We start from the raw sequence: 57,671 nt of genomic DNA, 5'->3' as shown, positions 1-57,671 counted from the left end.
AACCTCGTTGTTTTGTATCTTTGTGCTTTCAAAAATCAATACTAAAAACAAATTAATATGAGTATTATTCTTAGTGTCCACGCAAGACAGATATTAGATTCTCGGGGCAATCCAACAGTAGAAGTTGATGTAATTACAGAAAATGGTGTTATGGGTCGTGCAGCGGTTCCTTCCGGAGCTTCTACAGGAGAGCATGAGGCGGTTGAACTTCGCGATGGTGGTAGTGCTTTTATGGGTAAAGGAGTCAGCAAAGCTGTTGAAAATGTAAATACGGTAATCGCAGAGGAAATCTTGGGAATGTCCGTTTTTGAGCAGAACCTTATAGATCAAACCATGATAGATTTGGATGGTACGCCAAACAAATCAAAACTTGGTGCTAATGCAATTTTGGGAGTTTCCTTGGCTGCTGCTAAAGCTGCTGCCAATGAATTGGGAATTTCCTTATATAGATATGTAGGTGGTGTCAGTGCCAATACCCTTCCGGTTCCTATGATGAACATCATTAACGGTGGGTCGCATTCAGATGCCCCGATCGCTTTCCAGGAATTTATGATCATGCCTGTGAAGGCAAAGACTTTTTCACATGCCATGCAAATGGGTACTGAAATATTCCACAATCTGAAAAAAGTATTGCATGATAGAAACCTAAGTACTGCTGTTGGTGATGAAGGTGGTTTTGCACCTACTTTGGATGGTACTGAGGATGCTATTGAAACTATCGGTAAAGCTGTTGAAAATGCCGGATATAAATTTGGTAGTGATGTTAAGATAGCATTGGACTGTGCTTCTGCCGAATTCTACGAAAACGGTAAATACGATTATACAAAATTCGAAGGTGATAAAGGTGCTGTTCGTACTTCGGAAGAGCAGGCTAAATATTTGGCTGAACTTTGTGAAAAGTATCCAATTATTTCAATCGAGGACGGTATGGATGAAAACGACTGGGACGGTTGGAAAGTATTGACAGATATGATCGGCGATAAAGTGCAATTGGTTGGTGACGACCTTTATGTAACTAACGTAGAACGTTTGTCAAAAGGTATTGAGAATGGTATTGCTAACTCTATCTTGATCAAAGTAAACCAAATCGGTTCTTTAACTGAGACCATTGCTGCAGTGAACATGGCTAAAGATGCTGGTTACACTTCTGTAATGTCTCACCGTTCAGGTGAAACAGAAGACAATACCATTGCTGATTTGGCAGTAGCATTGAATACCGGTCAAATTAAAACCGGTTCTGCTTCCCGTTCAGATAGGATGGCAAAATACAACCAATTGCTTCGTATTGAGGAAGAATTAGGGACTACGGCCTATTTTCCGCAAGAGAAAGCTTTTAAAGTAAATCAGTAATCTGAAAAGATTCAAAAAAGCCTTTCGAATGAAAGGCTTTTTTTTTGGCCTTATGCGTAAGTTTACCTAACTTAATAGAATATTGACTACTAATTAATGATTTCTCTATTGCATGACTAATTTTCTTTTTGTAGCCGCGGAAAACGATGGGCTATATAAGTGTAAGGCTGGTGGTATGGGCGATGTTGTTCGTGATGTACCTAGACAAATTTCAGAAAGGGGAGATAAGGCACATGTTGTTGTGCCAGCGTATAGCAGGCTGCATAAAGGTGGTACCTTCAAAACCAATCTTCATTTTGAGTTGAGGGGTACGATCTATATAGCAGAGTTATATGAGGTTGTTCCCAAGAAAGAATATCCGAATATTACCCATTATGTAATTCATCACCCCGAAATAGAGGCTGGGGATATTGCCCAGATCTATCATAATAATCCTGTAGAGCCTTTTTATTCTGATTTTGTAAAATATGTAATTTTCTGTACGGCAGTTGCCGAGGCAATAAAACAAGGGGCATTTGGTGATTTGGATATCGTACATATGCACGATTGGCACTCAAGTCTGGTTTTATTCCTTAAGACATTCCATCCTGCATATACCGATCTAAAGAAAATCAGATTTGTATATAGTATACATAATTTGGCCATACAAGGAATTCGCCCTTTTGAGAATAATTATGCATCGTTACGAAATTGGTTTCGCGATATTGATTATGATACTGAACAATTAAAGGATTATAGGTATCAGGATTGTATTAATCTTATGGCAGTGGGCATTCGTTTTGCAGATGCCGTGCATACCGTTTCACCGTCTTACAAAGAAGATGTGTTGTTGCCAAGTGCTCCACCCGAATTTATAGGAGGTGAAGGTCTTGAATTGGATTTGCAAAAGGCGGATAATGAAGGTAGGTTGTTCGGTATTCTAAATGGAAGTAATTATTCCAATATCCGGGTAGCAAAAGAAAATCAGATTTACAAAAATATAATAAAGGCCATTTTTCAATGGTTGCAAGAAGAGTCAAAGAAGTATAAAGCCGATTTTTTGGCCCATACTGGCGAGAAAGTGGTTAAGTTCTTAAGCAAACCACCCAGTTTTATCGTCTCAAGTGTCGCGAGGTTAACTGAGCAGAAATTTTATTTCTTTAAACGATCTCCTGAAGCTCTTTTCGAAATACTGAAAAAGTTGGAAGAGCAAAATGGTATTCTTATGATTTTGGGTACAGGGGCTCCGGAATATGAGGAATTACTGCGATCTATCAGTTATGAATACGAGAACTTGATTTTCATTAATGGACAATCGGAGGATGTGATTGATTCTATTTATATGGAATCTGACCTATATTTTATGCCTAGTTTGTTCGAGCCTTGTGGAATAAGCCAAATGCTGGCCATGAGGAATGGGCATCCTTGTTTGGTACATCATACAGGTGGATTGAAGGATACCGTGGAACATATGAAGACAGGGTTTAGTTTCGATGGAAACACCTATGATGAAAAAATCAGGAATATGGTAGCTTCTTTCGATTTGATATTGGATATTTACAACAATGATAAAGCGCTATGGAAAAAAATTCAAAATGACGCCAAAAAAATGAGGTTCACCTGGAAAAAGTCGGTCGATGCCTATTATAAGTCGTTATATTTATGTGGTTCTTAGTCCATTTTTGATACATTTTTACTTAAAAACCCAATAGTAATCCTTAAGTAGATTATTAACAATTGCGGAATTGTTAAAATGAAGCGTTTTGTTTAAATTTACCGCTTAATTAAATTCATTAAAATATAAAAATGTCAGACAAAGCAATTCTTGAATACGATGGTAAGAGATATGAATTTCCAGTTATTAAAGATTCTGAGAACGAATTGGCCATCGATATCAAATCATTAAGGTCGTCCACAGGGATGATAACCATCGATCCAGGATTTAAGAATACAGGTTCTTGTGAGAGTGCAATAACTTTTTTGGATGGTGAAAAAGGAATGCTTAGATACAGGGGGTACGCGATTGAAGAATTGGCAGAAAAGGCCGATTTTCTTGAGGTTGCCTATTTGTTGATATTTGGTGAATTACCGAACAAAGAACAATTAAATACTTTTCACGAGGATATAAAAGCCGAATCCCAAGTAGATGAGGAAATGAAAAAGATTTTGGATGGTTTTCCAAAATCGGCGCATCCAATGGGGGTTTTGTCATCCTTGACAAGTGCTTTGATCGCTTTTAATCCTACATCGGTGAACATCTCATCAGAGAAGGATATGTACCATTCCATTGTTAAGATTTTAGGTAAGTTCCCTGTTTTGGTCGCATGGACCATGCGTAAAAAGAAAGGCTTGCCGCTTGACTATGGCGATGACAATTTGGGCTATGTTGAAAATCTTCATAAAATGATGTTCAAAAAGCCGAGTAAAGAATATAAGTGCAACAAAATAATAATCGATGCCCTAGATAAATTGTTGATTCTTCATGCGGATCATGAGCAGAATTGTTCAACTTCTGCGGTTAGAATCACCGGTTCTTCCCATGCAGGATTGTTCGTTTCGTTGTCTGCCGGTATTTCTGCCCTTTGGGGACCATTGCACGGAGGTGCGAACCAAGCTGTGATAGAAATGTTAGAGGGTATACAGAAAGATGGTGGCGATACCCATAAATATATGGCTAAGGCAAAGGATAAAAACGATGAGTTTAGGTTAATGGGCTTTGGTCACCGTGTTTATAAGAATTTTGACCCAAGGGCAAGAATAATAAAAAAGGCGGCCGATGAGGTCCTTGAAGATTTAGGTATCGTGGATCCTATTTTGGATATTGCCAAGAGATTGGAGAAAGTAGCTTTGGAAGACCCTTATTTTGTTGAGCGTAATTTATATCCTAATGTTGATTTCTACTCAGGAATCATATATAGGGCCTTGGGTATTCCAAGGGAAATGTTCACCGTTATGTTCGCCATGGGTCGACTTCCAGGATGGATTGCACAGTGGAGGGAAATGAGATTGAATCATGAACCTATCGGTAGACCAAGACAAGTTTATATTGGAGAAACCTACAGGCCTTTTAAACCATTGGAAGAGAGGTAGGTATCTACTTAGTACAAATATAAGCACCCTTTTCTTAATTAGAATAGGGTGTTTTTTTATGGGCAAAGAAACCGAATGGCTATATTTGGCCAAAATTTGATGATGCTAGATTTACATGTAAATAATGAAACCTCAAAGTTGAAGGTCGTTGTGTTAGGTACCGCTAAAAAGTGTGGGCCTGTGCCATTACCGGAAGAAGCATATGATCCAAAATCCTTAGAACATATTATGGCAGGAACATATCCGTTAGAAAAGGATATGGTTAGGGAAATGCAAGCATTTGCGGAAGTGTTTAAAAAATATGGAGTCAAAGTATTACGCCCGAAAGTACTTGAGGATTGTAACCAGATTTTTTCCCGTGATATAGCTTTTGTTATTGATGATACCTTGGTAAAGGCCAATATTCTTCCGGATCGCGAAGAAGAATTTGAAGCCATTAAACATGTAATCGATAAGATCGATGAGAAAAAAATACTCTATCCACCACAAGAAGTCCATATAGAAGGGGGCGATGTAATGCCTTGGAACGATTATATCTTTATCGGAACTTATACCGGAAGTGATTATCCTGATTATATAACTGCACGTACAAACAAGGAAGGTGTGGAATATGTAAGGAAGATGTTTCCGAATAAGAAGGTCAAATCTTTTGAGTTGAGAAAGTCGATCACGAATCCAAGGGAAAATGCACTGCACTTGGATTGTTGCTTTCAACCCGTTGGGAAAAATAAAGCAATCATTCACAAGAACGGATTTTTGGTTAAGGAAGAGTACGAATGGTTGGTGGCTTATTTTGGAAAGGAAAACATTTTTGAAATCAATGCAGATGAAATGTATCAAATGTGCTGTAATGTATTTTCAATTGCGCCCGATGTTGTCGTTTCTGAAAAAAACTTCACACGATTGAACATCTGGTTAAGAGAACAAGGGTTTACGGTCGAGGAAATACCGTATGCTGAAATCTCAAAGCAAGGGGGATTACTTCGATGTAGTACCATGCCTTTGATACGTGAATAGTTGTATTCTTAACATACTAGCTCATTTTTGTGTTTTTAAATAGTCAATAGCCTAGCAAAAAGCTATTTTTGCCCAAATTCCATTTGAAATGAAACAGATTACCAATACCATATTGATGATTCGCCCGATCAATTTCAGGATGAACGAGCAAACGGCCGTGAATAATTATTTCATGGAGGAAATGGAGTTGAAAAATCAGACCATAAATAAAAATGCCCAGGATGAATTCGATACTTTCGTAAATACATTGAGGGGCAAAGGGGTACATGTCATAGTTATAGATGATACTAATGAATATGATACTCCGGATTCTATTTTTCCGAATAACTGGATATCTTTTCACGAAAGCGGCAATGTTGTTATATATCCCATGTTCGCGGAGAACAGGCGAAATGAACGTAGGGAAGATATTTTGGATGTTCTTGAGGAAAATGGATTCAAAATAAAAGATATAGTGGATTATACTTCTGCAGAAGAACAAGACGTTTTTTTGGAGGGTACCGGTAGTATCTTAATGGATAGGGTGAACCAAAAGGTGTATTGTGCCCTATCCGATAGGGCACATGAGGAATTGATCATTGAATTTTGTGAGGATTTTGACTGTTTTCCTGTAATATTTACGGCTAATCAAACCGTTGAAGGTCAGCGACTACCGATTTACCATACCAATGTGATGATGGCTTTGGGCGAAGATTTTGCCATAATCTGTTTAGATTCCATCGATGATAAGAAAGAGCGTAAAAATGTCATCGAGCATTTGAAAAAGGATGGCAAAGAGCTTATTAGGATATCCGAAGCTCAAATGCATCAATTCGCTGGTAATATGTTAGAAGTCCTTGGTAGCGATGATAAACGTTTTTTGGTGATGAGTTCTGCGGCATACAACAGTCTTGATTCAGGTCAATTAGCACAAATAGAAAAGCGTTGCGAAATCATCCATAGTCCGTTGGATACCATCGAAACCTGTGGAGGTGGTAGTGCAAGGTGTATGATGGCGGAGGTGTTCTTGCCAAAAGCCTAAGGTATTTGATAGGAGTTTGAAATTTAAGGTTATAGTATCCTGATTATAAGTTTTTTGGGTACATGATATTATTATTCTGTTTTGGTTATATTTCTAATCATTCCGCCAAAGATAAAATAATGAAAGGGAACAATGCTGTACCAGTATAGTCGGCCTTTCAATCCTCGAGGTCTGAACGTAGCGGTTTGGTGCAGTATATTGTTTTCGTCTATTCTAAATTCGAGCCATGCCTCTCCCGGTAGTTTCATTTCGGCAAAAAGCAAAAGTCTTTTGGCTTCTTTATCGGCAAGGAGGACCCTCCAGAAATCCAAAGCGTCGCCAGGGAAGATCTTGTCGGGGTGGGTTCGTCCCCTTCTAAGTCCAACACCACCATTCACCTTATCTAGGAACCCTCTGATTTTCCAGAGCCAATTGCCGTAGTACCATCCATTATCACCACCTATTTTCCAGATGTTATCCAATACGGCCTGTTCGTTAATGACTTTTCGTTTCTGTACGTCTTTTAGAACACCGAATTTTGGAACCTGTATGTATTTTTCCAGATTCCTATCAAAACGACCACTGACCATACTATCCTTCCAACTACTAACAACAAGGTTCTGTTCTATTTTTTTAAAGGCCATTGCAATGGCTTCCTTGTAACTATGGGTTTCGATTCCCAGAATATCTTGTAACCTGTGGTCCTTTGCTACGACTTCCATCTTCATACTATCAACAAGATTAACAGCTAATTTATAAGATGTTGAAGTAACGAAATATAGCCAATAGGAAGATAACTTGGGGGTCATGATCGGTACGGTTACGATCCAATTCTTAAATCCCCGTGATTTGGCGTATTGATGCAGCATCTCTTTATAGGTCAGTACATCGGGCCCTCCAATATCAAAAGAGTCATTATAGGTTTTTTCATTGCCGATTACCCCCGTTAAAAATCTGATTACATCCCTAATGGCAATAGGCTGGGTTTTGGTCAACACCCATTTTGGGGTGATCATAAATGGTAATTTTTCGCAGAGGTCACGAATGATCTCAAAAGAGGAACTTCCTGAGCCAACAATGATACCGGCTCGTAAAACGGTTAAGTTAAAATCTCCTTGGTACAGGATTTCCTCGACGTTTTTTCGTGAACTCAAATGTTTCGATAGTTTTTCATCATTTACTATTCCGCTCAAATAAACCACCTGTTTTACATTGGTTTCGGCCATATATCTATTAAATGCAATGGCCGATTGGGCCTCTTTTTCATCAAAGTCGGATGTAGAGGAACTCATGGAATGTATAAGGTAGTAGGCAATATCAATGTTCTTTGGAATACTTCCGGCAGAAAATTCTTTTAAGAAATCCAATTCGATAATCTGAACCCGCCCTTTGGTCTGTTCATCAATTGAAAAACGATTTTTGTCCCTGACCGCACAGATGACCTCGTGTCCTAACTCAAGTAGGTTTGGTAATAATCGCATTCCAATATAGCCATTGGCACCTGTGAGCAATATTTTCATAAGTCCTCGATTGAAGTGGGTTTGTTGTCGGTTCTGTAATCCAATATTTTCTTAAAGAACTTTTGGATCGCTTTGGTGTCGGATCGTACTTTAATATAGTGATGGTCCCGGTAAATTGAATATACAGCCAAATTACCCTTGTAAATGCTTAATTTATAAAAAGGGATAACCAATGCATAGGATTCCAATAAGGAACGGAACCCTACTATAATTCCCTTTGGGCGCAATTCGATGTTACAACAATCTAAATTGTTGTCGAGAATCAACAAATTCCTGATTTCGAGACTGGTCTCGGTAATGAACAATTTTGGAGACCCTATACCGCCCATGGCCCAACGTTCCTTAAGGGTAAACGGTTTTCCAACTTCCCTATCTATCTTTTCGGTAATATCAATACGATTGTAGGAAACATTAAGTAGCATAGTGTTTCTTTTTCATTAGCAGTACTAAAGTTAACCAATTAGTAACGATTTAGGGAATCGCTGCATTATTAAACCTTAAAAAATGTTTAGTTTTGCAGCTCATAATACATAGTTAAATGAACATTCAAGAAGTCCTGTCAGACAAGGTCAAAGAAGCGATTAACTCAATTTTTAATGTAGAATTGCCGACTGTTGAGTTTCAACCAACCCGCAAAGATTTTGAAGGTGATGTCACTGTTGTGGTATTTCCGATGCTCCGTTTCGTTAAGGGTAATCCGGAACTGATCGGTAAGCAGGTTGGGGAGTTTCTTCAAAATAACGTTGAGGAAGTATCGGGCTTTAATGTTGTCAAGGGATTTTTGAATATTGTAATTAGTGACACTTATTATCTTGGTTTTTTCAATAAGATAAAGGATAAAGGTGATTTTGGATATACTCAGGAAACCGGTAATGAGGCGGTAATGGTCGAATACTCCTCTCCCAACACCAACAAGCCGTTGCATTTGGGTCATATTCGTAATAATTTATTGGGATATTCCGTCGCCGAGATTTTAAAGGCATCGGGTAGAAAAGTGTACAAGACACAGATCATTAACGATCGTGGTATACATATTTGTAAAAGTATGTTGGCCTGGCAACGCTTCGGTAATGGGGAAACACCTGAAAGTTCCGGATTAAAGGGCGATAAGTTGGTCGGTAATTATTATGTGGCATTCGATAAGGCTTATAAAGAAGAGATTGCCGAAATGGTTGCAAATGGTACCGATAAGGAAATTGCGGAGAAAGAAGCCCCCATTTTGATAGAAGCCCAAAAAATGTTGCGTAAATGGGAAGCTGGTGACGATGAGGTCGTTGATCTATGGAAACGTATGAACGGCTGGGTCTACAAAGGTTTTGATGAAACCTATAAAAACCTTGGGGTCGACTTTGATCAATTGTATTTTGAAAGTGACACCTACCTTCTAGGGAAGGATGTTGTTGCTGAAGGATTGGAAAAAGGGGTGTTTTATAAAAAAGAGGATGGCAGTGTTTGGATCGATCTTACCGATGAAGGTCTCGATGAAAAAATTGTTCTGCGCTCAGATGGGACCGCAGTGTATATGACCCAAGATATAGGTACTGCGATACAACGTGTAAAAGATTACCCTGATATTACCGGAATGGTCTATACAGTGGGGAATGAACAGGATTATCATTTTAAGGTATTGTTCTTGATCCTGAAAAAATTAGGATTTGCATGGGCAGAAAGATTACACCATTTAAGTTACGGAATGGTCGATTTGCCTAGTGGGAAAATGAAAAGTAGGGAAGGTACAGTAGTAGATGCCGATGATCTTATGGATGATATGTCCCAGACAGCCGCAACCATATCCGAGGAATTAGGTAAGTTGGAAGACTATTCCGAAACTGAAAAACAGGAGTTGTACAAAATGATCGGTTTGGGTGCCTTAAAATATTACATCTTAAAGGTGGATCCCAAAAAACGTATTTTGTTCGATCCCGAAGAATCGGTAGATTTTCAAGGAAATACAGGTCCGTTTATCCAATATACCTATGCGCGAATACAATCAATCTTACGAAAGGCCAATGAAATCCAGGATGTTTGGACAACCACGGTTGATTCTTCGATGGAATTGCATTTAAAGGAAAAGGAGCTATTAAAACAAATTCAATTGTTTCCAGAGGTTATTCAATTGGCGGCTGAAAATTATAGTCCGGCATTGATTGCCAATTACACTTATGATCTGGTGAAGGAATTCAATTCATTCTACCAACAGGTTTCCATATTGGGTGAATCTGACGTTCAAAGAAAAATACTTCGTGTACAATTGTCCAAAAAGGTGGGAGAGGTAATTCAATCCGCATTTTTACTTTTGGGGATACAGGTTCCTGAACGTATGTAAATGGTAGGGGGCATAAATGTACTGATTTCGGCGGAAGATATTGTACCGTTACTTTTCTTGGCCTTGCCGTTCGGCTACTTTCTGTACATCGTTTTTTATACATTGGACCTATTTTTTTTGAATCCATTCAAAAGGATTCCTCCGTTGACGGAAAAAGAAGAACGTTTGATCGCTTCACAATTACCTTTTTTCAATCAACTTTCCATATCTAAAAAAGAAAAGTTCAAAAAGAGGGTAGTACGATTTAGAAAGCGTAAAAAGATTGATTTTCATGAAGATGTAGAGGAAAGGGAAAAGATAACCTTATTGTTAAGTGCAACGGCTGCTATGCTTACCTTGGGAATGGCAGATTTTCTTATATTATCAATCAAAAGGGTCATTGTTTATCCTACTCAGTATTATTCCCGAATTACCAAAAAGGACCATTACGGAGAGTATAATCCGGGTTTGAAGACCATTGTTTTTTCGGCAGATCATTTATTGGAAGGGTTTCGGATTCCGAACGATAATCGCAATTTGGCCGTACATGAATTTGCCCATGCTATCAGCTTTAATGTTGCCAATAAATTTTATACGCGATCTTATGTTTTCCTTTTGGGATTGAAAAAAATAAAGTGGTTGTTCAAAAATCCTGAATTCAACCGAAAGATGGAGGAATCGGGATATTTTAGGGCTTATGGTAAAACCAATGTGCATGAATTTTTTGCGGTGGCCGTAGAGAATTTCGTGGAAACGCCCGAGGTATTCGAGAATCAGTTTCCTAAGTTATATCGAATCATTAAACGGATGCTTAATTTTGGTTTTTATAGAATGCCTGAATTTTAATGGTTTTAAAAGGCAACCCTGAAGCTCACATTGGGGGTTAGGCCAAGAGATATGCTTTCTACGGTTTCTATCTCATCATTTTCATTAATTTGATAATACCGATTCAAAATATTCTTTCTGTTTATGAAATTCAAAACCGAGATACCGGTGGTGGCCTTGATTCTTGGTGTTAGATTAAAGTTGTAAATGGCGGAGGCATCTGCACGAAGATATTCGGGCAATCTACTACTGTTGGGTTTTTCAAAGGCTATTCTACTTGGGAAAAAATTGTTGTCCACTGGGTTTTCTGCATCAGGTCTTGTGTATGGTTTTCCTGTTCTATAATTAAGTCCTACACCAAATTTAAATTGATTATAGGTGTAATTCCCGGCAAAGGTGATGGTGTGTCTAATGTCTAAGTTATTCGGAAACTTTCTGGGATCGATATCATTGAATCGGTAATCGTTCACATTGTAGCCGTAACTTAACCATGCACTATAATTTTTTGTTTTTTTATTGATCAAAAATTCAAGTCCCTTTACCGTATAGCCGCCTATTTCCTCATTGAATTCCCCTTCACTTTGAAAACCTTGGGTTCTTGCGCTTATACCCTTAACATCTTTATAAAAACCTTCAAGACCTACATAAAGACTATGATGGTCGTAATTGAGACCTATGGAACCTTGTTTACTTTTGGTTATGGGTAATGGTATCAAAGGGTTATCCGGATCTGCAATATACCAACGGCGTTTCTCTATGCCTAGAAAATTTTGCTCAAGATCAACTACCTGATGGGTGGTTTGGTTTTTGTATTCACCTTGTAATTCGATTTTTAGATGGTTTGCGAATTCATAATTGACATTGAGTCTTGGTTCTAGCCGTAATTCACTGAAAGTATTGAGGTTTTCGTTATAATTAAGGCGCATTCCCCCACGGGCATAGAGCTTGGTATTGGGAGATGTGTATTCCATTTCAGAAAAAAGGACATGTGTCCTCATTACCCCTTTTATTTTGTTGCTGTATGGCGGTTGTGTTACATCGGAAAAATTCAAAATCCCGGTTTCTGTAAACTCATATCCATTCAGCCAATTCAACGATTCGCTTAATTTATAAAAGGTATTGGCCTTTAATCCTGTTTCTATGACTTCATTTTCTTGCGATAACAATTGGGGTGAATTTACGGTAGTATGTTCAGAGTCTAAATTATACCTAGTGTAATAAGTGTTTATTTTACTGGAGAAAACAGTATTCCATTCGCTTTCCAAACTCCCTCCGAAAGAAATATTGGTTTGGTTTAATCTACTTTGTGTTTCGCTTGGGGCGCTGAGGTCTTGTTCTGAATAATCCAGCTTATTGTGAATGTTTATAAAACTGACCCTAATTTTATGCGCTGGATTTATATCGAAAAGAAATTTTCCCGTAAAATCATAGAAGTAGAAATCCTCCGTTCTTTTTATTTCTTCAGTCTGTCCTGTGTTACCTATGATCTGACTGTCCTGGAATGCCCTGTCAAAAAATTGTTTGTAGGTGGGGGTGTCGAAAAAATCGGTCAATGAGCGGCGGGCCGAAAATTGAAAAGCGGCATTGTCCGCTATGGGAATTTCTCCGTAAACATCACCATTGATAAGATTGAAACCTGCACCTCCATAAAAATCACCGGTAATCTCATTTTTTGACTCAATATCAAGGACGCCACTTACGCCACCTCCGTATTGGGCACTGGTACCATTTTTAATTAAAGTCACTTTGTCGGTGAGGTATGGGTTAAAAGCGGAAATGAGTCCAAAAAAATGGCCGGACTGGTACATTTTAATCCCGTCCCAGAGAATTAGGTTTTGGTCATTGGTTCCTCCGCGTATATTAATGTTCGATACGGTTTCGTCTATGCTTTCAATACCTGGTAATGCTTGTATGGTTTGTAAGACATCAGGCTCTATCAATCCGGGTAGGATACCAAAATCCTTTGTGGTCATTTGAATACTGGCATCCATTTCTTTGCTAAGCCCCGTGGTCAAAAATTGATAAACAATGACTTCATTCAATTGTTCATAATTCAAGTCTAACAGCAATGTTTTGCATGGATTATGGCTCATCAGTTCTTCGGCAGCTATGAACAGGGGTTTAAAGCCTATATGTTTTATCTGTATTATGGAATTCCTTGGAATGTCTTTTAAATGAAATTGGCCTTGATTGTCAGTAATCAATGCAATGTCGCTTCCTAAAACCTCTACAGAGGAACCGGTTACCGTATTTTCTTTGTAATTGTCCAATACCTGGGCGCAAACATCAATGGTCTTACTTTTGGAGATGGTGTAATAGCGCTCATTCAGTCGCTTTATTTTTAATTGGGTGTGGTTTTGAATATGGTCCAGTACGTCTTGCAGTTCCATCGATGAAATCGGTGGGATGTATATGTTTTTTACATCTTCATCTACATAGGAGAATTTAATATCATATTTGTTTTCGATATCATAGAGGACAGTTGAAAGACTTAAAGGAACGCCATTGTTTTCCTGTGCCATTATCTTTTGGAAGAAAAAAAACGGCAGTAAGCATATTATAATGGTTAAAAGTGGTTTATGGTGCACTTTCGGCATAGAACAACACTTTATTTCCTTCTAATTTAAACTTAAGGTGAGAAGGTACGCTAATACTTTGTAACGCCAAATCTGTATCTGTGTTGCTAAAAGTGCCGGTAAAAACTTTATCCAAGTCTATATTTTGGGTTTCTACCATTACATTATGTTGTCTTTGAAATTCATCCAAAACATATTTAAGGGGTATGCTTTTGAAACTACTTTCCTTATTCACCCATGAAGGCATTGGGCTATTTGGTTTTTCTGCGTTAACGATATTGCCATCAATGACCATGAAAGATGTTCCTGCGGGCAATTTGGTTTCCTTGCCTTTATAGGTGACACTCACCAAGCCTTCGAAACAAGTAACTTCGAAGAATCCATCGCGATTCTCAACATTGAACTGTGTGCCCAGAACGGCCACCGTTCCTTGCTCTGTAGATACAGTAAAACGTTTGCCTTTAGCCACTTTAAAGAAAGCCTCCCCATTTAAGGATACATTTCTTTTTTTATCCCACTTTCTAGAACTGAAAGATAGTTCCGAATCAGCATTCATTATTATTTTTGAGGAATCTGGAAGAAGTACTTCTTTGCTTTGTGCATATTGGGTGGTGAAATTTTCATCCAATGTATTCAAGTAAAAATAAGATCCGATCATGATAACGGCCACAGCGGCCGCAACCTTCAAGAATCTTCTAAAAGGTTTTAATCCGATTACTTTCGGTTCGTTGAGTGTTCTTCGGTTCTTTACGGCCTCCAAGGCATTATCAATATCAAATTCAGGTGCTTTCAGAGAGTTTGAAGCCCCTACGATTTGCTCATAGGAAGCATACTCGTCAGATTTTTTGAATGCTGCGAGCTCCTCTTCAGTGAGTTCGTTGTTGAGCCATTTTGCCAAGTAATTCTCTTGCATTATTTCTTCCTTTACTATGTTATAACAATCATGGTTGTAAAAACCCTACCTTATACCGTATAATCGATAATTCATTCTTACCTATATGCCTTCAATCTTATCTCTCAAGGACTTTAAGGCCAAGTGCATTCGTTTTTCTATAGCTTTAACACTTACTCCTTCCATTTCCGCGATTTCCGCGTATTTTTTGCCGTCGATCCTATTGAGTAGAAAAGTTATACGCTGATTTTCCGGCAGACCGTTCAATGCATTATCCAACTTTTTATTGAACTCTCCTTCTTCCATTACATATTCCGGAGTCTCATGGTCGGTGGTTTTGACCCGGTCGGCATATTTTAAACGAACTTTCTCGGCCTTTAACACGTTAAGATAAAGGTTGTTGGCTATAGTGTATACATAGGCCTTTGCTTTGGCAGGGGCAACTTTGCCGCAATTTTCCCAAAGTCTCGCAAAAGCTTCTTGTACAGCATCATAAGCCTTTTCTTCATTCCCATATTTATAATATATGTAATTGAAAACCGTTTTTGAATTGGCCTTGAAGAGTTCGCTGTATACCTCTTCATTACATACGTTGTCCTTAGTGTCGTTGTTCAAAACATTGGTTTTGTATCAAAGATATTTGAAAAAAATGAAACAGAGGGTAGGGTTTTTTTTAAGTGGGTTGTTTCAAGAGGGTACAAACAAAATACCAAATCGTTATGAAAAAGTTTTTTAGTTACGCATTTTACACAGGCCTACTGGTAATGGCGTTGAGTTTAACTTCATGTCAAGAAGAATTTGAACCGTTACCGGAAGAAGGTGTTGAAACGGAAGCGATTGCAGCAAGTTCATCAACGGCCAAACTAATAGAGGATACCTGCTCCAATGATGGGTCTTTTGATAATATCGTGGATGAGGCAAGTTGTTTCAATATCAATTTTCCGTATACGGTAAAAGTCAATGGGGTTGAGTTGACCATTAATGGCATAGAAGATCTTGGTGCTATCGAAGAGGTCTTTGATTCATTGGAAGATGATGAGGATATTCTCGATATTATATTTCCAATTACCATTACACTGGCTGATTATACCGAAATCACAATTGATGGAATCGATGATTTAAGGGAAATGGCCCAAGAATGTAAAGAAGAAGGTGAGGATGATGATATTGAATGTATCGACTTCGTTTATCCGATTACGATCTATACTTTCAACCTTAACAATGAAACCACGGGTAATGTTTCTGTAGAGAGTGATAAACAACTTAGACGGTTCTTTGCCGGCTTGGGCGAGAATGATCTGGTCAGTATGGATTTCCCCGTGACCTTAAAGCTTTATGACGAAAGTGAAATCATTGTGAATTCGAATGCAGAGTTGGCCATCGCCATTGAAAATGCAAGAGATCTTTGCGATGAAGACGACGACAACGATTATAACGATGATGATTTTACCCAAGAGGGCTTAGAGGATTATTTGATAGAATGTCCTTTATTGGTCAAAGAGGTGAAAAGGAACGATCAATCGCAAACCGAGCAATACATAGACTATGTCATGAATTTTGATGAAGATGGTTCGGTAACGGTCAAAGACTGGGAAGGAAATAACATGACAGGTGCATGGAGTACTAGGGAAACTGAATTCGGATTACTTCTTAAATTGGAGTTTGAGACGTTGGTCGATTTTAATTTGGAATGGTTCTTATATGATCAAGGAGAAGGAGTGGTTAAGCTACATGTAAGTGATGGGGATAGGATAATCCTGAAAAGTGGCTGCGACGTTATTAATGATGATCCCGATACCTTGAGGGGAGCCTTAAAAGAATGTAGTTGGATAATTAAACGTGTTTTCAATGACGATCAAGAAGTAAAAAGGTTGTTAGGTTTCGAATTCAACTTCGAGGCAGAAGGAGTTGTAACACTTAGTAATGACAATACGATATCCGAAGGAACATGGGATGTTACCACCAATGAACAAGGTAGGTTGGTTATGGCCATTACCATGGGGGATGAGCCGGGAGTAGATTTCGAGTGGCCATTGTCTTCTTTAGCTAACGAAAGGTTGAAGTTTGAAATTCCTGAGACTGATTATGAATTGGTTCTTGAAAGAAACTGTGACAACGATGAGAACGATAATGATGTAACTTGGATCAGGGGACTCTTCAATGATTCGCAATGGGAGCTGGCTTTGTTTTCCCAAAATGAAGATCCTTTGACCGAAGCCTATGGCGTTTTTACCTATGAATTCAATGTTGATGGTACTATTTCCGTACTTGATCAAGATGCAATCGCGATCAGTGTAGGTAATTGGTTTGTGTATCGAAACAGTGATGGTAAGTTGGAAATGATCATTCGTTTCGGATCGGATAGTAACTTCTATCCATTAGGTAATGATTACCTTGTGGTCGAGGTCACCGAAAACCGTTTAGAACTTAAACATGAGAATGAGTATGATGGTTACGACCGTCTTGTTTTCGAAAAGAAATAAATTTGGAACTCCCCGATGTACATTGCATCGGGGTTTCTTTTGTAGTTTGGAATGCGAACAATGTTCAGATTTTAAAATCAGATGAACAGATTGCTATGAAGTGAATATTTAATCTGATTCTTTGAACTGTAAAATAGATCGATCTTATTTTTGCCCCACAGTTTTTGAAAGCATCCATTTTAAATGGGTGCTTTTTTTGTCTTTAATAATCAATGGGTCAAGTAATCAGCGATTAATTAAATACTGAACAATCGACCATTGTTATTAACACTCCCTTGCCTAGGGGCGCTATATTTCTTTACTTTGCAATCCTCCGCTAATAAGGAAAGCATATGTTCGACAATTTAAGCGAAAAGTTAGATAAGGCCCTGCACGTTCTTAAGGGACATGGGCAGATTACAGAAATCAATGTTGCAGAAACGACCAAGGAAGTCCGTCGGGCTTTGTTGGATGCGGATGTCAACTTTAAGATAGCCAAGGAATTTACCAATCGGGTAAAAGAGAAAGCCTTGGGGCAAGATGTATTGACCACCTTGCAACCGGGCCAGTTAATGGTCAAGATCGTTAAGGATGAGCTTACACAGCTCATGGGTGGAGAAACCGAAGGGATTAATCTTTCGGGTACACCATCGATTATCTTAATGTCGGGGCTACAAGGTTCGGGTAAAACCACTTTCTCTGGCAAATTGGCGAATTATCTCAAAACGAAGAAAACAAAGAAACCTTTATTGGTAGCCTGTGATGTTTATCGTCCTGCGGCAATTGACCAGTTGCATGTGGTTGGTGACCAAATCGGTGTTGAGGTATATTCCGACAGGGAAAACAATGACCCGGTAGCTATAGCTAAAGCCGGTGTTGCCCATGCCAAGGCAAATGGCCATAATGTGGTTATCATCGATACCGCCGGTCGTTTGGCCGTAGATGAGAAGATGATGACCGAGATATCGAATATCCGTGATGCCATACAACCACAGGAAACCTTGTTCGTTGTAGATTCAATGACCGGTCAGGATGCCGTAAATACCGCAAAGGCCTTTAATGATGTCCTTAATTTTGATGGGGTGATTCTTACCAAATTGGATGGTGATACCCGTGGTGGTGCGGCCATATCTATTAAATCCGTGGTAGATAAACCTATTAAGTTCATCGGTACCGGGGAGAAGATGGAAGCCATCGATGTTTTCCATCCTTCGCGAATGGCCGATCGAATTTTGGGAATGGGTGACGTGATTTCATTGGTTGAAAGGGCCCAGGAACAGTTTGATGAGGAAGAGGCCCGAAAGATCCAAAAGAAAATCGCCAAGAACAAGTTCGGTTTTGATGACTTCCTTAACCAGATCCAACAGATCAAGAAAATGGGTAACATCAAAGATCTTATGGGTATGATTCCCGGAGCAGGAAAAGCATTGAAGGGATTGGATATCGATGATGACGCCTTTAAACATATCGAAGCGATTATTCATTCGATGACACCGGATGAGCGTTCTACACCATCAAAATTAAACGCCAGTAGAAAAAAGAGAATAGCCAAGGGTAGTGGTAGAACCATTCAAGAGGTAAACCAACTATTAAAGCAATTTGACCAAATGAGCAAAATGATGAAGATGATGCAAGGCGGTGGCGGTAAAAAAATGATGCAGATGATGGGTGGCATGAAAGGAATGCGTCCCTGATTTTAAAACCAACTAAATAGAACCAATGGAAATTCTAGACGGAAAGAAAATTTCAAATCAAATAAAGGATGAAATTGCGGCCGAGGTCGTCAAAATGAAGGAAAAGGGAGAGAAAGTTCCTCATTTGGCAGCTATCATCGTGGGTAATGATGGGGCTAGCCTTACTTATGTCGGTAGTAAAGTGCGTTCGTGCAAGCGGGTCGGCTTTGAATCTACCTTGGTGCAAATGCCAAGTACTACTTCTGAGATCGAATTGTTGAAAAAGATAAAGGAGTTGAATGAGAATACCGATATCGATGGTTTTATCGTACAATTACCATTACCTGACCAAATAGATACCCAAAAGGTAATCATGGCCATTGATCCAGATAAGGATGTAGATGGTTTCCATCCTACCAACTTTGGTAAAATGGCATTGGATATGAGCACCTTTATTCCGGCAACGCCATTCGGTATTTTGGAATTGCTCGAACGTTATGGGGTAGAGACCCAAGGTAAACATACCGTGGTTATTGGTAGAAGCCATATTGTTGGGCGCCCGATGAGTATTCTAATGGGCCGTAAGGGATTTCCGGGGAACTCCACGGTAACCCTCACCCATAGTAGAACCAAAAATATCACCCAGATTACTTCACAGGCCGATATTATTATCTCCGCCTTGGGCGTACCCAAATTCCTAAAGGCCGAAATGGTGAAAGACGATGTGGTCATCATCGATGTGGGTATAACCCGTGTTCCTGATGATACCAAAGAAAAAGGGTATTACATTACAGGGGATGTCGATTTTGAGCATGTGAGTAAAAAGGCATCTTATATAACACCGGTACCCGGCGGGGTTGGTCCCATGACCATTGCCATGTTGATGAAAAACACCTTATTGGCCCGCGAAAGACATAGAAGTAGAAGGTAGAAAAACTTTTATTGCAGTTTTGGGTATATTTATAAGATGGTTTTGTAACGAAATGCCAAAAGAACCGTCATACTTCATATCTAACTCAAAAAACAATAAATGAAAAATTCAATTGTCTTTAAAGCTACATTTTTGGCAATCGTTTTTACTGGAGTTTCCTGTAAAAATGAGGTCAAGGATGAACAACCTGAAAAAGCGGTTACTTCCGGAATTCTAACACAATATATGGACACCTTGGTTAATCCAGGGGATAATTTCACGGCCTACGTGAATGGTACCTGGGTGAAAAACACCGAAATACCGGCCGATAAGTCCTCGTATGGTGTTGGTTACATTGTACATGAAGAATCTGAGGATAATGTAAAGAAGATAATTGAAGAATCGGCCTCCGGAGATTTCGATGAGGGTTCCGATGAGCAAAAAGTAGGCGATTTATATAAGTCTTTCATGAATATTGAAAAGCGCAATGAACTAGGGATTTCACCGCTTATGGAAGATTTTGCCATAATAGATGCGATTAAGGATTATGATGACTTGGCCACCTATTTTGCCTACGCCAACAAGGTGGGGATAAATGTTCCTTTGGGGATTTTTATTTATCAGGATTTCAAGGATCCTACCATTTACACGGTGTACACTTGGCAAGCTGGATTGGGGTTGCCAGATCGTGAGTATTATCTAAAGGGTGATGAAAGGTCAAAGGAATTACGTTCCAAATATATAGCACACATTGAAAAGATGTTCGAATTGGCCAATTTACCTAATGGGGCGACTGCGGCAAAAAAAGTGATGGATTTGGAAACTGAAATTGCATCCAAACACATGGAAAAGGAAAAAACCCGTGATTTGGTTGCGCTGTATAACATGTTTCCAGTGGATACCTTGTCTAACATTATGCCCAAATTCAATTGGAAGGGTTTTTTAAGCGAGGCCGGTTTAGACAAGCAAGACAAATTGGGAGTCCTTATGTTGGATTATACGAAGGCGCTTGATGGCATTATCACATCAACAGATTTGAACACTTGGAAAACGTATTTAAAATGGAGTGTTTTGGATGCTAATTCTATGCGATTAACTGAAGCTTTGGATAATCAAAACTGGGAATTTTTCAGTAAAGAACTTAGAGGGACAAAAGAACAAAGACCTTTATGGCGTAGAGGTGTCTCAACCGTAAATGGAACATTAGGTGAGGTTGTGGGTAAGGTTTATGTAAAAAGACATTTTCCGCCCGAAGCAAAGGAACGAATGGAAACCTTGGTCGATAATCTATTAAAGGCGTATGAGGTAAGCATCAAGGATTTGGATTGGATGAGTGAAGACACCAAAAAAGAGGCCTTGGATAAATTAAGTAAGTTTACCCCGAAAATCGGATATCCTGATACATGGAAGGCCTACGATTTGGAAATAAAGGCAGATGATCTTTACGGTAATTTGAGAAGGTCCTCACTTATGGAATATGATAGGGAATTGGCCAAATTGGGCCAGCCCATTGATAAGACCGAATGGGGAATGACCCCACAGACCGTAAATGCCTACTACAATCCGACCATGAACGAGATTGTTTTTCCGGCGGCTATTTTGCAACCTCCGTTCTTTGATTTGAATGCTGAAGATGCGGTTAACTATGGTTCTATTGGAGCCGTTATTGGCCATGAGATCGGTCACGGTTTTGATGATATGGGAAGTACTTTCGATGGGGATGGGGCCATGCGTAACTGGTGGAGCGAAGCAGATAAAGAGGAGTTTAAAAAGCGAACTTCGGCATTGGTCGAACAATATAATGGTTTTGAAGTTTTACCTGATCTGTATATTAACGGTGAGTTTACCCTTGGTGAGAACATTGGGGATCTCGGCGGATTGAGTATTGCTTTAAAAGCCTATAAAATGTCGTTGGGGGATAAGGAGTCTCCCATTATCGATGGTTTTTCGGGAGATCAACGCGTTTTTATCGGGTATGCCCAATCCTGGAGGAACAAAGCAAGGGATGAATCACTACGGGTTCAGATAAATACCGATCCCCATTCCCCAGCAGACTTTCGGGTAAATGGCGTGGTCAGGAACATTCCTGAATTTTACACGACCTTTAATGTCAAAGAAGGCGATTCTTTATATTTGGCTCCTGAAGAAAGGGTAAAAATCTGGTAATATCCATTCCGAAAAATTAAGATCAAAACCCCAATTATGACGATTGGGGTTTTTTTATGTAATCAATATTTTATACAAAATGGGTATTGTGCCGGCTTAAGCTCATTTACTTTATCACGGTCGTAATCGACCATGTTATTCCTGTCTATAAATTAGAAAGCATCTAGGTCATATGTTGAGGGTTTGATTGGTTGGCTGTAAATGAGTACCTTTTTGGTAAAAATCAACCAGCCCTATGAAAAACCTCTTTCCTTTATCCTTTCTTGTTCTTATTAGTTTAATCGCATGCCAATCAAATCCAAATAATAAGAACAGGAACCAAATTACAGTATACTTTACCGAAACCGTTAACAACCAAGAACTGGATGGGCGTTTATTGCTTATGCTTTCCAATAACAATGAAAAAGAACCCCGGTTTCAGATCAATGACGGACTCAATACCCAATTGATTTTCGGAATCAATGTTGATGGCATGGCGGCAGGGGAGAACATGGTTTTTGACGATAGCGTTTTTGGGTATCCTTATCCAAGTTTAGGGGAAGTGCCTCCGGGGGAGTATTATGTACAGGCCTTGCTCCATGTGTATGAGACCTTTAATCTGTCAACCGGGCATACGGTTAAATTACCGATGGATAATGGTGAAGGACAACAATGGAACAAGTCACCCGGCAATTTGTATAGTAAACCTTTTAAGGTCACGGTAACAGAAGAGGGTATCAAGGATGTTAATGTGGTCATGGATGAGGTTATTCCACCTATTGAAGAACCTGCTGACACCGAATGGATAAAGCATATAAAAGTTAAATCGGAGAAATTGTCCGAATTCTGGGGAAGGGATGTCTATTTGGGTGCCCACATATTATTGCCTAAAGGTTTTGATGAACATCCTGAAGCCAAATATCCTCTAATGGTCTTCCATGGTCATTTCCCCTCCGATTTTGGAGGTTTTAGTACCACGCCACCTGATCCGAATATGAAACCTGAATATTCCGAACGTTTTGATATGGAAGGGTACAATATAGTTCAGGCACAGGAGTCCTACGATTTTTTTAAACGCTGGAACGAACCTGACTTTCCTCGTTTTTTGATTGTTGAAATACAACATCCTACTCCTTATTACGATGATTCCTATGCCGTGAATTCGGCCAGTCAAGGTCCTTATGGCGATGCCATCACTTATGAATTGATTCCTGAGATCGAAAAACAGTTCCGTGGTATGGGGGAAGGTTGGTCCCGATTTTTATACGGAGGTTCAACAGGAGGCTGGGAAGCCTTGGCCGTGCAGGTGAAATATCCTGAAGAATATAATGGTTGTTTTGCAGCTTGTCCCGACCCGATTGATTTTAGGGCGTATTGCCTTACCAATATCTATGAAGATGATAATGCATACTATTATGACAGTGAGCATAAAAAATTGGAAGTGCCATCCCATCGTAATTATCTAGGGCAAATCCAATCGACGCTTCGCCAAGGAAATCATCTGGAGCTGGTATTGGGCGATAAATCCAGATCGGGACAACAATGGGATATTTGGGAAGCTACCTATTCACCTCAAGGGGAAAACGGATATCCTGTTCGTATATGGGATAAAATGTCTGGGGATATAGATCATAAGGTTGCTGAATATTGGAAAGAGAATTACGATCTACGACATATTCTGGAACGGGATTGGGATAAATTAGGTAATCAACTAAAAGGAAAGATCCATATTTATTGTGGGGATATGGATAATTATTACCTGAACAATGCGGTATATCTTATGGAAGACTTTTTAGAAAGTACCACGGAACCCTATTATGGGGGAGAAGTGACCTACGGTGATAAGGCGGAGCATTGTTGGAATGGTGATCCAGAACAACCCAATGCCATTAGTCGTATGCACTATAATAGCATGTACGTACCGAAAATCATGAAACGCATTGCCGAAAGTGCTCCAAAAGGGGCCGATTTGGGCAGTTGGAGGTATAAATAGAATTTGAACATATTTAGAGGGTTTTGGGTTTGTATTTTGTCTGGAATCCCATTCCCTGATTTCTACGAAATAGGGTGGGGCCTGGGCAGGGCCTATATGGTTTTATAAATTGATTTTTATGTCCTGAAGATTATGATTCCGGTAAAGAATCTGGCCATATTTCATTACCTTGTAAGTTCATATTTTTAATGGTGATAATCATGTTTGGTATTAAAAGAATTCAGCTGGTATTTTGTCTTTTCTTAGGGGGTATGGTTGTGGCTAATGCCCAAAACGGTAAGGTTTTCGATAATCTGACCGTGAAAAGTAAAATCCTGAAAAGCGAGCGTAAGTATTCGGTTTATCTTCCGCCGGACTATGAGACTTCTGAACGAAGTTATCCCGTGTTATATTTATTGCATGGTGCGGGGGATGACCAAACAGGTTGGGTGCAATTCGGTGAGATTTTGAGAATTGCGGATAACGCCATAAAGGATGGTTCCGCCACTCCCATGGTTATTGTAATGCCTGATGCGAATACGGGTAAAAGAGGGTATTTTAATCAAGGTGACGATTGGCGATATGAGGATTTCTTTTTTGAGGAATTATTACCCTATGTTGAACAGGAATATCGTATAAAAGGTGAAAAAAGGTTTCGAGCCATAGCCGGACTATCAATGGGAGGGGGAGGTTCTTTCATGTACGCCATGCACCATCCCGAATTGTTTTCCTCTGCTTGTCCGTTAAGTGCATATGTTGGTCCTTTGACCTTGGAAGAACAAAAAGCTAGATATCCTGTTATTGAAGGGGAACATTCCGAGGAGGACGTTGTAGCATATTTTAGAAGGCATAACGCATTGAATTTAATGGATAGTGTTTCGGTTGAAGATTTGAAGTCCGTTCGGTGGTACATTGATTGTGGAGACGATGATTTTTTATATGAAGGGAATAGTTTGGTTCATATCGCTATGCGAAAGAAAGAGGTTCCCCATGAATATAGGGTTCGTGAAGGAGGCCATAGTTGGACGTATTGGCGGCAATCCTTGCCTGAGGTATTACGATTTGTTTCCCAAGCCTTCCATCAATATTAGAGTATAGAATGAACAAGAAAAGATTATTTATACAAGTAGCTGCGGCGATTGTGCTGTACGTGGTAATTTCCTTGATATTGGAAAAGGAATATACACAACCTGTCATCATCAGGGAAATCTTGGAAGGCGTCGTTTTTGGACTTTTATATGGGGTGTTCGTTTATTTTCGGGAAAAATTTAAGAATAAAAAGGAGTAATAGGTATCGGCAATTCTACCGCAACCTACATACAGTTGTGCAGAACCCATCAATTGCGTTACTTCGCGAACAACTGCGATATATCCTTGAATGCCTTGAATTCCAGTGCATTTCCGGCAGGATCTAAGAAGAACATAGTTGCTTGTTCACCTACAAGCCCCTCAAACCGTATGTAGGGTTCAATGATAAAATCCACTCCTTTAGTTTTCAGTTCCTCGGCAAAGCTTTTGAAAACCTCCCACGGTAAAACCACACCATAATGGGGTACGGGAACATTTTTCCCATCTACGGCATTGGTGTGCAGTGCTTCTTCGGATTTAGGTTTGTAATGAATGACCAATTGGTGCCCGAATAGGTTGAAATCTACCCAGTGGTCGCTGCTACGACCTTCTTCACAATTTAAGACTTCCCTGTAGAAGATGCGGCATTCATCTAAATTATGGACAGGAATGGCAATATGGAAAGGAGCTATATTTTGCATGGAAAGAGGTTTTTGGTCTAAACGCTTTAAATGATTCTGGATTATTCCCCTTAAAAATACCGATTTCCTAGGTATTTAAAAAGTCAATGATCTTTAGGTTCACATTATCCTGATGCATGGAATGTCCTAGGCCTTTGGTAACATATAAATAACTGTTCTCCCATTGGGCGTGGACCTTCTCCGAAGCGATGAAAGGTGCTATCGGGTCTTCCTTATCATGGATCACCAGACCTTTTTTAGGTAAATGACCTTTGAATTTCGAGGTTGAAAAATCTTTGATCCCAAATCCGTAAATTTCATTAAGGTATTCATTTAACCCTTCAAGTACCTTATCATTGAAACGCAATAGTCTTTGATAATGGTTCATGATATCTTCGAGATCGGAAGGGGCACCAATAGTAATGAGCTTTTCCGTAATCCTATTCGGGTATTTTTCCTCATGATATAAAGTGGTCATGCCACCCATAGAATGACCTATGACATATTTTGGCTTATATTGGTCGATTATGGCTTGGGTACATTCCGTATACAAAGGAACGTTCAATATTTTGCCTGTTGAATATCCTTGGGCGGGAGCGTCAAATGCGATGATGTTATAGTCTTCTTTCTTTAAATACGAAATAAGGTTTCTCCAGCGAAAGACATTGCTTTCCCATCCGTGGATTAAAAGTACGGTCTCTTTATTTCCTTTCCATTGATAGGTCTGCAGTTCAAGGCCGTTTGTTTTGATCCTATTGCTTTTGGCTTCATCCAAAAATTCCCGTTGCAGATCGAGAACCTTCCCTTTTCTAGGGGTACAGAATAGCATAAAGGCTTTTTCGGCTGCCTTTTTTTTTGCAATGTGGGACCAAAGATTAAAATAAGCACCATAAAATATGGGGATGTACTTATTAAGGATTTTGCTCATATGTTAAACAGTAAGGAATTGTGGGCATTTGTTACGGATAGGTTAGGTCAGTAGCCTATTCCCATGCGATCATCAAATATTTGATTTTTGCATTGTCCGGAACTTGAACGGCTTCGATATTTGGGCTGGAAACATATCTAAGGCTCTCGGGCAATTGGCTTTTGTCTATGGTAAAATAAACATCACTATCCTTTACGAAAATGATGATGTTGTTTATTGAGGTAACGATTTTTTGAATCGTATATTTTTCTTTGATATCCTTGAAGGTGCTGTTCAGGCCTATGCCTTTCTCGGTTTCAAATCGGGGGTCGTTTACCCTTACATTCTGTATTTTGGGTATGCTATCTAAACTAGGGGTCAGGGTCAATAAATGATTGCCTCCCTTTTCATATACTTTTATACTTCTTGCTCCTAGTCCTGAAGCCAGTTTCATGGTGTCCTTTACGATGGAATCTTGATAGAAAATCAGGTCCAGATCCCGAACCAAACTTATCTTTTCAAGTTTACCCACACTATTGTTGGTGATAAGGAAACTCGTATCCTTTTCTTTTTGGCATTGTACCATTACCGCAAGGATACAGATGCCCATAACTAAAGTTATCTTTTTCATTTCTATTAACGCATTACCTTTTTTAACACTCCTAATACGCCACGAATAAACGTGGCACTGGTCAAGACTTTGATAACGGGATTCTGCCTCGTACTCCTTCGTGTTGTAGTTCTTCTGCTTGTTGGCTTTTCTTTTTCTTTTTCGGCCTCTTTCTCGGCTTTTTCTATTTTTTCATTCAAGATTTCGTAGGCACTTTCCCTATCGATTTCTTCATTGTATTTAGGTACTAAACCGGAACTTTTGATGACAGCGTTCAATTCCTTTTCCGTTAGAACATCCATACGGCTCATTGGTGCGCGCAATAACGTGGCTGCCAATGGGGTCGGTCGTCCTTTTTCATCCAAGGCCGATATCAGCGCCTCCCCGATTCCTAGTGAAGTCAAGACCTCTTTTGTGTCATAGAATTCGGATATAGGATAGTTTTCCGCTGTTAATTTAATCGCCTTTCGGTCCCTCGCGGTAAAGGCACGTAAAGCGTGCTGAACTTTTAGTCCCAACTGTGCAAGTACCTCATTCGGTACATCGGTAGGGTTTTGGGTAACGAAATAGAGGCCGATACCTTTAGAACGAATCAATTTTACGATACTTTCAATCTGATCTAGTAAAGCTTTTGAAGCTTCCTTGAAAATCAAATGTGCCTCATCTATGAAGAGGATAAGTTCTGGTCTATCACTATCTCCCTGCTCAGGAAAGGTTGCGTATATCTCGGCCAAAAGGCTCAGCATGAATGTAGAGAACAATTTGGGGCGATCTTGTATATCGGTCAAACGTAGAATATTAATATATCCCCTGCCATTTTCATCGATTCGGGTCAAATCATCTACTTCGAAGGATTTTTCACCAAAGAACAGGTCGGCACCTTGTTGTTCCAATTCTATGATTTTACGTAAAATAGTACCTGTAGAACTTGTTGAAATTCGACCATAATCCTTGGTGAATTCTTTTTTGCCCGTTCCTGTAGCGTATTGAAGTACTTTTTTGAAATCCTTTAAATCCAGTAGCGGTAATTTGTTGTCATCGCAGTATTTGAATACCACGGCAACGATACCTTCTTGGGTTTCGGTCAAATCCAAAATCCTGGAAAGGAGTGTAGGGCCGAATTCAGAAACCGTGGCACGTAATTTTACACCGTCCTGTTCTGAAAGTGAAAGTATTTCCACAGGAAAACTATTGGCTTCAAAAGGGATGCCGATTTTAGCATGCCGTTCATCTATTTTTGGGTGTCCGGGGCTCGGCTGGGCGAGTCCGCTAAGGTCACCTTTTAGATCCATCAGCAAAACAGGAATTCCCTTATCCGATAAATTCTCGGCGAGTACCTGGAGCGTTTTGGTTTTTCCCGTTCCTGTTGCCCCTGCGATCAAACCATGGCGGTTCAAGGTTTTTAGGGGTATTTTAACCAAGGCATTTGTAACGGCTTCACCATTAAGCATCGCCGCTCCCATGGTAATTGAATCTCCTTTTGTGGCATATCCTTTTTCGATATGCGCAAAGAATTCGTCTTTGGTACTCATAAGGTCTAATTTTCGATAAAAATAGGGCATTTTTAGGCAACAATAAAACGATTGGTAAGTACTATCTTTGCCAAATGATTAAAGATGATGTTTTAGAATTGGTAAACAAGGGATTGATGCTTCCGTTAATGGAGGAATTTTATACCATTCAAGGTGAAGGTTTCCATAAAGGGACCGCTGCTTATTTTATTCGTGTAGGTGGTTGTGATGTGGGCTGTCATTGGTGTGATGTGAAAGAAAGTTGGAATGCCGAGACACATCCTCCAACAGCTATTGAAAGTATTGTGGAAAAAGCGGTGACGTATTCCGATACGATTGTCGTAACGGGAGGTGAACCTTTGACATGGGATATGGGGCCTTTGACCAAGGCATTGAAGGCGAAAAATGTACAGACCCATATTGAGACTTCCGGAGCCTACCCGCTTAGTGGTGAATGGGATTGGATCTGTCTTTCCCCGAAAAAAAACAAATTACCGACAGGTGTAATCTATGATAAGGCACATGAATTAAAGGTGATCGTTTACAATAAGCACGATTTTATTTTTGCAGAGGAGCAGGCGGCGAAGGTGAATAAGGATTGTATTCTGTACTTGCAACCTGAATGGAGCGTACGTGATAAAGTGATGCCCATGATCGTTGATTTTGTTATGAAAAACCCGAAATGGAAGGTGTCCTTACAAACGCACAAGTATCTGAATATTCCGTAGACCGGAGTCAGTAGTCAGTAAGCAGTGAAAAGTAAGCACCGGTAAGTGGTACTGTTAAATTTATCTACCACCATTGGCCTGCAGGTCTAAAACGCATTCATCGCCTAGTTCGGGAATGGAAACAAGACCTTTGGCGGCCCTATTCTGTAAAAATTTCCCCATACTGGTGCCAAATTGCAATTCAGCACGCATAAGGCATCCTTCTTCGGTACAATGGTTGTCCCCAATTTCATTACCGTCATCATCTGTCGTAGTCCCTTCATGGTCGTTTACGGGTGTGGAGCCTATATTGACAAGACCCATCAAATGGCCGAACTCGTGGTTTAAGGTTGCAGTTTCTACATCGTCGATATCAACGGCAAAGCTTTTGTTGGCCAAGGTTCTGATGGTTTCTTCATAAATGACCATAGAGGTATTCCAATATACCGCACCTAAAGTAACCAGGTCTTCGTCCTCTATATCATCTTCTGAAGGGGCATCGGTAAAATATATATAAATGCCAAGGGTGCTTCCATCATTGTAGATAGTTCTATTTTCTTTTTCCAGATCATCAATTTCTTCTAACGTCAACTTTTCTTCGTTTGGGGAATCCAGTTCGGTATATATCAATTCAATATCCTCTTTGAAGGAATATTTTTTAAGGAATGCAATAAAATCCGTCATCGCATTTGTTGTGGGTTTATAACCGGTTACATATGCGATTTCTATTTTAAGCTTGTCGAATGTATTATTCGATAGGATATCATTGGCAGAAGCGCCAGAAGTTTTATAATTGGCCGAATAATCTATTTTATTTTGATCAACGGAATCGTTCGAATCTTTTGAGCAACTGTTTATCAGCCCAAAAAATATAAACAGTAATGCCCAAAGTCGATTTTTCATAGCTTGTTTTTATAAAATAACGTATTAAGAATTGAATTGGTATTATAAATGTGTTAAACGGGCCAAATAATCGAAATGCTCACCCTCACATATGAGTTCACATTTCAGTTTGGCATCTGAGGCCGCATTATTCAAGGTGTTATAATCCAAGTATAACCAAGGGAATAATGAACTTGTGGCTCCTTTATACTGCATGGTGAAATCCACTTCCCCGTAATAGGTTTCTATTTCGGGTTTCCAATCCCCATCGGACTCATCTTCATCCTCAAACATATAAATGATATCCGAAGAATCCAACAATATCTGTGCATTTGGCAGCATCAGCGATTTAAAATGTTCCAAATAGGTTTTTAATAACTCCAACTTTCCTGCAATGCCAATGCCGTTCATAAGTAGGAGCAAGGTATCGTATTTTTGGTTCCTATACTCCAATACAGAAGTGCAAACGGTATTTTTCACCCCTCTTGAACCACAGCATTCAATAGCACCTGCCGAATGGTCAAGAGCCGTGACCTGAATACCTTTTTCTTGCAGGTAAAGACTATGGCTACCGGCCCCACACCCAATGTCCAGAACAGAACCTTTACATAGATCAAGAGCCTTTTGTTCAATTTTCGGCATTTGGTCATAGGTCCTGAACAGATATGGCACAGGAATTGTATCCTGTTCATCCAAAGATGAATAGGTAGCGATATCCTCGGTGTAATTGCCGTTGAGATAATCCATTAGAGCCAAGCCGAAAACATCGGTGTTCATATAATTCGTAATTTGCAAACAAAATTGGGGCTTTTAGTCCGTTATAAAAAACCGAATATGCAGCAATTTAAAATATTATTTTTTTGTTTTCTTTTTGTCCCTACGGTCTTCATGGCCCAGGACTCCGATTTCTCAAATGATGTAAAGGATTATTTGGAATCCAATGGTAGTATGCAGCAATATGAATATGCCTATGACCAATTGATGATCATGATGGAAGGGCGCTACCCAAAAAGTGAAGGTAATAAACAGGGGTGGTCTTATTTGGAGGAGAATAAGCCGAAGGCATTGGCAGATATAAAGAACTTAATGGTTCCTATTTACCAAGCTAATTTTACCCAAGGGGAAATAAAACAAATGGCAGCTTTTTACAAATCGGAAGCCGGGGTTTTATTGATTACGGATCGCGCAAAAATGACCGAGGTCCACAAAGAGGAATTAAATACTTTTTATAACTCGGCTGTTGGTCAAAAGATAATAAGCAAACAAGAAGTGCTAACGACCGAAATTTCAAAGGTATCCGAGGGATGGAGCCGTGATTTGTACGAAACTTCGATGAGTCTTTTGAAGAATGGATGAGGTTATAAAGCAACTTCCTAAGAAAGCTGCTGAAAAGCATAAGGAAAACAAGAAATTCTTCACCAAATTAAAGAAGAGACCACCAAAGAATCTTGACTATGTGATGCAAGAATTGCACGAGGCCGAATTTCAGCGAACTGATTGTTTGGACTGTGCCAATTGTTGTAAGACCACAGGACCTCTTTTTACCAATAATGATATTGAGCGCATTGCAAAGTTTTTTAGAATGAAGCCCAAAAAATTCATTGGCCAATTTTTACGGGTCGATGAGGACAGTGATTATGTGCTACAGGAAGTGCCCTGTACTTTTTTGGGAGCGGATAACCTTTGTTCAATATATGATGTTCGACCCAAGGCATGTCGGGAGTTTCCGCATACCGATCGCAAAAAATTTCAGCAGATCAGTAATCTTACCATGAAGAACGTTGCCATTTGCCCTGCCGCGTTCAATATTGTGGAAGAAATGAGGAAAAAGTTGGCTTAAATCTATTCAATGGTTGAATTCGTCACTTCTATTGGCGTATCACTGTGCATGGAAATACTTGGGTAAACAGGATACCATGAACCACCTATATTGTTGCTGATTACCGAGTTGTCTATTCTAATATTACCGGAATGGTCGTTGCTGACAAAAAATATGGATGAACCATATGCAATTACCTCGTTCTGTTCTATCAATGATCCTAAAACGGTTAAGGTCATGGTATTTCCATCATTATAAATGGCGCCACCACTACCACCTCCCGGTGTTCCTGATTGGGCCGGATTTCCACCATTTCCTATAGCTTTATTATAGGAGAGCAAACTATTGATAATGGTCCATGAGACACCGATACTGCTTAACGCCCCACCGTTGGAGCCTGTGTTCCCATAACCTTGCATACCGCCAAAAGTGCTGTTTACGATATACACGGGTAAATTGTTATACTGGCTAAATACTCGAATGGCACCACCACCAACATCCGGTCCGGTACTTGCACAAACATTATTGAAAAATCGACAATTTACGGCTTTGAACCTTCCCCCTCGTACCCAAATAGCCCCACCGCCATCATATTCGGTTTCATTGATCGAATTGCCATCTGCAAAGGTGATATTTTGAACCGTTAGCCTAGGGTGGTCTTGATCCTGGCAATGATCGGTTGTCCATACTTGATCGGGGTCGCAGGTGTTCATGTACAAAATTCGATTAGTTCCGTTTCCACTTAAGGTTACTAATCCCCCTCCATCTATAATTACATCCCTGTTGGCATCGTTGAATACCTTGGCGGTCTTGTCCATAATAATGGTGATTGGGTCAGGACCGCAATCAAAAGTTATTTTACCGCCTTTGGCGACAGCATCAACAACAGCATCACACGTACAGCTTTCTGGAGTGCCATCACCGACTATCGAGTCGGGATTCGTTACATCTTCAGTCCCAGCTTCTGCGGGGATTGGGGAGTCTCCATCTGGATTTCCGGCGGCAGGACCGTTTTCTGGATTTTCCAACGGATTTAGAACTTCTATGCTCGGTTCTAAATTTTCGTCATTGGAGCAATTGGTCAAAGTGAACGTTACTGTACAGAAAACCATTAGCTTAATAAGCTTACTGATTTGGGAATTAAGTGCTTGCATTTTTTCACGACGTTAGTATTAAAGATAACGTGTGGGATTTTAGATAATTGTTTAAAATTATGGTTTGTGTATCCTTGGATTTTAAAAGTTGTCGGGTGAAAATAAATCCTTGAAAGGCTTATTCGTATAAGAGATGTTTTTTCCTAATAGCCTTGAATTTTTCTAAATCTTCTTGCCAAGAGGCCTTTATTTGTGCTTCTGATTGTCCGGCTTGTATTTGTTCCTGTAATTTGGTAGTTCCGGCATGTTTTGTAAATCCGTCCGTAATGAAGAATTTGGATTTATCCGTTGAGTTTTCATAAGCATCGATGATCCACTTCATTGATACCTCGTTCATTCTAGGAGTTTCTGAAAGATCCATTCCATAGCAGATCTTTCCATTTTCCTTAGGGCTTTTTGAGCCGAAGTTAGGTGTTGGTCGGTATTTGAAATCGTATTGTGTGCTATCCAGGAATGAGGCTCCATATCGTTGAAATTGAAATTCGGAACCCCGACCGGCATTGATGTTGGTGCCTTCGAACAAACCTAAACTCGGATAAAGGTTAATGGCGGTATCGTTAGGTAGGTTGGGGGAAGGCCGAATAGGAAGGCTATATTGCGAATCGTGGGAGTAATTTTTCAAGGGGATAACAGTTAGGTTAGCCTTGACCTTGTCTGTAAGCCATCCTTCTTCATTGATCATTTGGGCATATTCCCCTATGGTCATACCATAGACTAAAGGAATGGTGGTCATACCCAAAAAACCCGTATGTGCTGTTTCCATGGTTGGCCCATCTACATAATGTCCGTTTGGATTGGGGCGATCTAGAACCACAATGGGGATATCATTTTCGGCACATGCTTCCATTACCAATTGAAGTGTGGCGATATAGGTATAAAAACGAACTCCCACGTCTTGTATATCGAATAAGATAATATCTATATCCTGTAAAAGTTCTTTGGAGGGTTTACGGTTTTTTCCATAGAGTGAAATCAAGGGTAACCCTGTTTTGGTGTCTAGGCCATCCTTTACTTTTTCACCGGCATCTGCCTGTCCGCGAAATCCGTGTTCTGGTGCAAATACCTTTTTAATATCGATCTTACGGCTCAAGAGGGAATCTACAAGATGTGTGTGTCCATCTTCTTTGAAGATAACACTTGTGATGTTCGCTACCACGCCGACTTTTTTCCTTTTTAATAAACCAATATAATCTTCAGTGCTATTTGCGGCAACCACTATGGGTTTTATTTTAACCTCTTGGTTGCCCCCAATATTTGCATCAATACTATTTTTAGGCTGTTTTTCGGTGTTTCCACAACCTGACATAATTAAAACCCATAAGAAAACTGTATTTTTGAAACTGGATAAAAATGCCATAATTTGAATTTAGAATATTTTATAGCCAAACGACTCATTAGGGGTAAGGAGCATAAAATTAGCATATCTGCGCCAATAATAAAAATAGCGATTGCCGCTATTTCCATTAGTGTTTTTATGATGCTGATCGCTATAGCCACCGGGGTTGGACTTAAGCACAAGATTCGTGAAAAAGTTGCGGCCTTCAACGGTCATATCCAGATATATAATTATGACAACAACAATTCGGATGTTTCATTGGTACCCGTTTCAAAGGAGCAGGATTTTTATCCTAATTTCACTATTGTCGATGGTATTGTACATGTTCAAGCGGTAGCTACCAAAGGGGGTATAATAAGAACTGAAGAGACTTTCGAGGGGTTTATAGCCAAAGGGGTAGGATCCGATTTTAATTGGGGTATTTTCAAAGAATACTTGGTAGATGGTGTATTGCCAGATTACTCTGGGGATTTGAATACTGAGGTGTTACTGTCCAAATTAATGGCCAATAGGTTGCATTTGAAGGTCGGGGATTCTTTCTCGGCATTCTTTCCTAAAGAGGAAGATCCTTTGAAACCGAACCAAAGGCGGTTCAAAGTAGTTGGTATTTACGATAGTGGTTTTGAAGAGATCGATGGTATGTACGTTTTTGTTGATATTCGCCATATTCAACGCATGAACAAATGGGATGAGAACCAAGTAGGTAATTTTGAGGTTTTTCTCAATGGTTTTGATGATTTGGAACAGAAAAACAGGGAAATCTATGGTAAGATCTTATCAAATTTAGATACCCAGACGATTACGAATAAATATTATAAGATTTTCGAATGGATCGGGTTGTTCGATTTTAATATAGCCCTGATCATAGGTATCATGATTATCGTTGGTGGTATTAATATGATTACAGCTCTTTTGGTTTTGATCCTGGAACGGACCCAGATGATCGGAATTTTAAAAGCTTTGGGAACGGGAAACTGGAGTATTCGGAAAATATTCCTTTACAATGCCGCTTATTTAATTGCCATCGGACTTTTTTGGGGCAATCTCCTAGGGTTGGGTTTTATATGGTTACAGGGGAAATACCGATTCCTGAAATTCCCTAATCCTCAAGAGTATTATATGGAATATATTCCGGTTCATATTGATGTAGTCACTGTTGTACTCCTTAACCTGGGCGTATTGATCCTATGTTTGTTGATGCTGTTAGTACCCTCTTATATCATTACAAGGATAAGTCCGGTCAAGGCCATAAAATTTGAATAGAAAAACCGATCATAGAGATACACTTAATTTCAAAAACCATGAATAAAAGATTACTCATTGCAGTCCTTTCAATATCATTATTTTGTTTTCAAACTTCGGCTCAAAAGCTTTCCAAGACAGAAAAGAAATTGATAAAAACCGTCGAAAAGAACAATTCGGAGGCGATTTCTTTTTTGGAAAAAACAGTGAACATTAATAGTGGGACACTGAATTTAGAAGGAGTCAAAGAAGTGGGGCAAGTATTTAATGATGCCTTCGAAGCCATTGATTTTGAAACAACTTGGTTTGGTATGCCTGCGGAAATGAACCGTGCCGGACATTTATTCGCGGAAACCAGAGGAACAAAAGGTAAAAAATTATTATTGATCGGGCATTTAGATACGGTCTTTGAAGAAGATAGTCCGTTCCAGACCTTTGAGATGGTCAATGACAGTATTGCCCATGCGCCGGGCGGAAACGACATGAAAGGCGGTAACGTTATCATTCTTTATGCTTTACGCGCCTTAAAGGAAAATGGTTTGTTGGGTGATGCCCAGATTATCGTTGCCTTTACCGGTGACGAAGAGAGTAGTGGAAAGCCTTTGGAAATAAGTAGAAAAGATTTGGTAGATGCAGCTAAACGTAGCGACATAGCTTTGGGTTTTGAAACTTCCACGGGCTTTAATTATGCAACCGTTGCCCGTAGGGGATCATCAGGTTGGGAAGTTGAGGTCAAAGGGAAACGCTCGCATTCTTCCGGTATTTTCAGTGAAGAGGTCGGTGCGGGTGCGATATTTGAAATGTCGAGGATTCTAAACCGATTTTATAATGAAGTTCGAGGTGAAGAATATTTAACTTTTAACCCTGGTGTTTTATTGGGAGGTACGTTTTTGGATTATGATGTTAAAACTGGAAAAGGGAATGCCTTCGGAAAAAGTAATGTAGTTGCACAAACTGCCGTGGTAAAAGGAGGCTTGCGATTTATTTCGGAAGAGCAAAAGGAAAATGCCCGAAAAAAAATGCGAGAGATCGTGGCCGATAATCTTCCCCATACAACGGCTGAGATAAAATTCGAGGATAGTTACCCTGCTATGGGACCTACGGAAGGGAACAAGGCTTTGTTAAAGCAATTGAACCAAGTGAGTTTGGATTTAAAACAGGGGGAGGTCATTGCCTATGATCCGGGGAAACGTGGTGCTGCCGATACCTCGTTCGTTGCGGCCTATGTAGATTGTTTAGATGGTTTGGGAACCATGGGTACTGGGGCGCATACTCCTGAGGAGACGGTAAATTTGAATACAATAGAGGCGCTGACCAAACGAACAGCGGTACTTATTTATAGACTTATTAATGAATAGAGGATGGTGAACTTAAAATTTGATTTACAAACAGTAAAAATAGATGCTGGCGAACTGGTAAGTTACAATGTAGGGGGCTATGAGTTCATTCATCAAAAAGGGAGTCCGGGTTGGCGAAATTCGGATACCGAAATGTTTCCGATCATTGGCCCAACGGCCGATGCGGGTTTTTCTGTAGAAACACCAAAAGGTAATGCGGTTCAAGATCAGCACGGATTGCTTCGTGAGTTGGATTATATAGTTGTTGAAAAAACGGAAGATTCGGTGGAATTGGTGAAGGAATATAAAGCCAATACCAAGGTTAAGAATTCTAAATATCCGGATAAGTCCACCGCAGCTGAATTGTTCTGGCCTTATGATTTTAGCTTTAAAAAGTCCTTCCGGCTAAAAAAAGATGGCCTGTATATTTCCTTTACGATTGAAGGGGAGCAAGGTATGCCTTTTATGTTGGGCTACCATCCTGCTTTTAAGTTGCTTGGTGAAAATGTGGGTATAAAAGCAAATGGGAAGGTTATTGGTATTCCGGAAATTATCGAGGTCGGGAGTAGGGCCATGCAGATTCCGAATTGTGAATCCATCCTGTTGAGCGATGAACAAAGTTTGGTGATTTCGACAGAGGGTTTTGGTCATTTCATGCTCTGGACAGAAGTTGATAATATGGTTTGTATAGAACCCATAACCTTCTACCCGTATGACGTGGAACAAAAAGAACTTCATAAGGGCTTTTTCCACTTGAATGCGGATAATGGTAACTTCAAGGTGAATTTGCAACCTAAAAAATAAAACAAGATTCGTGAAAAATTATTTAGGACTTTTTATCTTAACGGTGTTTGTAAACCTTAATGCACAGGAAACTATGGAGAATGATGTGCCATATGCTACGATTCCCGAAGCACCTGAAGATTATTCAGCGGGAGCGGTCGTGTCCCGGATGATCGATGGTTTGGGGTTTAGATATTATTGGGCTACTGAAGGACTCACCGAAGGGAATTTGGAATATAGGCCCAGTGAAAACGGGAGGAGCATTGCCGAGACCATGGAGCATGTTCATGGATTATCGTTGATTATCCTGAATTCGGCCAAAAAAGAACCCAATGACCTTACCATTGAACGGGTAAAACCGCAAATAAAGGAATTAAGATCAATGACATTAACAAATCTGAAAATGGCAAGTGATTTGTTCAGGGTTTCTGAGGATTTGGCGGCTCATAATATTGTTTATAAAAAAGAAGAAGGCCTAACCGAATACCCTTTTTGGTATCAGATAAACGGACCTATCGAAGATGCGGTTTGGCATGCAGGGCAAATCGTATTGATGAGGCGCTCTGATGGTAATCCCTTTAATTCGAAAGCAAGTATGTTCACAGGTAAAGTTCGCGAATAGATATGATACGGTTGGTAAGGACGAATTCGGGAAATACGGATTTTAAACATCTTGTGAAATTGCTAGATGCGGATTTGGCCATTCGTGATGGTGAAGATCATGACTTTTACCATCAATTCAATGCCATAGATGCCATTAAGTATGTTATTGTGCTTTATGAAAATGACACCCCTTGTGGTTGTGGGGCAATTAAGGAAATGACACCCAAAATCATGGAGGTTAAACGAATGTACACTTTGCCTGGGTACAGGGGAAAAGGGTATGCTTCCAAAATATTGGCGGAGCTCGAAAATTGGGCCGCGGAAATGTCCTATGGAAAATGCGTTCTTGAAACCGGAAAAAAACAACCAGAGGCCATTCAATTATATACCAGAAATAACTACATGATCATTCCCAACTACGGGCAATATGCCGGAATTGAAAATAGCGTTTGCTTTGAAAAAATCTTGAGTCAAATGGTGTAGTATGACAAATGTCATATTATTTGTCATTTACACCGGTTAGGTTTGTTTCCTTTTGGCAATTTTAAAGATGCCGAATGCGGGTTTTGATCCCCGTTCAACCCAACAATCAATGAGTTTATGAAATGAGCATGAACAAAATTAATTTTTTGTTTACCAAACCGAATAATTAATTTTTTTATGCGAAAGCGAGACGTTTGGTCTAAACAGTGATTTTGTATTACGCTTATTTTCAGATTAATTAAAAATTTTAACTAATGAAAAAAGCACATTCTTTCCATATTCCTGTTATGGGCATAGGATTCACGATTGATTCCCCTTTGAAAGTCGCTCAATATGGTATTGACTCGGTTATTTCCCTGGTCGATGACATCCTTCTTGAAAAGTTAAGGAAAATGTACTGTGAGTTACATGAGATGCCCTATAAAGAGATAACGGATAAAATAGAGGACTTTCGGGCAAAGCGGATTACATCTTATCTCAATCTCATCAATACATTAACAGATAAAAAATTCGAGGAATTAAAAGATACGACCATCAACAAGGGTAACGAATTGAAAAAATATATGGGTATGTTGCCCGATGGTAATTCGTTGAAAAAAGAATTGAAGCACCTTACGGATAAAATAAATATCCATGATGCAGGTAATTGGTTGAAAGATCATTTGCCACTTGGGAGTATCGATGTGAATATCATGACGAAAGTGGATAAGGTCAATTATTCGAAAGGTGAGAAATTACCGTCTGAGTATAATGATGCCCATGCCGCACTTAGGGGGTTTGCCGAAAGTGACCTTCATTCTTCCGTGATTCTTTCAGCAGGTATGAGCCCAAGGTTATATGGCTATATGGAAAAATTCAAGGATTTTTATCCGACCAAAGAGGGGTTCCTGAAAAAGAAGATCGTTTTAAAGGTGAGCGATTTTCGTTCAGCGATGATCCAGGGGAAATTCTTGGCTAAAAAAGGACTTTGGGTATCAGAATACCGTATAGAGTCAGGATTGAATTGCGGAGGGCATGCCTTCGCGACCGATGGTTATTTGCTGGGGCCTGTACTGCAAGAATTCAAAGAAAAACGGGATGAATTGATCTCATCTACTTTTGAAGTATTGGTACAAGCCTTGCAAAATAAAAATACCATTGTTCCCGAAACGACTTTGCCACTGAAGATTACGGCCCAGGGTGGGGTCGGGACGGCCGAAGAACATCAATTCCTTATCGATACCTATGAGTTGGATTCCGTAGGTTGGGGAACACCTTTTCTTTTGGTACCGGAGGCCACAACCGTGGATGATGCCACCATGGAGAAATTAATGGCCGCTAAGGAAAACGATCTTTATTTGAGCAATATATCACCTTTGGGCGTGCCTTTCAACAGTCTTAGGGGCAATACCAAGGATGTTGAAAAAGCAGCTTTAATCGCAAAGGGTAGGCCGGGTAGTTCCTGTCCACGAAAATATGTGTCCTTAAACCATGAATTTACAGAAAAGGATATCTGTGTTGCTTCCAGACAGTATCAGCACTTGAAATTAAAACAATTGGATGAACAGGGTTTACCTAAAGATGATTACCAACAACAGTTTGATAAAATCGTGGAAAAATCTTGTATCTGCGTTGGTTTGGGTACATCGGCATTAATGGTGAATAATATCGACACCAGGGTAGAAGGCGAAGGGGTTTCCGTTTGTCCGGGACCTAATATGGCCTATTTCTCCAAATTGATGGGTTTAAAGGAAATGACCGATCATATCTATGGAAGGACCAATGTAATTACCGATTGTGTTCGTCCCAATATGTTCGTAAAGGAACTTTCTATCTATATCGATTACCTAAAAAATAAGATAGGGGAAGTCAAGGAAATAGTAAATAAAAAGCAAGAAAACTATTTTGCTACTTTCGTAAAGAACCTAAATCAAGGTATTACTTATTATGAGTCGATTTTCAAATCGTCAACAGAGGCCTTTATGCAAACGAGGAATAAGGTTTTGGAGGATTTGGAGCAGAGTAGGGAGAAATTAAGGCTTTTAGATCTTGAAATCGGTAAATTGGTCGACTTTGAAAAGGTGGTTTGATTTTTTTGAACCACTATGGGCGGTCCGGTAAAAATTGAAGGGGTTTTAGATAGGCCTTGAAGCATGGGGGCGCTACTTTTTTGGGAGTTAGGAATAGTGGATCTTTAAGGTCATTTTGTTTTGGTACTATTTATATAATACTATTGATATAATTTTTCACTAGTACTGCGTGATTTGTTTAAATTTGACCAATGCGAAAGTTTTTTCCTTTTGTAGATTGGATGCCCGAATACCACAAAAGTTATTTGATAAAAGACTTGGTAGCCGGACTCACTGTGGGTATAATCCTTATCCCACAAGGAATGGCCTATGCCATGGTTGCCGGTCTTCCGCCGGTATATGGTCTTTATGCATCCGTTTTTCCACTATTGGTTTATATGTTCTTAGGAACTTCCCGACAGCTGGCTATAGGTCCCGTTGCGATGGATTCCCTTTTGGTCGCGGCCGGTTTAGGGGCATTGGCCATAACCGGGGTCGAGAACTATATCGCCATGGCCATTTTTTTGGCCTTTATGGTAGGATCGATCCAATTGTTGCTGGGCTTTTTGAGAATGGGCTTTTTGGTCAATTTTTTATCAAGACCCGTAATAAGCGGTTTTACATCGGGAGCGGCCTGTATCATAATCTTTAGTCAGTTAAAACATCTGCTAGGTGTCGATATTGCACGAAGCAGTAAGATGCATGAACTAACGTACAATGTTCTACAGAAAGTAGGTGATACCAATCCTTATGATTTTGCCATTGGGGTTATCGGTATTATCGTAATTGTGGTATTGAAAAAGTGGAGCAAGAAAATCCCATCCGTTTTGATAGTGGTCGTATTGGGTGTTTTGGCCGTTTATTTAATGGATCTTCAAGAGTATGGAGTGCAAATTGTTGGCGAGATTCCCAAAGGATTACCAAGTTTTAAATTGCCCGATTTTGATTTTGAAAAAGGAATGGCGCTATGGCCCATGGCCCTGACCTTGGCTTTGGTCGGTTATCTGGAGACGATTTCCATAGGTAAATCCATGGAAGAAAAAAACAAGGAAGATCGTATAGATGCCAACCAAGAGCTGATTGCCTTAGGTGCTTCTAATATTGTGGGTTCATTCTTTCAGGCTTATCCGGTAACGGCTAGTTTTTCCCGTTCTGCAATTAGTGGGGATGCTGGGGGTAAAACCAATGGTTTTGCCTTGTTCAGTGTTATCATGGTGGTGGTGACCCTTTTGTTTTTAACCCCGCTTTTCTATTACTTGCCCAATGCGGTCTTGGCAAGTATAATCATGGTGTCCGTTTTTGGTTTAATAGATTTTGGTTATCCTAAAACCTTGTTGAAATATAGAAAGGATGAGTATGTGGTTTTGATGCTGACCTTTTTGATTACTCTTTTTGTGGGTATCAAGGAAGGTGTGCTTATTGGGGTTCTTATTTCGTTGTTGTTGATGGTGTACCGAATATCAAAACCGCACTTTGCCGTTTTGGGCAGGGTACGTGGTTCGGATTATTACAAGAACATCAACCGTTTCGGTGAGGATATTGAAATAAGGGACGATCTGCTTATTGTACGTTTTGATTCCCAATTGTTTTTCGGGAACAAGAATTATTTCAAGAAAAAACTAATGCAAGAGGTTAATGCAAAAGGAAAGGCGCTGAAAGGGGTAATACTGAATGCAGAGCCTATGAACTATATTGATTCTACCGCTGCGAATATGCTCATATCCGTAATCGAGGAGTTGCACCATCGTGATATCCAATTGTATATAGCAGGGGCCATAGGTCCTATTAGGGATATTATTTTCAGTAGTGGTATTATAGAGGTGTTGGGTAAGGATTACCTCTTTGTGAGGACTAAAGAAGCGGTGGCATGTTTCAATAATCCGGAAAGTATAAGGGAAACAAACCAAAAAATCGCACATCAAAGGGGATTTTTATAGTAACCTTTGTTACAATGCATAGACGTATAAAAGCTTATTTTTGAACAAATTTGGACAGGAAAAAGATGAAAATAGAACAGATTTATACCGGTTGTTTGGCCCAAGGGGCTTATTATATAGAAAGTAATGGTGAGGCGGCCATCATTGACCCGTTGCGTGAGGTTGAGCCTTATATCCAAAGGGCCAAGGACGATAATGCCAAGATCAAGTATATTTTTGAAACCCATTTTCATGCCGATTTTGTAAGTGGGCACGTTACTTTGGCCAAAGAGACGGGGGCTTCGATCGTTTATGGTCCATTGGCAAATCCGTCATTTGAGGCCATAATTGCTGAGGATAACCAAGAGTTTAAATTAGGGGACCTTACAATAAAAGTACTTCATACCCCTGGGCATACGATGGAGAGTACCACCTATCTTCTAAAGGATGCATCGGGTAAGGACCATGCTATATTTTCAGGGGATACTTTGTTTTTGGGGGATGTTGGTCGTCCTGACTTGGCCCAAAAAGCTGCTGATATGACCCAAGAGGATTTGGCTGGTCTTTTGTATGACAGTCTACGTACTAAAATAATGACCTTGGCAGATGATGTAACTGTTTATCCGGCACATGGCGCAGGTTCGGCCTGTGGTAAGAACATGATGAAAGAAACAGTGGATACTTTAGGCAACCAGAAAAAGATGAATTATGCCTTACGGGCAAATATGACCAAGCAAGAGTTTGTAGAAGAGGTCACGGAAGGGTTATTGCCTCCACCAAAATATTTCCCTTTGAACGTAAAGATGAACAAAGAAGGGTATGAAGATATCGGTGATGTTCTTGAGCGAGGAAATACCGCCTTGTCTCCCGATGAATTTGAAATCGCGGCCAATGGTACTGGTGCGTTGGTTTTGGATGTAAGGCATCAAGATGAATTTGTCAAAGGGCATATTCCCCGTTCTATCTTTATAGGTCTCAATGGTGATTTTGCTCCATGGGTTGGGGCATTGATAGCAGATGTGAAGCAACCTATTTTGTTGGTAGCCCCGGAGGGTAAGGAGAAAGAGGCCGTGATTCGTTTATCACGAGTGGGCTTTGATGGTACCTTGGGTTATTTAAAAGGAGGGTTCAATGCTTGGAAGAACGAAGGTAAGGATTACGATACCATTACGGCGGTAACCGCACATGAGGTAAGCGAGGATATCAATGCTGGTAATATTCCGGTATTCGATGTGCGTAAAGCAAGTGAGTACCTGTCCGAACATGTCGTGGATGCCCACAATACACCTTTGGATTTCTTGAACCAACATTTGGCGGAATTCCCCAAAGACAAAACATTTTTAGTGCATTGTGCAGGGGGCTATCGTTCGGTTATTGCCGCTTCGATCTTAAAAAGTAGGGGTATTCATAATATCATAGATATCTCAGAGGGCTTTGCGGCGATAAAAGAATCCGGTATTAATGTAACCAATTATGTTTGTCCAACGACATTGTAAATGAAAGCACCTAAAGGCATAAGAATTGCGATGGCATGTCTTTTATGCTTCTGTTTGGTTTCAATTGTAGTATTTATAATCGATTATGCTGTAACTAAATTTTGATTCTTATGAAGAAGAATATGGGAGGTACCGATAAATTAATTAGGGTAGTAGTTGCTTTAATAGCTGGCCTTTTGGTATATTTTGAAGTGGTTACCGATACCTTTGCCTATATTTTGTTGGCACTGGCGGCCATCTTTGTGCTAACAAGTTTAGTCGGCTTTTGTCCGTTGTATGGGATTTTTGGTGTTGATACATGTAGTAAAAAAAGGTAGTTGTCCCTATATCTTGGAAAACCCAATTTGTAAGTAGCTGATTTTTATCATATTTTGGATTGTTGTAGAAAGTTATTTTTACTAAAATTTGATATAAAATAAACTAACATGGCATATATACTACCATTAGTGAATTGGGGCAATGGAATAATAATGATCGGTGTTTTCGGAGCAGTGGTGATTGGTTTGGTCGTAACACTTCTTATTTTTATGAACAGCGGTAAAAAGGACAAAAATTAGGCCTTAATCCATTCTTTTATTCTAGGTTTATCTTCGATTCCTGCTCTTCCCTCGTCAGGTGTGTCATGAATCCTGCAAGTTTATTTTACGGTTTTTGGTTCACTTATATGCTTTAATAGTTTATATTTAAAACTATAATTCATCCATCATGATAAAAAACTTTGTTGAACGCATTGGCCTAATGAACTGTATTCTATTGCTCGTAGTTCTTTCGATTATCGTGGTTTCTGAAGTGGTTTTTCTTACCGGCGATAAATTGGATGCTATTTTCATTGCCTTCTGGGCACCTACGATTTTAGGTTTTATGAACTACTTAAAATATAGAAAATAATGGAGTTCATCCTTATTTACTCTATTATCGTAGCGGTCATATTCATGATATGGATCATATTCGTTATTCGCATGTACAACAAATTGAACGATTAGTATCATTCGGTATCGGACGGGAGTAGTTGTTTTGCTTTTCCCGGATTTCTAGTGAGATAGGATTGAACAATGCGTTCGGTTTCCAAGGTATTGTTCTGGGGAATTAAAAATGCCTCCAAGTCTTCAGAAGTACTGACCTGAATATCTTTGTTAACGAAACCGTAACCCGAATAAATGCCGTTTTTAACCATGACAAAGGCATTTTCATTGTAGTTTCTTCCTTTTTCCTGAATTACGTAGCTTTGACTTTTATCCTTCATTTGGCCAATGGCCCGTTTCACTTTACCGTTATAAGTTTCAATGTTCTCCTTACCACGACATATACCCTCACATTGTTGTATACGGTAATGTGAACAACTCTCAACGTTTTCTTGTAAATGGCAGAATTTTGCGCATAATGAGAAAGTCCTACAGACTTCTTCCAGATATAATCGGCAATCCGTGGTATTATAAAAGATAGCAATGGGGTTCGGGGCCAGTTTTAATTTATTGAAAGCCAAATGAAAAATACCATTGCGGTCTTCATAGGAGAAAATTCCGTATCGCTGTACATTTCTTTTTTGGGAGCGATTATATTCGGGATAGTGGTGTTTTATGGCTGCGGATTCCATTAATAGCGCAACGAGGTCGCTTCCCGAAAGTTCATGGTCAATATCTGCTGTTTCGGCACACATTTGTATTTCTTTGGTAGCTTTATCATAGAAATGGCTCAATACCCTTTTTTTAATGTTGATGGCCTTACCTACATAAATGATCTTTCCTTTTGCATTTTTAAAATAATAAATACCCGGTGTGGTGGGCAATTCGTCATAAATATGCTTGGGCAAGGCAGGGGGCAAGGTCTTTTCCTGTGAACGGGAGTTTAAGAAGGTTTTGAAAACATCTTCCGCGCCTTGGGTTCGTAATAATTTTTGAAATAATAAGGTTGTGGCATGGGCATCTCCTCGGGCCCTATGCCTATCGGTTAAAGGAATATTCAATGCAGAGCAGAGTTTGCCCAAGCTATACGAATTGTATCCTGGAATCAATTTTCGGGATAAGCGAACCGTACATAGTTTTTTGCGCACAAAATCCAGCCCAAGGGAACTGAATTCATTTTTTATCACATTGTAGTCAAAACCCACGCTATGGGCCACAAAAATGGTTTCTTTCGTTATTTCAAGGATGTTGTCCGCAATATCGACCAATTTCGGGGCAGCGCGAACCATGTCATTGTCTATACCCGTTAAGCCGGTGATGAAATAAGGTATTTCACACTCAGGATTGACCAAAGAGGTGAATTCATCAACAATTTCATATCCATCATATTTAAAAATGGAGATTTCCGTGATTTTGTTTCCTTTGATACCGTTTCCGGTGGTCTCTATATCTACTATGGTGTACAAATAAGGTTCTAGTTAGAATGGAAGTTTAAAGTTATGGGAAACTTTTTAAATGAACGGATAACACTTCTTTTTTTGGGATTTCTTTATATCGCTATAAGGAAGGGACCGCAGGATAATGGACTATTGTAAGTGTAAAGTTCACATTAATTTATTAAATTGAGACAAGTAGGGCCTTTCTACTTAGGAAATAGAGGATGGTTTTTGTTTTGAAGTAGGGTGGATTAGTCATTAATATTTTGATACTAAGATGGGTATGGTAAAATTTAGGATATTGGTTTTATTGCTTTTGGTCTCTATGCAAGCCTGTGATGAAATTGAGTCACCAAAACCCTTGGGGCCCCTACCTTCGGAACGGCAGTTGGCTTGGCAAGAGCTGGAATACTATGCCTTTATCCATTTTAACATGAATACCTTCACCAATAGGGAATGGGGAACGGGTGGTGAGAAGCCTGAACAATTCAATCCATCTGAGTTGGATGCCGGGCAATGGGCGAAAGTGGCAAAGGAAGCTGGGATGAAAGGGATAATATTAACTGCAAAGCATCATGATGGTTTTTGTCTTTGGCCATCAAAAACGACAGAACACTCGGTAAAGCATTCACCTTGGAAAAATGGGAAAGGGGATGTAGTAAAGGAACTCTCGCAAGCCTGTAAGCAATACGGACTTAAATTCGGGGTGTATCTTTCCCCTTGGGATAGGAACCATAAGGATTACGGTCAAGCATCGTATGTAGATGATTTTCATGAGCAATTGCGGGAATTGTTGTCTAATTATGGCGAAATATTCGAGGTATGGTTCGATGGGGCCAACGGAGGTTCAGGCTACTACGGGGGAGCCGAAGAAACCCGAACCATAGACAATAAAACGTATTATGAATGGGGCAAAACCATTGACATTGTACGGAAATTGCAGCCGAATGCCGTTATTTTCAGTGATGCCGGACCTGATGTTCGTTGGGTAGGCAATGAGGAAGGATGGGCCGATGAGACCAACTGGAGCCTTATGCGCAGAAAGGAAATCTATCCCGGTTGGCCCCGTTATATGGAGTTGCGATCAGGGCATGAAGATGGTACCCATTGGTTGCCGGCAGAAGCCGATGTATCCATTCGTCCTGGCTGGTATTATCACCCTGATGAGGACCATCAGGTAAAGACTTTGTCCCATTTGATAGATATTTATTACCATTCCGTTGGAAGAAATTCATCTTTGTTATTGAACTTGCCCGTTGATAAACGTGGATTGGTACATGAAAAGGACGTGGAAAGGTTAATGGCCCTACGCCGGCAATTGGATATGGATTTTGAAAAGGATCTGGCTCAAGGCTTAAAGACGGAAGCTACGGATGAACGCGGGAATGATGACCATTTCATGGCCTCTAATGTAAATGACTCAAATCCCGAAACATACTGGGCAACCAATGATGGGGTTACCAGTGCTTCCCTCATAATGGAGTTCGATGAGCCTACTAGTGTAAATCGTATCTTATTGCAAGAATATATACCTCTAGGGCAACGTATTGAAAATTTTATCATATCGGCGCAAGTTGATGGTAAATGGCGCGAAATAGATGGGCAGACCACCATAGGGTATAAACGTATCCTTAGGTTTAAAGCGATTAAGGCAGAAAAAATCAAGGTTCAGGTTATGGCTGCCAAAGGTCCGATAGCCTTGTCGAATATTGAATTGTACAAAGCGCCGAAACTATTGACGGTTCCGGTTATTGAACGAAACCGAGACGGATTTGTGAGTATGTCAGTTCCCGATCCGGGCATAGAGGTCTATTATACCTTGGACGGAAGCATTCCTACTACTTCCAGTCTAAAATACGAAAAACCTTTCAAGGTCAATGAGCCTAAAACTGTGACATACATGGCCTATGACCCGGAAACAAAGACTAGTACAGAGATAGCAAGCAAGTATTTTGATATACCAAAGACCCAGTGGGAAATAGTGCACACAACCACGGGCAATATGATAGAGGCCAAGAAATTGATAGACGATGACCCGAATACTTTTTGGGCAACTGAGAAAGGGGTTACGACGATACAGGAAGTAATCATAGATTTAGGTAAGCCTCATAATTTAAAAGGCTTTACCTATATGCCCATGCAAGATCGATATCCGTTTGGGGTTATTACCAATTATGAGTTTTATGTGAGTCCTGATAATAGAAGATGGAAAAGGGTAGTGAGGGGAGAGTTCGATAATATCGTAAATAATCGTATAGAACAAAGAATACCGTTTAGCCCCACCCGAGGTAGGTACATAAAATTAAGGGGCATTAAAGTGACTGGTGAAGATTATCGAACTTCCTTTGGGGAGGTTGGGGTGGTTACACAGAAATGATTTTAAACCTACAGATCTGCATTCATTTAAATATCTGGACTTTTTTTAACGTTTAAGAGCACCTGAGTGTTATTTAAATTTGGAACTTTTTTTGGAAAACTTTTTTTTCAGAATAGTAATAATCTCTTATTGATTTTGTTTTTGTGTGATTTGTCATCGAATGTCGTTTTCTGTTTTTTATGAACTAATATGTTTTTGAAAAGGCAAACAACAAAAAAGTTCAAGGCCTAGTTTTTAGATTTTTTTTAATCAATATTTAAATGATCGGGTCTGATAATAGCATTTAAAGAAAACTATAAGTTTAGCAAATACCAAACCATAAAAAAGTGAATAATTACACTTGTTATTTATTATTAGTTGAAATTTAAATAACTGTAAACAATTCGTTTGCTATACAATATGTGATTTTATTTTACATTTATTTTGAAAATATAAGAAAAGTACTACATTTGAAATAAATTGTTTACCCCGAGAAAGACCAAAGCTTCTATTTGGGATATTTTAGTTAGGATCATGAATAAAAACATGGTATGGCAGAAGTGACCAAAAAGTTAAGATATTAGTGTCTTTAATATTTTTTTATTGTAATGAAGAAGGACACAGTATGTATTATCGATGATGACCCGATTTATGTTTACGGAACCAAGATATTATTGAATTATAATAGTAATTTTTGTTCTAATATCGTGGTTTACGAAGACGGTCAAGAAGCCTTGGATAATCTTGGATCAATGATCAAATCCGAAGAGCCTTATCCAGAAGTGATTTTCTTGGATTTAAATATGCCCATTATGAACGGGTGGGAATTTTTAGATGAATTCATAAAATTACCTTTCACCATTAAACCTGTAGTTTATATCGTAAGTTCTTCCATTGCGGAAAGGGACATAGAAAAAGCCAAAAGCTATGATATCGTAAAGGATTTTATTTCGAAACCCTTATCATTTGCACTACTTGAGGATCTTTTTCAGAATAGTTGAATGGGTAGCCCCCTTGTCAAGCCCAAGATAAGTTTGGGTGCGCTGGCCTTTGACTCTCGAAGGTGTAACGCAAAAAATCACTCTAAGGTGGTTTTTGGAGTGGAGCCGGAGGGGTTAACTGCGTTGCGCCCTAAAGCTTCTGTTCTGCAATTACAAAGCTTTCTACATGTTTAATTTCCATTTGGTTTTCGATATGTACCTGACCGGAAACAGCCTAATACATACTTAGCTTCTTTAGATTTTGGTGATGGTACCAAAGCGAATACCATCCTTATATCGACATTTATGGTGCTCCGGATTGAATCGCCGTCGACAGAGGCTATTCAGGAACATCTCGCTTCCCTACTTTGTAGGGACGAGGCTAATCTTACTATAATTCAGATTAAGCGGCAAGAGCGTAGTTGTTTTTGCCAATTAAAAGTGTGGAAAATGATATTAACGAGCTGTATCCCAGCGCTCGACATGCTTACATTGCCATTGGTCTCGCTGTCAAAACCAGTCGGCCCCATAATGAGAAAGAGAATCTTCGATTCTCCTAATTGAATTATACCTTGACCGAACCATGTTCGCGTCAGGGCGAGCAATTACCCGATGTTATTTTCTTGGATTTGAATATGCCCATTATGGATGGATGGGAATTCTCGTATGAATTTGTGAAATTACCCCTCGAAAATATTCCAAGGATAAATATAGTGAGTTCATCAATAGATAGCAGAGACATTGGGAAGGCCAATACCTATGATATTGTTAAGGTCTTTATCGTGAAACCCTTGTCAGACGGTGTTCAACCCCACGACAAATAATTCACTTCCTTTTTCCGAGTTCCAAAGGAAAGCCTATTGGTGCCTTGGAAACTTAAAAGAGGGTTCACGGCATTTATGATGGGATAAAGGCGGGTATGTGATGATCTACCCTGGAGGACAGCCGTCTTTGGTACTTTTTGAAGCCTAAGTTTCTATATGCATTGCTTAGGAAACCCTTATAAAAAATCGAATTTCAAAACAATTTGTATTTTCATGGAAAAATAGTGGTGAATAAACTCTTTAAAATATTAATGCTATTTGCTTTTGTTCTTTTTAGCATTTGTAACGTATGCTCACAAGGGACTGAAATCGATAGTCTAAAGAACTTGTTGAAAAAACAAGGGAAAGATAGTACTAGGGTAAACCTTAACTATCAATTAAGTACGGCATATAGGAATGAGCCGGATTCTTCTTTAGAGTATATTCATAAAGGTATAGATTTAAGTACATATTTAAAATTAGATAAAAAAGAACACCAAGGGCTTAATTTATTAGCCATGTATTGGTTTGATAGAGGGAACACTAAAAAATCCATGGAAGTAATAACAATTGCATTAGACTTTATAGATAAGGCAAGTGATTTAGAAAAAACAAAAACCTTGGACAATTATGGATTGATACTGCATAGTTTATCTCGACATGATGAAGCAGCTGAAGCACATTTAAAAGCATTGGCTGTATCAGAAAAAAACGGAAATAGTTATCGTGCTGTAGTTTCTCTCAGCAACTTAGGGAATATATATAGATACTTGGACGAAAAAAATAAAGCTTTGGAATTTTATAACAAAGCTTTAGCGATTAGCTTAAAGAACAACTATAAAAATTATATAGCTAATAGTTACGGCAATTTGGGTATTGTTTATCGAGCTAATAATGAACCCGAAAAAGCCCTTGAAGTCTATAAAAAATCTATAGAAATGCACCGAGAAATGGGTGAAAAATTTCATGTAGCTATAGGTTTAATGAATCTGGGAATACTTTATGAATCTTTAGAAAAATATGAAGATGCTAAAAAGTGTCAATTGGAATCCAAAAAAATCAGTAGTCAAATAAAAGATGACATTGGAGTTGTACTTACGTTAAATAATTTGGCGGTTCTTGAGGCGAAAACAAACCAATATAAAAAAGCAATATCCCTGTTAGATTCGGCAAAGGCCAGAGCAGAAAAAATTGATTATAAAGATGCTTATAAACATATTTATTTGGCTTATGCCGAAACCTATTCTAGAATGGGAAATTATAAAGCTGCATATGAGAACAGGACATATTTCGAAAAATGGAAGGATAGTATTTCAAATGAAAACTATCTTAAAAATATAAGCGAGTTGGAAGCAAAATACGAAACCGAAAAAAAGGAGAAGGAAATAGCGACCCTTTCAGAGCAAAAATTAAAAAACGAAACCCTTATTAAAGAACAAAGGCAACAGGTGAAATGGCTTGGCGCTACTGCCATGGGGGTCGTTGCTATGTCAGTGCTCGTTTTCTTATTGTTTAAACAGCGTACGAAAAACAAAAGACAAAATGAGCTGATCGATGCGATTTCAGAAACACAGAACATGGAAAGAAAACGTATTGCCCAAGATCTTCACGATAGTATTGGAGGTTCTTTGGCGTTGATAAAAAATAAATTGGAAGTCGCTTCGGACAAAGAGAATATTTCCAAACAGGACCTTTTGGGAACCATTGAAACAGTTTCGAAAACCAGTGATAAGGTAAGGTGTATTTCACATAACCTAATGCCGAGCGAACTTATTAAGTTCGGATTGGTCTCTGGTATTCAATCGATCTTGGACCAAATAGATAAGGATCACATCAATGCCCAATTATACGCCCATAATATGGAGCAAAGAATTGATCCTACCAAAGAAATACAATTATATAGGATTACCCAAGAAGTGATACAGAATGTACTGAAACATGCCCAAGCCAAAAACCTGACCATTTATTTGAACAAGTATGCCAAACATGTAAGCTTAATGTTGGAAGATGATGGTAAGGGTTATGATCATGCCAGTAATGGAGGTATGGGAATCAGTAATATCAAGAATCGTATAGAACAGTTAAAGGGTACGCTTGATATTGATTCCTCACAAGGAAGGGGAACAACGTTTAATATACAAATACCGGTATAACAATGATCAACCTACTTATTGCCGACGACCACAGGATGTTCAGGGAGGGCCTTATTTCCTTGTTGAAGGAAGAAAAGGACATCCACATCATGGGAGAAGCTTCTACGGGTAAGGAAATTTTGGAACTTCTGGATGATCGACTTCCGGATATTCTTTTGTTGGATATAGAAATGCCCGATATGGATGGTTTTGAGGTATTGAGAACCTTGAAAAAACGGGGATTTAATATTAAGGTGTTGGCACTCACCATGCACAAAACGGCTGAATTCATTAAAAATATAATTAAGGCCGGGGCAGATGGTTACTTACAAAAAGATACGGGCAAGGAAACGCTGATCCAAGCAATTGCCCAGTTGCATGAAAAGGGAAGTTATTATACCCCCGAAGTGGCTACCTTAATGTTGGATGATTTAAGGGGGCTGAACCAGAACTCCAATATATCGCCTCGTGAAAAGGAAGTCGTTCAGCTTATTGTAGCAGGGAACACTACCAAAGAGATTGCCGAAAAACTGTTTTTAAGTAAACATACCATCGAATCGCATCGACAAAATATATTATCAAAATTGCATCTTAAAAATAGTGCGGAATTGGTGCGATATGCCATTCAAAAAGGATGGGCTTAGGCGCAAACCTGTAATATTAGTATCCGCTTTCTTCGTTTTAGTAGTTTTCAGCCATTTTTAGGATTGGCTGGTTGTAAGTACAAACAGCCACGGTTTTTTTTTGAAATTTGTATCATAACTGTTCCCAAATCAATCTGTTATGAAGAAACAAAAAATCACTATTCTGATAGGTGTGTTCATTTTAGCATGGTCATGTTCACATGATGATAGCCCCAATGCACCAAAAAAGAACGATCCAAAGGTAGATTCAATTAATAGCGAATGCGAATGCAATGATGGCATAGACAATGACGGTGACGGACTTGTGGATTGGTCCAACGATCTAGGTTGTACCGGAATCGATGATTGTACCGAGGGCGGACTTGCCACAGGGAGTCTTGAAAATGGTTGGACCGTTATAGAACCGGCTTCGGACACCCGTATCTATTATGTTAGCTCCTCGGTAGGGGATGATCAAAATGATGGTGAAAGTCCCGTCACCCCAAAAAAAACAATTGCCTCGGCTATGGCCTTGGCTAGAGACAATTCATCCGATTGGGTCTTGTTGAAAAGAGGGGATGTTTTTAACGAAAGTTTGGTCATAAAATCGGGAGCCTTGACCAATGAACCTTTTGTTGTAGCCAGTTATGGTGATAGTAAAGAAAGACCATTGCTTAAAACCGGAGCAAACCCGGGCATACCTCAAGTGCTTAGCTTCCAAAACATCATTGTTTCAGGAATAGCTTTTTATGCCCATACGCGCAATCCGCAAACAAATGAATTTGTTTCTTATTCAGGTAGTCCGGGTTTTTACTTTTTTAGGAAGGCGGATAACCCCGGGAATAATTTGACTATTGAGGATTGCGCTTTTGATTTTTATGAGAACAATATTGTTCAAGGGGAACAACCTCCGCAGAACATTAGCATCCGTAGAAATATAATTACTAATAACTATTCGGATAATGCCCATAGTCAGGGAATTTATATGGCTTTTTGCGAGTCGGTACTGATAGAGGGAAATGTCTTTGATCACAATGGTTGGTTGGTACAGGCCATTCCCCCCTTTAACAATGCAGAAGCAGGGGGGCAGGCCACCTTTTTTAATCATAATTTTTATGGTACTAGTTTGCACAATGCCACTTTCAAGGGGAATGTTTTCTCAAGGGGATCAAGCATTGGAACCAAATTCACAGCCGATAACGGACCAGGAAGTGCCTCGGCTATCACTTTGGAAGACAATCTGTATGTCGATGGTGAAATAGGGATAAGCATGGGAGGAAATGATCCAATCGCCTCATACCGTTTCAAGGATATTGGTATCGTGAATAATGTCATGCTCAATATAGGAAGATCTAAACCAACGACAAGGGGCTTGGCGTGGTATCTAGACATCGATGATTGGGATACCGGTAATGTAGCAAACAACCTGTTCTTGAATCAGCCCGATGCACAGATCGGCAATACCTTCGCTATCCGTGTTTCGGGGGTATCTAAGGATGTTACTATTCAGGATAATACCATATACAACCTAAGGTCTGGACTCCCTTTATTAGGGTCCATTGATAGCAATAGCGATAAATCCAATATCCTTTTCAAAAAGAACACTGTTGTCGCCTCTAACTTCAATGCGGTTTTAATGGGGTTTCCCACAAACGTAAGCAATTATACGTTTTCACGGAATAGCTATTATAGTCCCTTAACAACGGATAAATGGTTTCAAATAGGTACAACTTATGCAAGTTTAGCCACTTGGGAAAATCTTACCAATGATGGTGCTTCCAGTACACTTCCCGCATTTAATTCCCCAGATAGGACACTTGAGGTATATCAAACTTCGGTGGGGGGATCGGCAAGTATCGACGGGTTTATTATGGCCATAATGAAACAATCAAAATTCAATTGGAATACCGATTATGATGTGCCTACCATAAACACTTGGTTTAGGGAAGGATTCAAAGTAAACTGATTTTAAAATAACACCAAATAAAAACGAAAACAAATGAATACGATTACATTGACCTATTATTGTAAAAGCCCGGGAACCCGAAAAAAAAGAAAGCATTACCCATTCTTTTTGGTAATGGCTTTTGTAACCGGATTTTTCGCTATAGTACTGTTTCTTATGTTGTTGATGTCGGCTACCTCACCAGTACAGGATAACGTATATGTAAACGATGTTCGGGTTCCTCAGAAAACATTGAATCAACTTTCGTCATATTACAATATTAAGGTGGTCAGCGGTAGTTATTGGTACGATAAATATACAGGGGCTTGGGGCCTAAAAGGAGGTCCGGGATTAGGTTTCGTCTTGCCTAATATGCCATTTAATGGCACACTTAAAGCCAATGCCTCAAACGGCAATACAAATGTATTTGTAAACAATAGGGAGCTCCATTGGAAAGACGTTGCCTATTTACAACAATTCTTTAAGGTTATACCAGGGAGATACTGGGTAGATGCACAAGGCAATGGTGGTTACGAAGGGCAATACGCTTCTTTTAATCTTTATCAATTAGCAAAACAATCGGGCACTTCTTTTTATCGGAACAGCTACACAGGCATAGGTAGTGGCAGTAGTGGTGGCACATCTTACGTTATTGGAAAAGACTTTAGTGTAATTGTTGATTAACCAGTATCTAGTTAAACAAAAAGAAAGATGAAAAAACAAAAGGTAAAAGTTTTAGGGATTTCAGGAAGTACAAAGTCAACATCTTCAAGTCTATCAATCTTAGAATTTATAAAAGAAAAATATCATGATAACATCGAATTATGTATTTATGATAAAATAAGCGATTTACCACACTTTAACCCTGAATTAGAAGAACAGCTTCCAAGTTCTGTATTTGAATTGAGGGAGCTAATCAAAAAATCAGAGGGTATCATTTTTTGTACACCCGAATATGTTTTTAGTCTTCCGGGATGTCTAAAAAATGTAATTGAATGGAATGTTTCAACCACACTATTTTCCAGTAAACCTGTAGCAATGATTGTTGCTGCATCATCTGGAGAAAAGGCATTTGAATCTCTAGACCTTGTTTTAACAACAGTAGAAACAATTCTTCCTGAAAATTCGAAATTATTAATTCAAGGAGTGAAAGGAAAAATTAATAAAAATGGAAAACTAACTGACAATGAAATTGTATTAAAATTAGATAAAGTAATTACATCTTTAATAAATACAATAGACGATGAAAACAGAAATCCAACAAAATACAAATAAGTTAAAAAGTCAATCATAAACAAGGCTAGTTCTCATATTAATATTACTGAGAAAATACAAGGACAATCACTAAAAAAAATATTAAAAAAACATAAATGAATACTATAAAAACATTGGGCATGCTACTTTTATTCTCATGTAGCACTTTGCTCCACGCACAATCTATAGAGGTTGCACTCAACCTACAACCAGGTTTATCTCGTGGAGCTATTGATAATGCTGTTTATGATAACACAACAATCCCTGTTTCTTTTGCATTTCGAGGAGGACTAGAAGGTACCTATTTTTTTAACAATACTTGGGGAGTAAGATTGGGTGTAAATTGGCTAACCACACAGTATCACGAAGTAGGCGTTTTCTATAATTCGCCCGAAGAAGAAACTGTTGAAACAACCACTGTTAAATACGCTATCCCAGTTTATTATTTGTCTGTGCCTGTGCAGGCGGTTTATAAACTGTCTTCAGAAAATATAAATATTAACCTTATGGCAGGTATGCAATACCATTTTTATTTGGGTAGTAAGGATAATGATTTGTACAAAGCACAGCAATACCCTTGGTACAATAAAGGCTATATATCTAGTAATATTGGTGTAGAGCTTAACAAAGCTATTACCAATACACTTGCGGTTTCTGTTGGATTAACGGCCGATATTCCATTGTCTAACTTCTTGAAAACTAATGATGGCGTAGTACAGCTAAATAATAAAAACCGCTTATGGCAAGTATTTATGCCTTTAAAATTGACCTACCAGTTTAAAAAATAATAGTATGAAAAATTTAAAAATAACACTGCTATTTTGTGCAACTGTTTCGCTATTCTCAGCTTGTACACTTGAAGAAAATTTAGTACAACTTCAAAATGACGAGAATAGCTTTGTAAATAAAAACAAGCAATGGTTGATTGACAATAGTCCGTTC

51 protein-coding genes and 1 other RNA gene are annotated in these 57,671 nt (G+C 39.3%); 37 read left to right on the top strand and 15 right to left on the bottom strand.

The genetic code is table 11. The annotated features are described in order from the left end of the window. The first annotated feature begins 57 nt into the window (after nt 1-57). The 5 genes from eno (at nt 58) to ctlX (ending at nt 6,457) form a co-directional block, all read left to right on the top strand. Entirely contained in the window at nt 58-1,350 is a 1,293-nt protein-coding gene (gene eno / locus GJ691_RS03435) for a phosphopyruvate hydratase (RefSeq protein ID WP_154363806.1), read from the top strand. Between the two features lie 112 nt (nt 1,351-1,462). After that, nucleotides 1,463-3,004 (top strand): glycogen synthase, encoded by a 1,542-nt coding sequence (locus GJ691_RS03430; protein ID WP_154363804.1) that lies wholly within the window; start codon nt 1,463-1,465, stop codon nt 3,002-3,004. Between the two features lie 131 nt (nt 3,005-3,135). Continuing rightward, nucleotides 3,136-4,419, top strand: a complete 1,284-nt coding sequence (locus GJ691_RS03425) for a citrate synthase (protein WP_154363802.1) — start codon at nt 3,136-3,138, stop codon at nt 4,417-4,419. Between the two features lie 102 nt (nt 4,420-4,521). Next, nucleotides 4,522-5,436, top strand: a complete 915-nt coding sequence (locus GJ691_RS03420) for a dimethylarginine dimethylaminohydrolase family protein (RefSeq protein ID WP_154364718.1) — start codon at nt 4,522-4,524, stop codon at nt 5,434-5,436. Between the two features lie 88 nt (nt 5,437-5,524). Then, entirely contained in the window at nt 5,525-6,457 is a 933-nt protein-coding gene (gene ctlX, locus GJ691_RS03415; RefSeq protein WP_154363800.1) for a citrulline utilization hydrolase CtlX, read from the top strand. 71 nt (nt 6,458-6,528) lie between these two features. Here the strand turns inward: ctlX and GJ691_RS03410 are convergent, their stop codons facing one another. Together GJ691_RS03410 and GJ691_RS03405 are read right to left on the bottom strand one after the other, a co-directional pair. Next, entirely contained in the window at nt 6,529-7,956 is a 1,428-nt protein-coding gene (locus GJ691_RS03410) for an SDR family oxidoreductase (RefSeq protein WP_154363799.1), read from the bottom strand. Beyond that, nucleotides 7,953-8,378, bottom strand: coding sequence for a hypothetical protein (locus tag GJ691_RS03405; RefSeq protein WP_154363797.1), 426 nt, complete (start codon nt 8,376-8,378; stop codon nt 7,953-7,955). Before GJ691_RS03405 ends, GJ691_RS03410 begins: the two co-directional genes overlap by 4 nt. A 116-nt stretch (nt 8,379-8,494) precedes the next feature. On the opposite strand from GJ691_RS03405, the gene argS reads away from it, so the two are divergent. Together argS and GJ691_RS03395 are read left to right on the top strand one after the other, a co-directional pair. Then, on the top strand, nt 8,495-10,282 hold the full coding sequence (gene argS / locus GJ691_RS03400; protein WP_154363795.1) for an arginine--tRNA ligase: 1,788 nt from the start codon (nt 8,495-8,497) through the stop codon (nt 10,280-10,282). After that, on the top strand, nt 10,283-11,107 hold the full coding sequence (locus GJ691_RS03395; protein ID WP_154363793.1) for a zinc-dependent peptidase: 825 nt from the start codon (nt 10,283-10,285) through the stop codon (nt 11,105-11,107). It begins immediately after the preceding gene. A 5-nt stretch (nt 11,108-11,112) separates the two neighbouring features. Here GJ691_RS03395 and GJ691_RS03390 read toward each other — a convergent pair whose 3' ends face one another. The 3 genes from GJ691_RS03390 to GJ691_RS03380 all read right to left on the bottom strand — a co-directional run bounded on the left by GJ691_RS03390 (nt 11,113) and on the right by GJ691_RS03380 (nt 15,169). Beyond that, nucleotides 11,113-13,608, bottom strand: a complete 2,496-nt coding sequence (locus GJ691_RS03390; protein ID WP_246200110.1) for a TonB-dependent receptor — start codon at nt 13,606-13,608, stop codon at nt 11,113-11,115. 55 nt (nt 13,609-13,663) lie between these two features. Then, nucleotides 13,664-14,575 (bottom strand): FecR family protein, encoded by a 912-nt coding sequence (locus GJ691_RS03385; protein WP_154363789.1) that lies wholly within the window; start codon nt 14,573-14,575, stop codon nt 13,664-13,666. An 81-nt stretch (nt 14,576-14,656) separates the two neighbouring features. Then, nucleotides 14,657-15,169, bottom strand: coding sequence for an RNA polymerase sigma factor (locus GJ691_RS03380; RefSeq protein WP_154363787.1), 513 nt, complete (start codon nt 15,167-15,169; stop codon nt 14,657-14,659). A 104-nt stretch (nt 15,170-15,273) separates the two neighbouring features. Between GJ691_RS03380 and GJ691_RS03375 the strand changes: the two genes are divergently transcribed. The 7 genes from GJ691_RS03375 to GJ691_RS03345 all read left to right on the top strand — a co-directional run bounded on the left by GJ691_RS03375 (nt 15,274) and on the right by GJ691_RS03345 (nt 25,004). Next, complete coding sequence (locus tag GJ691_RS03375) at nt 15,274-17,037, top strand: hypothetical protein (protein ID WP_246200109.1); 1,764 nt, start codon at nt 15,274-15,276, stop codon at nt 17,035-17,037. Nucleotides 17,038-17,369: 332 nt separating this feature from the next. Beyond that, nucleotides 17,370-18,710 carry a signal recognition particle protein gene (gene ffh, locus GJ691_RS03370; protein ID WP_154363785.1) on the top strand — a complete coding sequence of 447 codons (1,341 nt, stop codon included), beginning with the start codon at nt 17,370-17,372 and terminating at the stop codon, nt 18,708-18,710. Nucleotides 18,711-18,735: 25 nt separating this feature from the next. Next, nucleotides 18,736-19,620: a bifunctional 5,10-methylenetetrahydrofolate dehydrogenase/5,10-methenyltetrahydrofolate cyclohydrolase gene (locus GJ691_RS03365; RefSeq protein WP_154363783.1), complete on the top strand. Its 885-nt coding sequence runs from the start codon at nt 18,736-18,738 to the stop codon at nt 19,618-19,620. A gap of 99 nt (nt 19,621-19,719) precedes the next feature. After that, nucleotides 19,720-21,765, top strand: a complete 2,046-nt coding sequence (locus tag GJ691_RS03360) for a M13 family metallopeptidase (RefSeq protein WP_154363781.1) — start codon at nt 19,720-19,722, stop codon at nt 21,763-21,765. Between the two features lie 235 nt (nt 21,766-22,000). Then, complete coding sequence (locus GJ691_RS03355; protein ID WP_154363779.1) at nt 22,001-23,737, top strand: alpha/beta hydrolase-fold protein; 1,737 nt, start codon at nt 22,001-22,003, stop codon at nt 23,735-23,737. Nucleotides 23,738-23,937: 200 nt separating this feature from the next. Further along, entirely contained in the window at nt 23,938-24,807 is an 870-nt protein-coding gene (locus GJ691_RS03350; protein WP_246200108.1) for an alpha/beta hydrolase, read from the top strand. Between the two features lie 8 nt (nt 24,808-24,815). Next, nucleotides 24,816-25,004 carry a hypothetical protein gene (locus GJ691_RS03345; protein WP_154363777.1) on the top strand — a complete coding sequence of 63 codons (189 nt, stop codon included), beginning with the start codon at nt 24,816-24,818 and terminating at the stop codon, nt 25,002-25,004. Nucleotides 25,005-25,062: 58 nt separating this feature from the next. On the opposite strand, the gene GJ691_RS19470 is transcribed toward GJ691_RS03345, so the two are convergent. The 4 genes from GJ691_RS19470 to GJ691_RS03325 all read right to left on the bottom strand — a co-directional run bounded on the left by GJ691_RS19470 (nt 25,063) and on the right by GJ691_RS03325 (nt 28,513). Beyond that, the gene (locus GJ691_RS19470; protein WP_179955018.1) at nt 25,063-25,485 is read right to left on the bottom strand and encodes a VOC family protein; all 423 of its coding nucleotides are present in this window, start codon (nt 25,483-25,485) and stop codon (nt 25,063-25,065) included. A 67-nt stretch (nt 25,486-25,552) separates the two neighbouring features. Further along, on the bottom strand, nt 25,553-26,392 hold the full coding sequence (locus tag GJ691_RS03335) for an alpha/beta fold hydrolase (RefSeq protein WP_154363773.1): 840 nt from the start codon (nt 26,390-26,392) through the stop codon (nt 25,553-25,555). 55 nt (nt 26,393-26,447) lie between these two features. Further along, nucleotides 26,448-27,002, bottom strand: coding sequence for a hypothetical protein (locus GJ691_RS03330; protein WP_154363771.1), 555 nt, complete (start codon nt 27,000-27,002; stop codon nt 26,448-26,450). Nucleotides 27,003-27,007: 5 nt separating this feature from the next. Then, nucleotides 27,008-28,513, bottom strand: a complete 1,506-nt coding sequence (locus GJ691_RS03325) for a helicase HerA-like domain-containing protein (protein WP_154363769.1) — start codon at nt 28,511-28,513, stop codon at nt 27,008-27,010. Nucleotides 28,514-28,587: 74 nt separating this feature from the next. Between GJ691_RS03325 and GJ691_RS03320 the strand changes: the two genes are divergently transcribed. Beyond that, nucleotides 28,588-29,220 (top strand): 7-carboxy-7-deazaguanine synthase QueE, encoded by a 633-nt coding sequence (locus GJ691_RS03320; protein ID WP_154363767.1) that lies wholly within the window; start codon nt 28,588-28,590, stop codon nt 29,218-29,220. A gap of 60 nt (nt 29,221-29,280) precedes the next feature. On the opposite strand, the gene GJ691_RS03315 is transcribed toward GJ691_RS03320, so the two are convergent. Together GJ691_RS03315 and GJ691_RS03310 are read right to left on the bottom strand one after the other, a co-directional pair. Continuing rightward, complete coding sequence (locus tag GJ691_RS03315) at nt 29,281-30,102, bottom strand: hypothetical protein (protein WP_154363765.1); 822 nt, start codon at nt 30,100-30,102, stop codon at nt 29,281-29,283. 42 nt (nt 30,103-30,144) lie between these two features. Next, a complete protein-coding gene (locus GJ691_RS03310; RefSeq protein ID WP_154363763.1) occupies nt 30,145-30,858 on the bottom strand; it encodes a class I SAM-dependent methyltransferase in 714 nt (237 codons plus the stop codon). Between the two features lie 57 nt (nt 30,859-30,915). Here GJ691_RS03310 and GJ691_RS03305 point away from each other — a divergent pair, with 57 nt between their 5' ends. Both GJ691_RS03305 and GJ691_RS03300 read left to right on the top strand, forming a co-directional pair. Further along, nucleotides 30,916-31,437 (top strand): DUF2059 domain-containing protein, encoded by a 522-nt coding sequence (locus tag GJ691_RS03305; protein WP_154363761.1) that lies wholly within the window; start codon nt 30,916-30,918, stop codon nt 31,435-31,437. Beyond that, complete coding sequence (locus GJ691_RS03300; RefSeq protein WP_154363759.1) at nt 31,430-31,921, top strand: YkgJ family cysteine cluster protein; 492 nt, start codon at nt 31,430-31,432, stop codon at nt 31,919-31,921. Before GJ691_RS03305 ends, GJ691_RS03300 begins: the two co-directional genes overlap by 8 nt. Before the next feature lie 2 nt (nt 31,922-31,923). On the opposite strand, the gene GJ691_RS03295 is transcribed toward GJ691_RS03300, so the two are convergent. Further along, nucleotides 31,924-33,054 (bottom strand): hypothetical protein, encoded by a 1,131-nt coding sequence (locus GJ691_RS03295; RefSeq protein WP_179955017.1) that lies wholly within the window; start codon nt 33,052-33,054, stop codon nt 31,924-31,926. Between the two features lie 118 nt (nt 33,055-33,172). Next, nucleotides 33,173-34,411 (bottom strand): exo-beta-N-acetylmuramidase NamZ family protein, encoded by a 1,239-nt coding sequence (locus GJ691_RS03290; protein WP_154363757.1) that lies wholly within the window; start codon nt 34,409-34,411, stop codon nt 33,173-33,175. 3 nt (nt 34,412-34,414) lie between these two features. Here GJ691_RS03290 and GJ691_RS03285 point away from each other — a divergent pair, with 3 nt between their 5' ends. The 11 genes from GJ691_RS03285 to GJ691_RS03240 all read left to right on the top strand — a co-directional run bounded on the left by GJ691_RS03285 (nt 34,415) and on the right by GJ691_RS03240 (nt 45,186). Further along, entirely contained in the window at nt 34,415-35,653 is a 1,239-nt protein-coding gene (locus GJ691_RS03285) for an ABC transporter permease (RefSeq protein WP_154363755.1), read from the top strand. Between the two features lie 38 nt (nt 35,654-35,691). Continuing rightward, nucleotides 35,692-36,990 (top strand): M20/M25/M40 family metallo-hydrolase, encoded by a 1,299-nt coding sequence (locus tag GJ691_RS03280; protein WP_154363754.1) that lies wholly within the window; start codon nt 35,692-35,694, stop codon nt 36,988-36,990. Between the two features lie 3 nt (nt 36,991-36,993). Then, entirely contained in the window at nt 36,994-37,773 is a 780-nt protein-coding gene (locus GJ691_RS03275; protein WP_154363752.1) for an aldose 1-epimerase, read from the top strand. Between the two features lie 10 nt (nt 37,774-37,783). Next, nucleotides 37,784-38,374 carry a DinB family protein gene (locus GJ691_RS03270; RefSeq protein WP_179955016.1) on the top strand — a complete coding sequence of 197 codons (591 nt, stop codon included), beginning with the start codon at nt 37,784-37,786 and terminating at the stop codon, nt 38,372-38,374. A 2-nt stretch (nt 38,375-38,376) separates the two neighbouring features. Continuing rightward, the gene (locus GJ691_RS03265) at nt 38,377-38,838 is read left to right on the top strand and encodes a GNAT family N-acetyltransferase (RefSeq protein WP_154363750.1); all 462 of its coding nucleotides are present in this window, start codon (nt 38,377-38,379) and stop codon (nt 38,836-38,838) included. Nucleotides 38,839-39,092: 254 nt separating this feature from the next. Continuing rightward, nucleotides 39,093-40,907 (top strand): hypothetical protein, encoded by a 1,815-nt coding sequence (locus GJ691_RS03260; RefSeq protein ID WP_154363748.1) that lies wholly within the window; start codon nt 39,093-39,095, stop codon nt 40,905-40,907. Nucleotides 40,908-41,098: 191 nt separating this feature from the next. Further along, nucleotides 41,099-42,823 carry a SulP family inorganic anion transporter gene (locus GJ691_RS03255; RefSeq protein WP_154363746.1) on the top strand — a complete coding sequence of 575 codons (1,725 nt, stop codon included), beginning with the start codon at nt 41,099-41,101 and terminating at the stop codon, nt 42,821-42,823. Nucleotides 42,824-42,888: 65 nt separating this feature from the next. Next, nucleotides 42,889-44,298 (top strand): MBL fold metallo-hydrolase, encoded by a 1,410-nt coding sequence (locus tag GJ691_RS03250; protein WP_154363744.1) that lies wholly within the window; start codon nt 42,889-42,891, stop codon nt 44,296-44,298. Nucleotides 44,299-44,408: 110 nt separating this feature from the next. After that, complete coding sequence (locus tag GJ691_RS03245; protein ID WP_154363742.1) at nt 44,409-44,615, top strand: YgaP family membrane protein; 207 nt, start codon at nt 44,409-44,411, stop codon at nt 44,613-44,615. Nucleotides 44,616-44,723: 108 nt separating this feature from the next. Then, nucleotides 44,724-44,855: a hypothetical protein gene (locus tag GJ691_RS19800; protein ID WP_281351206.1), complete on the top strand. Its 132-nt coding sequence runs from the start codon at nt 44,724-44,726 to the stop codon at nt 44,853-44,855. 148 nt (nt 44,856-45,003) lie between these two features. Beyond that, complete coding sequence (locus tag GJ691_RS03240) at nt 45,004-45,186, top strand: hypothetical protein (protein ID WP_154363740.1); 183 nt, start codon at nt 45,004-45,006, stop codon at nt 45,184-45,186. A 97-nt stretch (nt 45,187-45,283) separates the two neighbouring features. On the opposite strand, the gene GJ691_RS03235 is transcribed toward GJ691_RS03240, so the two are convergent. Then, nucleotides 45,284-46,666, bottom strand: coding sequence for an exonuclease domain-containing protein (locus GJ691_RS03235; protein WP_154363738.1), 1,383 nt, complete (start codon nt 46,664-46,666; stop codon nt 45,284-45,286). A 247-nt stretch (nt 46,667-46,913) separates the two neighbouring features. Between GJ691_RS03235 and GJ691_RS03230 the strand changes: the two genes are divergently transcribed. After that, the gene (locus GJ691_RS03230) at nt 46,914-49,013 is read left to right on the top strand and encodes an alpha-L-fucosidase (protein WP_425481732.1); all 2,100 of its coding nucleotides are present in this window, start codon (nt 46,914-46,916) and stop codon (nt 49,011-49,013) included. 587 nt (nt 49,014-49,600) lie between these two features. After that, nucleotides 49,601-49,993 carry a response regulator gene (locus tag GJ691_RS03225; RefSeq protein ID WP_154363734.1) on the top strand — a complete coding sequence of 131 codons (393 nt, stop codon included), beginning with the start codon at nt 49,601-49,603 and terminating at the stop codon, nt 49,991-49,993. Between the two features lie 97 nt (nt 49,994-50,090). Here the strand turns inward: GJ691_RS03225 and ssrA are convergent. Then, nucleotides 50,091-50,500: a transfer-messenger RNA gene (gene ssrA, locus GJ691_RS03220) on the bottom strand. 44 nt (nt 50,501-50,544) lie between these two features. Between ssrA and GJ691_RS03215 the strand changes: the two genes are divergently transcribed. The 7 genes from GJ691_RS03215 (at nt 50,545) to GJ691_RS03185 (ending at nt 57,517) form a co-directional block, all read left to right on the top strand. After that, nucleotides 50,545-50,796 carry a response regulator gene (locus GJ691_RS03215; RefSeq protein ID WP_246200107.1) on the top strand — a complete coding sequence of 84 codons (252 nt, stop codon included), beginning with the start codon at nt 50,545-50,547 and terminating at the stop codon, nt 50,794-50,796. Between the two features lie 251 nt (nt 50,797-51,047). Beyond that, nucleotides 51,048-52,928: a tetratricopeptide repeat-containing sensor histidine kinase gene (locus GJ691_RS03210; RefSeq protein ID WP_154363732.1), complete on the top strand. Its 1,881-nt coding sequence runs from the start codon at nt 51,048-51,050 to the stop codon at nt 52,926-52,928. Nucleotides 52,929-52,930: 2 nt separating this feature from the next. Beyond that, a complete protein-coding gene (locus GJ691_RS03205) occupies nt 52,931-53,551 on the top strand; it encodes a response regulator transcription factor (protein WP_109649491.1) in 621 nt (206 codons plus the stop codon). A gap of 139 nt (nt 53,552-53,690) precedes the next feature. After that, nucleotides 53,691-55,496: a hypothetical protein gene (locus GJ691_RS03200; RefSeq protein WP_154363730.1), complete on the top strand. Its 1,806-nt coding sequence runs from the start codon at nt 53,691-53,693 to the stop codon at nt 55,494-55,496. Nucleotides 55,497-55,529: 33 nt separating this feature from the next. Further along, the gene (locus GJ691_RS03195) at nt 55,530-56,159 is read left to right on the top strand and encodes a hypothetical protein (RefSeq protein ID WP_109649489.1); all 630 of its coding nucleotides are present in this window, start codon (nt 55,530-55,532) and stop codon (nt 56,157-56,159) included. Nucleotides 56,160-56,186: 27 nt separating this feature from the next. Beyond that, the gene (locus GJ691_RS03190) at nt 56,187-56,750 is read left to right on the top strand and encodes an NADPH-dependent FMN reductase (protein WP_154363728.1); all 564 of its coding nucleotides are present in this window, start codon (nt 56,187-56,189) and stop codon (nt 56,748-56,750) included. A 95-nt stretch (nt 56,751-56,845) separates the two neighbouring features. Next, nucleotides 56,846-57,517, top strand: coding sequence for an outer membrane beta-barrel protein (locus GJ691_RS03185; protein ID WP_154363727.1), 672 nt, complete (start codon nt 56,846-56,848; stop codon nt 57,515-57,517). Nucleotides 57,518-57,671: the final 154 nt, after the last annotated feature.

The organism is Maribacter luteus (assembly GCF_009674825.1).
Classification (GTDB): Bacteria; Bacteroidota; Bacteroidia; order Flavobacteriales; family Flavobacteriaceae; genus Maribacter_A; species Maribacter_A luteus.
The sequence above is the reverse complement of the archived record's forward strand: the minus strand, read 5'-3'. Positions and strand labels throughout refer to the sequence as shown.

What these genes read in the sequence shown, in the direction of transcription:
- eno (WP_154363806.1), top strand. Translation starts at nt 58, where the DNA reads ATGAGTATTATTCTTAGTGTCCACGCAAGACAGATATTAGATTCTCGG.
- GJ691_RS03430 (WP_154363804.1), top strand. Translation starts at nt 1,463, where the DNA reads ATGACTAATTTTCTTTTTGTAGCCGCGGAAAACGATGGGCTATATAAG.
- GJ691_RS03425 (WP_154363802.1), top strand. Translation starts at nt 3,136, where the DNA reads ATGTCAGACAAAGCAATTCTTGAATACGATGGTAAGAGATATGAATTT.
- GJ691_RS03420 (WP_154364718.1), top strand. Translation starts at nt 4,522, where the DNA reads ATGCTAGATTTACATGTAAATAATGAAACCTCAAAGTTGAAGGTCGTT.
- ctlX (WP_154363800.1), top strand. Translation starts at nt 5,525, where the DNA reads ATGAAACAGATTACCAATACCATATTGATGATTCGCCCGATCAATTTC.
- GJ691_RS03410 (WP_154363799.1), bottom strand. Translation starts at nt 7,956, where the DNA reads ATGAAAATATTGCTCACAGGTGCCAATGGCTATATTGGAATGCGATTA.
- GJ691_RS03405 (WP_154363797.1), bottom strand. Translation starts at nt 8,378, where the DNA reads ATGCTACTTAATGTTTCCTACAATCGTATTGATATTACCGAAAAGATA.
- argS (WP_154363795.1), top strand. Translation starts at nt 8,495, where the DNA reads ATGAACATTCAAGAAGTCCTGTCAGACAAGGTCAAAGAAGCGATTAAC.
- GJ691_RS03395 (WP_154363793.1), top strand. Translation starts at nt 10,283, where the DNA reads ATGGTAGGGGGCATAAATGTACTGATTTCGGCGGAAGATATTGTACCG.
- GJ691_RS03390 (WP_246200110.1), bottom strand. Translation starts at nt 13,608, where the DNA reads ATGGCACAGGAAAACAATGGCGTTCCTTTAAGTCTTTCAACTGTCCTC.
- GJ691_RS03385 (WP_154363789.1), bottom strand. Translation starts at nt 14,575, where the DNA reads ATGCAAGAGAATTACTTGGCAAAATGGCTCAACAACGAACTCACTGAA.
- GJ691_RS03375 (WP_246200109.1), top strand. Translation starts at nt 15,274, where the DNA reads ATGAAAAAGTTTTTTAGTTACGCATTTTACACAGGCCTACTGGTAATG.
- ffh (WP_154363785.1), top strand. Translation starts at nt 17,370, where the DNA reads ATGTTCGACAATTTAAGCGAAAAGTTAGATAAGGCCCTGCACGTTCTT.
- GJ691_RS03365 (WP_154363783.1), top strand. Translation starts at nt 18,736, where the DNA reads ATGGAAATTCTAGACGGAAAGAAAATTTCAAATCAAATAAAGGATGAA.
- GJ691_RS03360 (WP_154363781.1), top strand. Translation starts at nt 19,720, where the DNA reads ATGAAAAATTCAATTGTCTTTAAAGCTACATTTTTGGCAATCGTTTTT.
- GJ691_RS03355 (WP_154363779.1), top strand. Translation starts at nt 22,001, where the DNA reads ATGAAAAACCTCTTTCCTTTATCCTTTCTTGTTCTTATTAGTTTAATC.
- GJ691_RS03350 (WP_246200108.1), top strand. Translation starts at nt 23,938, where the DNA reads ATGTTTGGTATTAAAAGAATTCAGCTGGTATTTTGTCTTTTCTTAGGG.
- GJ691_RS03345 (WP_154363777.1), top strand. Translation starts at nt 24,816, where the DNA reads ATGAACAAGAAAAGATTATTTATACAAGTAGCTGCGGCGATTGTGCTG.
- GJ691_RS19470 (WP_179955018.1), bottom strand. Translation starts at nt 25,485, where the DNA reads ATGCAAAATATAGCTCCTTTCCATATTGCCATTCCTGTCCATAATTTA.
- GJ691_RS03335 (WP_154363773.1), bottom strand. Translation starts at nt 26,392, where the DNA reads ATGAGCAAAATCCTTAATAAGTACATCCCCATATTTTATGGTGCTTAT.
- GJ691_RS03330 (WP_154363771.1), bottom strand. Translation starts at nt 27,002, where the DNA reads ATGAAAAAGATAACTTTAGTTATGGGCATCTGTATCCTTGCGGTAATG.
- GJ691_RS03325 (WP_154363769.1), bottom strand. Translation starts at nt 28,513, where the DNA reads ATGAGTACCAAAGACGAATTCTTTGCGCATATCGAAAAAGGATATGCC.
- GJ691_RS03320 (WP_154363767.1), top strand. Translation starts at nt 28,588, where the DNA reads ATGATTAAAGATGATGTTTTAGAATTGGTAAACAAGGGATTGATGCTT.
- GJ691_RS03315 (WP_154363765.1), bottom strand. Translation starts at nt 30,102, where the DNA reads ATGAAAAATCGACTTTGGGCATTACTGTTTATATTTTTTGGGCTGATA.
- GJ691_RS03310 (WP_154363763.1), bottom strand. Translation starts at nt 30,858, where the DNA reads ATGAACACCGATGTTTTCGGCTTGGCTCTAATGGATTATCTCAACGGC.
- GJ691_RS03305 (WP_154363761.1), top strand. Translation starts at nt 30,916, where the DNA reads ATGCAGCAATTTAAAATATTATTTTTTTGTTTTCTTTTTGTCCCTACG.
- GJ691_RS03300 (WP_154363759.1), top strand. Translation starts at nt 31,430, where the DNA reads ATGGATGAGGTTATAAAGCAACTTCCTAAGAAAGCTGCTGAAAAGCAT.
- GJ691_RS03295 (WP_179955017.1), bottom strand. Translation starts at nt 33,054, where the DNA reads ATGCAAGCACTTAATTCCCAAATCAGTAAGCTTATTAAGCTAATGGTT.
- GJ691_RS03290 (WP_154363757.1), bottom strand. Translation starts at nt 34,411, where the DNA reads ATGGCATTTTTATCCAGTTTCAAAAATACAGTTTTCTTATGGGTTTTA.
- GJ691_RS03280 (WP_154363754.1), top strand. Translation starts at nt 35,692, where the DNA reads ATGAATAAAAGATTACTCATTGCAGTCCTTTCAATATCATTATTTTGT.
- GJ691_RS03275 (WP_154363752.1), top strand. Translation starts at nt 36,994, where the DNA reads ATGGTGAACTTAAAATTTGATTTACAAACAGTAAAAATAGATGCTGGC.
- GJ691_RS03265 (WP_154363750.1), top strand. Translation starts at nt 38,377, where the DNA reads ATGATACGGTTGGTAAGGACGAATTCGGGAAATACGGATTTTAAACAT.
- GJ691_RS03260 (WP_154363748.1), top strand. Translation starts at nt 39,093, where the DNA reads ATGAAAAAAGCACATTCTTTCCATATTCCTGTTATGGGCATAGGATTC.
- GJ691_RS03255 (WP_154363746.1), top strand. Translation starts at nt 41,099, where the DNA reads ATGCGAAAGTTTTTTCCTTTTGTAGATTGGATGCCCGAATACCACAAA.
- GJ691_RS03250 (WP_154363744.1), top strand. Translation starts at nt 42,889, where the DNA reads ATGAAAATAGAACAGATTTATACCGGTTGTTTGGCCCAAGGGGCTTAT.
- GJ691_RS03245 (WP_154363742.1), top strand. Translation starts at nt 44,409, where the DNA reads ATGAAGAAGAATATGGGAGGTACCGATAAATTAATTAGGGTAGTAGTT.
- GJ691_RS19800 (WP_281351206.1), top strand. Translation starts at nt 44,724, where the DNA reads ATGGCATATATACTACCATTAGTGAATTGGGGCAATGGAATAATAATG.
- GJ691_RS03240 (WP_154363740.1), top strand. Translation starts at nt 45,004, where the DNA reads ATGATAAAAAACTTTGTTGAACGCATTGGCCTAATGAACTGTATTCTA.
- GJ691_RS03230 (WP_425481732.1), top strand. Translation starts at nt 46,914, where the DNA reads ATGGGTATGGTAAAATTTAGGATATTGGTTTTATTGCTTTTGGTCTCT.
- GJ691_RS03225 (WP_154363734.1), top strand. Translation starts at nt 49,601, where the DNA reads ATGAAGAAGGACACAGTATGTATTATCGATGATGACCCGATTTATGTT.
- GJ691_RS03210 (WP_154363732.1), top strand. Translation starts at nt 51,048, where the DNA reads ATGCTATTTGCTTTTGTTCTTTTTAGCATTTGTAACGTATGCTCACAA.
- GJ691_RS03205 (WP_109649491.1), top strand. Translation starts at nt 52,931, where the DNA reads ATGATCAACCTACTTATTGCCGACGACCACAGGATGTTCAGGGAGGGC.
- GJ691_RS03200 (WP_154363730.1), top strand. Translation starts at nt 53,691, where the DNA reads ATGAAGAAACAAAAAATCACTATTCTGATAGGTGTGTTCATTTTAGCA.
- GJ691_RS03195 (WP_109649489.1), top strand. Translation starts at nt 55,530, where the DNA reads ATGAATACGATTACATTGACCTATTATTGTAAAAGCCCGGGAACCCGA.
- GJ691_RS03190 (WP_154363728.1), top strand. Translation starts at nt 56,187, where the DNA reads ATGAAAAAACAAAAGGTAAAAGTTTTAGGGATTTCAGGAAGTACAAAG.
- GJ691_RS03185 (WP_154363727.1), top strand. Translation starts at nt 56,846, where the DNA reads ATGAATACTATAAAAACATTGGGCATGCTACTTTTATTCTCATGTAGC.